The sequence below is a fragment of the Sphingobacterium sp. GW821-FHT03E03 genome, from assembly GCF_059420745.1.
This window is the reverse complement of the sequence record NZ_JBWKUH010000001.1, coordinates 634,387-692,057: the sequence shown is the minus strand read 5'-3', so window position 1 is coordinate 692,057 and position 57,671 is coordinate 634,387. Positions and strand designations below refer to the sequence as shown.

Here is a 57,671-nt window from a genome sequence, read left to right as displayed (position 1 = left end):
ATTATAATCCTTCAATTTATTTACCAATGTGTTGGCTAAGTATCGTAAGTCTGCGCTTCCAGTAGTCATCTGCCGTAATATAGGGTTTTGATTCTCGGCTTGGGCGTTATTGAATGTAGGAACTGCAGCATTATCGCTGTTACTTGAGATTAGCCCAACTGGAGAAGTCATTGCTTCTGTAACGGTTTTTTGCGCTAATGAGAGGTTAGCATAACGCATTCTCATGCCCAATTTTAGTTTTAAGGAGTTTCCGAATTTTTTCCATTTATCAATATTACCGCCATAGAAAAAATCGGAGGAGCCATAAGATTGATCGCCAACGGTGAGACGTGCTAAAGCTGCATCAACTTTTATGACCAGTGCGGGATAGATATCCTCTTGTTTGTCAAACTTAGGGGTTCGGTTGATCTCTCTGCTGTCTTTTGTAATTTCCGAATAGGGGATGTCTCCAAATAGATCGGTTAACCGTTGGTATAGGTAAACTTCATAAAGTTCGGTTATTGCCAGTTTACTTCTACCTTCGGGACTTTCTTCTTTGCCACTGAGCTCCTTTTTTATCTGAATGATGTTTCTGAGCAGAGTAAAATGCTGCGACCATATCAAGTTTTCTGGTCCTTCAAAATAACGCGATACAGGTACTACAGGTCCACCCGCCCAATGCTGGATCCAAGAGCCAAATTTATTGTTTGGAAGTTCTCCCGACTCCTGAAACGTACCATCCCGGAGGATTCTAGCCATAAGCAATGCGGGATCTATTGCTGTCACTGATGTTGGTGGTGTATTTATTTTTTCAAAGTCTTTTGTGCATGCGCTAAATGCTGCAATGGAGACAAGAGCGATAACAAATCTGTTTTTTATCATTTTCGTTTTCATAATTCAGTGTTTTAAAGACCAACGGTAAGGTTAATGCCAAAGGTTCTCATCATAGGTAGGGAAGTGGATTCAATCCCTATGGAGCTATTGTTTACATTGAAAGCAGAAGCTTCTGGAGAAAAACCATCTGTTTTTCGTTGGAAATAGAATAAGTTTCTACCGTATAGACCCAATTTCAATGAATTGATCACGCGATGTGGCATCAGATTTTTCGGGAATGAATAGGAGAGACTGATTTCGCGCATTGCAATATAACTCATATCATTAATCATTTCCTCAGATACCATGACTTCTTTGTCACTAGCTACCATATTCCAATAATCCTGAGCATTCACCTGTTTGCTGTTTTTTGTTCCTGTGCTTGTCCAATTGCCTGCGCCATCTTGTTGTGCAACCATCCCATCAGCGACATAACTACCCTCACGTCCCTGTAACGTTTTTTTGCTCGTACCATAAATTATTTGTTCTCGATTGGACTGTGAGAAGATCACTCCCCCTTGACGAATATCAACAAGCGCGTATAAGTTGAACCCTTTGTATTTTAATGTGTTGCCGAAACCGCCTATCCAATTTGGCTGCGCATTTCCAAGATCTGTTTCCACCCTTCCGGCGGTACGTAAAGGGAGCCCTGTAGTTGGATCAATTAATCGATTTCCATTTTCATCCTTAATCCATGCAAATTGGGTCCCAATAAGCTGACCGAATGGCTTTCCTACTTCGGCGACAACGTTGATTCCTCTATCCGTTGCCAAAAGGAAACTTTCTACACCAGGGTAAAGCGATTCAACCTTGTTGCGGTTTCTATTAAAGTTAAACGTTGTATTCCATTCAAATCCTGATTCGGTTTTGAAGGGAGTGGCGCCTAGTACAAATTCGATCCCTCTGTTACTGATTTCTCCGGCATTGATGCGATTTTTCACGTAAAGACTTGATGGCGCAATCGGTACATCTAGAATCTGATTTTTTGTTTTCGCCTGATAGTAAGTAAAGGATAGCGAAAGTCTATTCTTTAAAAACCTGAGATCTGCACCAGCCTCTATAGACGTGGTCAATTCATTCTTTAAGTTGGGATCAGGGATAATTTCAGTATATGAAGCCATCGGTACACCGCCGTGTGTATATTGATTAAGACTATACGCACCCGTTAATTGGTAGGGGTTTCCGGAGCTACCTGCCTGTGCCCAAGAAGCTCGGATCTTGGCGAAAGACAGCGCATCTGACTGCCATTTGAATGCATCAGATAGCACAAAACTGGAACTTATCGAAGGGTAGAAAAACGAATTGTTATTTTTGGATAATGTAGAAGACCAGTCATTGCGCGCCGAAAAGTCGACAAACCAATAATCTTTATAGCTAAATTGGCCTGAGAGGTATACCGAATTGATTTTTGACTCGATAAGATCGAATATATAGGTATTCGTAGTGGTATTATTGATGACAAAGAGATTAGGTACGATAAACTGATTACCAGCGTTTCCTGTCATTCGCAGATATCGACTTTGATGACTTGCCCCCATATTGGCGCTGAGCTTAATGTTATCCGATAAAGTGAAATTAGAGCTGGCAAGGATATCAAAATTATCTTCACGGGATCGGATAACTTCTTCTCTGATATCGCCTTTTCTGTTTAAGCTCTGATAGGTATTGATCGGTCTATATCGGAATCGCTGATCGGTATAGAAATCAGTTCCTCCTGTCGCTGCTACTTTGAGCCAGGGAGCGAAGTCATAGCTTAGGCGGAGTAATCCAATGATGCGATCGCGGCGATCTTCGTTGTGATTTTCGTGGATTGTCCAAAATGGATTGGCCGTGGAACTATTCGTTGCGTAAGTTTTTTCCAGACCCTCCGTTAAGCCGGAAAAACCAAGCTGCCTGCTTATTTCCTGTGCCGTCCACTTATATTGGGACATGATATCATTCCCTAGGCTTCGTGGTTGACTAATAAATAAATAGGCAGGATTATCGGCTGCATCAGCTAATGTTGGTCTATTGTTTCCTTTTTGAGCGATGTAATTTGCTTTTACATCAATATGAAGTTTGTCCGTAATTTTTGCCTGTGTGCGTAAACCAAAATTATTCCTTTTTAAAGTATTGGTGGGGATATATCCGTTCACATCTGTATTGGCAAAAGAAAAACGATAGTTTATTTTTTCATTTCCGCCGTCTATGCTTAAGTTATTGACAAATTGTTTTTCGGTTTGAAAAAAAGATGCATAGGTATCAGGTTTAGGTGTTAGTTGCAGTACATTTCCATAGGCATCTTCATACGTTTGCCCCTCCATTTTGGCTCCCCAGCTGGAACGTGTTGTACGGTCCCGGCCTGCACTCATTTTTGGGATACCACTGTAACCATTTTTTATGGCATCACTCATGGAAACGATGGTTCCGTCGTCTTTTCGGAAGTGAGTAAATGTGCCGTTAAGTCCTTGACCATATTCATTTTGAAAATCGGGGAGTACTAAACCATTTCCAAAGGAATAGTCTGTACCATAGCTGAAACGTGTTTTACCGGCTTTTCCCGATTTTGTTGTAATCAGAATGACACCGTTGCTGCCTCTTTGACCGTATAGTGCTGCGGCATTGGGCCCTTTAAGGACGGACATGGTCTCAATATCTTCGGGGTTAATATTACCAATACCGTCGCCATAATCTGTTCCACCGGATTGGTTTGGTGCTGAAATGTTTTGATTATCAATCGGTACACCATCGACTACGTAAAGCGGTTGACTATTACCAACAAGTGAGTTGTTACCACGAATAACGACTTTTGAAGATCCTCCAGCACCGGAAGCGGCACGGCTTACTTGCACACCTGCAACCTTTCCCGAAAGTGCATTCGCAACATTTGTTTCTTTACCTTGTGTCAATTCATCTCCTTTTAACTCCGCAACAGTATAGCCAAGGGCTTTTTTCTCCTTTTTAATACCTAGTGCAGTCACAACTACTTCCTGTAGGTTTTCCGATACCGATTCCAGACTGACATTGATGGCAAGCTTATCTCTTTCAGAGATGTTGTAGTCTGTCAGTTCCTTGGTTTTAAATCCGATGGAGGAAATGGTAATCTGGTATCCTTGACCAGCTGGGATCTGATCAAAAGAAAAGGTACCATCTGCAGCGCTAGTCGTTGCCCTTTTGAATTTGTTACCCGCATTCTGGATAGTAACTGTTGCGGAGTATATGGGCTTACCCGCTTCGTCGCGAATGACGCCGTTGATCGCTGCCTGCTGTTGTGCATTAACGATTTGATAACTAGTTGCCAAAAGGCCCATTAGTCCAAGACGTAAACCCCAGTTTACATCAGCACGGATATTGGTTCTTAGCATAAACATGGTTAGTAGGCCATGTTTGGAAGGTAAATAATTGTGCATAATTTATGGATTAAATAAGTAAATTATATTTTAATTCTGTACAGTTATAGTAATGTGGTGGAGTTCTTGTATATCTGATAGTATTTTTCGGAAGACGGATGGATCATTTTCATAGGTGCCACTGTAATATTTGTCTTCGATAGCTTCGGAATCAAATTCAAGTTTGATATTATAGTTTTGACTTATAATATGTAGTAGATCTTTAAGGGCTAAATTTTTGAAGATTAGTGTGTTTTGTTTTTCGGAATAAAAACCTCTTCTGTTGAATTTGGAAAAATTCATCCGTTCTTCGGCGATAATTTGAAGTTGTCTATGATCGATGGTTATTTCTTCATTTGGTATAAATTCAAGGAGCAGAGGAGGGGATCCTGTTTTATTTTTTAGACTCTTTAATTGGATACGTCCTTCAAATAATTTGACTTTTGTTTGTGAAGATTTTAGCTCATCTACGCTGAATATTGTACCTAATGCGGTTGTTGTTAAACCAGCGGTATGCACACTAAACGGTCTTGACTTATCTTTGGCAACAACAAACTTTGCCTTTCCTTTTAAATGAATATCACGGGTAGACAGCGAAGAAAAATTATCTGCAAATTTAACTTCCGAATTAGGATAAAGTTCAATTTCTGATCCATCAGGAACATCTATCTGCATCGGCGAATTGCCAGAATTAATATAATAGAAGTTGCTTGGGGATTCCAATTTCGGAGTTTGTTTTTTTGGGGCAGAAGTAATCGTAGGGATATTTGTTGTTGTCTTCCAATATTGAAAAGATTCCCAGCCTAGTGTTCCGACAAGTAAAAGTATCGCAGCATACTTCAGTAGGGCATAGATTTGTTGTTTTGTATCCCTTATCATAATTTTTTTGATCAGGGATTGTTTGATTGAGTCATGCTGTTCAAAAGCTGCATGTTCTTCTATATTGTGCCATTCACTTGCTGGAAGCCAATCATCCAAATTTAGTTGGTTATTATCCAGTGCATTTTGAACCGCTTTAACTTCTTCGGTATTTGCTTCTCCGCGGAGATATTTTTCAACGAGTTCTTTCGTAATCTTCATACATATTGATTACGATTGAAAATAGGATATCCCCCAAAGGAAAATTAAAAAAGATTTAGCATCAGTATGGAGAGCAATAATGCTTTTCTGATCGCTTTTAAGGCAAGGGTAATTTGGTTTTCTACTGTCTTGGATGATATGGAGAGTTTATCCGCTATTTGTTTATGGGATAGATTGGAATAGCGGCTCAACATAAAGATCTGTTTTCGCTTTTCGGGTAATTGATTAATTATATGTTGTAATGTAGTTTCAAGCTGTTTGGCATAGTAATCATCTTGTGGGGAATAGCGCTGAATGAGCTCATTTTCTGTTTGAAGAAGTTTCTTTCTATTATATTCTTCTTTGATTAGATCCAAAATTGTTGTCCTTGCAATACAAAAGATCTGAGATTCTACAGTAGCGTCAATATTCTTTTCATTTAAGTTTTTCCAAAGCTTAATAAATACACGCTGTACAGTTTCTTCGGCTAAATAAGAGGATCTGGTTTTATTGAACGCATATTGGTATACTTTGGTACTCCATTGATCATAGTATCCTTCAAATGTTTGGATATGTAGCAAATAATTGATTCCCATAGTGTAGACTTGGAATCTCTAATATAGCTAAACTAAATGATTTAAGATAAATTTGGACAGCGTTTTTCTAATAGCCAAAACGTTAGTGTGATGAGACTTGTTTCTAAAGAAATCTGCAGTATAACATTTTTACATTTCTCATCATGTTGAAATATTATTTGAAGGCTGAACTATTGCCCTAGTTTCAATTGTTATAGCGTTATGAAGGTTCTATATTTTTCAGGTACAAGCGGAATTCTGTTGCCCTACAGGAACAAAAGCTATTATCCCAAAGATTTAAAGGATAGGAGCAGGCTTGCTGTATATAGTCTGTTGTTCAATTCTTTGGAGGTAAATAGCACGTTTTACAAGATACCCCGCAAGGAGACTGTCGAACGATGGTCTCAGGAAACAAGCGATAGCTTTCGTTTTACTTTTAAGCTTTGGAAGGGAATTACTCATCAAAAGGATTTAATTTTTGAACCAAGCGATGTTATTAAATTTTTGGATATTATTAATAGTGTTGATAAGAAGAAGGGGTGTTTGTTGATACAATTACCTCCATCAACCAAATTTTCCTCATTGACCAATTTAGATAAGCTTTTAAGATGTATGGCAACTGATAAACGAAGTTTGGATTGGCAAGTATGCATTGAGTTTCGTCATCAGTCCTGGTATCGCATGGAAACAATGGCACTGTTAAATTCTTATGGTATGAATTTGGTATTACACGATAAAGATGGTGGCGGAATAAACATACAGTACACCGGTAGTGATATGATTTATATACGCTTTCATGGACCAAAAGGTGATTATAAGGGAAGCTATGAAGATGCCGTATTATATGAATATAGTGGTTATATCAAAGAATGGCTAGCTGAAGGAAAAGAGGTTTATGTTTATTTTAACAATACCATCGGCGCTGCTATTGCCAATCTCAGAACATTAGAAGAATATATTAAAAGATTATAATATATGGATTGTTTAAAAGATACTCCCACGAATATATTCTTTCCCCATATAACCATCCCAGTTTTCATGGTCACGCATAATGTGGTGATAGACTGTGGCTAGAGCCTGCATCTTAGTGAATAAAGGAATGCCTTTTCGGATACAGTCATAGTCTGTGTAAATCCCGTTGCAATCATTCCATTGAAGCCACTGGAGCAATTCTTGTCGTTCCATAAGTGAGAGTCTATCAAAAAGTGTTTTATCTTTTAAATCTAGCAGCTGATAGCGCCAATCCTTTCGTTGCGACTCCATTGCGATGATTTTGGGTAATTGATAACCGATAATCTGTTTGATGAAAGATTCCATAGTTTGAGCAATTAATTGTTAAACATAAGTTGTATTGGACCATTCGAAATGCTATTAAACTGCTTTTTTGTATGATTGCGCAATATCTCTCTATAGGTATACTCTACGGCTTTTGATTTGCAAAGAGGTTTTACACTATTTTCCATACATTTACTGTCAGTGTAGTTGCCTTTTGGGTTATGCCATTGCAGCCAATCAACTAGTACCTCCCGATCCATCACTTCAAGTCGTTGAAGTAAACCATTTATTTCACTTTCTTTAAGTTGTTCACGCCAATCGGACCATATAGATCGTGATGTGAATTCTCTGTTTGCTTTGAATTTATTTTCCATCGTGTTTTTATACCTTTTTGTAGGACTTTATGTAGACTATCAACTTTATTTAAACTACCAGCTTACTTATAATCGCGTTACCAAGTTTACTTTTCATAAATAACGCAATCTGTTGGAGTAGTTCAGGGCTAACTTCGGGGACTCTTTCCAAGTCTCGAATAAACCATTTTTGAATCACAGGATAATGCTTAAGAACTGGATCAAATTTTACGACTTCAGCCCTAGATGATTTACCTTCAGGATCGTAATATGACCAAAGTACAATAAAGATTGTATGGGGATCCTCATCCGGATAGGGGGTGTGGAAGCGAACAATATCGCCAACATGTAATTCCTTATTGTCAAATCCTTTTGCCTGTTCCATAAAGACCTTGTCTAAAATTGATATTCAAATACACTAAAAATATTAGTTTTATAAAATTTTGTTTAAATTTTTTGCTAAATATATTGTTGGTTAGGGTTAGAGCGATCTAGCTTTATTTCTATTGGCGGGAAACTTAATGATAAAAAAAGAATTTTCTTATCTATTTGATCGGTAGTTGTTTGTGTTTTTAAATGGACAATAAGCAGTTTGTGCAACTACTTGTCTTTCGTCGAACGTATGACATCTTGTAGCAAAAGTGTTTGAAAAGATAATGTTTGGCGGGAATACTTCTCATTATTCAACAATAATATACAGAAGATTTTTTTGTTGAGTCCCCTTAGGCGGAGGAAATGATGCTATCAGTCTTTCAGAAATGAAACAAGGGGTGTGATAAATCGGTCGAAAGCTTCAATATGGGGCAGATGTCCAACGTTGTCGAGTTCGACGAGTTTTGATCCTTGGATTTTTTGTCGTGTTTCCTTCCCTAAATATTGATACAGTCCCATTTTTGCGGCTACTTTAGGATCTTTTATGTTGGCTTTACCGATCGCAGTTCTATCTCGCGTACCGATGATGAGCAGTGTGGGTGTTTTTATATACTGAAATTCATAAACAACAGGTTGGGTAAAGATCATGTCTGATGTTTTGGCATTTACCATGGCAACGATGGAATAATCCTTAGCTTTTGTCCAGCCTGTAAGTAGGTACACCCATTCATCGTATTCCGGCTTCCATTTGTTGTCGTAATAGAATCTGCTTTGGTACTTTTTTGCAGATTCATATCCCGTTTTTAATTCCGTTTGAAAATTTTGGTCGATGGAAGTATAAGGTGCGACAAGTTTCCAGTCTTCCAGCCCAATGGGATTTTCTAAAACAAGTTTTTCCACAGTTTCGGGATACATTAATGTAAATCTCGTTGCAAGCATCCCACCCATAGAGTGACCAAGTAAGGCGACCTTATCAAGTCCCAACTTGTCTAAAAGCAATTTTGTATTTTGCGCTAGCTGCTGAAAAGTAAACTGATAAGCTGTGGGTTTCGAAGATTTACCAAATCCAATCTGATCAGGTATTATAACGCGATACCCAGCCGAATTTAGCGCCTGAATGGTTGTTTTCCAGTATGCTCCGTTGAAATTTTTGCCGTGGAGTAGTAACACGGTGTGACCATTCGGTTGTTGCGAGCTGACATCCATATAGGCCATTTTTATTTCTTCACCCTGACTCTTTAAATTTAAGTAATGTACTTCATAAGGGTATTGATAATTATTGAGCATAATATCCAGTACAGGGCGATCTGTCTGTGCGTTTGATAACGAATAGACGAGACTGAGCAGTACAAGAGCAAGCTGTTTTATCAATGATTTCATTTATGTGTTTTTTTAAGTATACATCATCACTTTGGCAACTTTATTTTATAAACCTGATAGGGTAATTCAACTCGGTCTATGCCATTGTTCCATTGCGGATCTCTGGATAGTTGTGCGCATGAAAAGTAAAGATAACCATTACCATCTATACCCAAAGAATCTGGCCATAACAATCTGGGGTCCTGTGTCAATAAATGAATTTGTCCATCTGGACTCAAGTATTTAATACTGTAATCCATTGAGGTCGTCAGATAAATATTACCGTTCCGATCGGCAAGTAAGCCATGTGTGACGCCTACATTTCCCATGTCTTCTACTTTTCCTTGCAGGGCTGATTGGGATAGTGTATCATCAGCAAGGTACTTTGTAGCAATGCGGTATAAGTTCTTTTTATTAATTGGTTTAAAATAGAAATAATTAAAGTCATGACTTAGCGCTATCCCGTTAACGTGAGAGAGAAAGGGGTTACCGTCCTTATAGCGCATGTCTATGCCGGAATAGGAAATGACAACTTGCGGATCAGCTAATGTGAAGGAGCTTTTTTCCAGTACTTTTCTACTATTTCCTGATTGAAGATCAAGAACAATTATTGCGGCCTGACCAGGATCGGAAAGATAAGCTAGATTTTTTTCGAGGTCAATGCGTACATCGTTCAAACCTGATTTCGCTTTGTCAAGATCTTCAAATGTATAGATACGTGCTATTTGATTAATTTTTGTATCGATTTTAAGGAGTTTGAATTGTCCGGTAGGAGATGCACCATCTGGGCCGAAAATAGACCCAGAGGTTGATGGTTTAGAGTCTAATACCCATAAGTTGTCCTGTGCATCCACAAAGATGTCCTGAACGTTTACAAAATGTGAGCGCTCGTCTCCTTGACTATTCCAAGCTTCATTAGGATAGGGGGTGCTTTTACCATCAATGATTTCAGTAAGGGCGTACCGGTAATCTTTGTTTTGTTTAGGAAATGATACGAATAATCTATTTGTCGAAGTTGCGCTGACGCCTATGGGACGGTGGGCCCCAAAAGATGCCGCGACTTCTAGTTTCGGATCTAGAGCGAGTTTTTCTTGTGCTTGCATTGTAGAGCATAATAGATGAGCGAATAGGAAATAAAATAAAAGTCTTTTGAACATATTTGGTATTTATTTGAGATCTGATGACGGTGCTGAATGAATTGTGAAAACCAGTATTCTATTTTATAACTTCTTTTTTACTGTTATTGTTTTATATGATATTATTATATAAGGGGAGGATAGTCCCGTTAGTCCAGATAGAATGGATCAGATTTTTCATCCTGATCAGGCGTTAGCATTTGGGTATTGGAAAGACTAGGGTATCGGTTCGCCGCGAGGGATAAGGAAAGGCGCGAATTCTATTGCGGGGATAGCTTTTGGTGAAAATGGTATTGCTACGTTGGGATCCTCTGCTAGTTACGGTCTCTTGGTAAAAGAAATACTTGATTTTTTTAATACGGGGAGAAGGCTGGTGCAAGCGGCGGCATTAGAGATATTCCGCTTTATGGTGGCTGCACAATGTAGTAAGAAGTCAAATCAGTACGAATCCTCAATGATATATAGTTTTAACATGCCCCGCTATTTTCTACAGCGGGGCATATTTTCATTATTTGGTTAATTTGACGCCAAATACGGATTCAAGTTTTTCCTCCATCGGTCCACCGCCATTTTCGTCGGATCCTACGCTACTAAATACAATTTTTCCGTCCGGATCAATTAGATATGCGGTAGGAATTCCGCTGACAAAAAAAGCCGATTTTGATAAATTTGTTTTGTCGTGTAGTTGTGGCCATGGATTATTTTCTTCTTTTACCGCTTTCTTCCAGTCGTCAAGCTTTGCGTCAATGGAGATATTGATAATTTCGAAGTTCTGACCCTTTAGCTGTTGATAAACCGATCTGAGCCTAGGAAATGAGATTCGACATGGACCGCACCAAGAAGCCCAAAAGTCGATCAATACATATTTTCCTTTGAGCTTATTGAACGAAAAATCATTTCCGGTGGTATCGGGAAGAACGAAGTTCGCTACAGTAGATCCTATACTGGATCTTTTTTTGCTATTGATTTTTTCATCTACCTGTTTGGCTGCTTTAGTTTCTTTGATCAGAGGAGATAATTTGGAAAAATAGCTTTCTAATTGTGGGAGAGAGAGACTGCTGACCACTCCTAACAGCATAAAGGGCGCATCGGATCCATTAGGATCAAAATATTTTGTAAATAGCGAGTCATTTAATTGTGTTTGACGCTTATAATAATAGTCAATTGCATTATCATAATTGGTAGCTCCTTCTTTCAGAGCATCTTCACCAAATTTAGCTGTTATTTCTTCTCCGATCTTATCAGTAGCGGATTTTTTAGCTTTGGAATAATTAAAATATGCAACTGAACGAGCGGGGCCATTTATTTGAGCTGAAAAGAGATCTTTGCCAAGTTCAAAATCAAGATTCAATGTTCCTGATTTTTCGATAAACAATGGAAATGGGGAATAACCACCTTTTGTTTTGATGTCATATTGAAGGTAAATATATCTTATGTCAGGAAAATCGGATTTAATAAGCATTTGATACTCGCCATTTGAACTGATTTCTGCAGAATCTTGAGACTGATGGCTGTATACATATATTTTATTAAATCCTTTTGTGTCGCCAGTCACTTTTCCTTTTATTTTCAGATCGATCTGAGCAAATAGGGTATTAAATGAGAAGAAAAATAGTGCCACAAGGACTGTTATTATTATATTTTTAGATTTCATGATAAAGTTTAAATTTTAATGTACGATTGATAGACCTATTAATTTAATCCAGCAGGTAGATATGGATCGCTATTGGGCTGTAAATTCCAGCTTGGATTGGCAAGTATGGTCGGATTATTGATCTGTAATGTAAAAAATTTACTGATGATATCCGCTTTGTAGGATTTGTTACCTATGGTATGGATGACCTGCGTTTTCGACCAAGGTTTTCCTTTATCTAGTGCCAATCTCTTGATGTCGAATGTCCGTTGATAGGTGCCAAGCTGCATTTCCCGTCTACGTTCTTTCAGAATTTCCTCTAGTAATTGATCCTGACTAAAAGCCCCGCCATTTGGAAGATCTGTATTTGCGCCTGAATAGCGATATTTGCGCAGGATATTAAGATCGATTAACGCTTGTCCCATTTGGTTTAACCTTGCATTTGCTTCCGCTTTTATCAATAGCAGCTCGGGATAAGTCATTCCCTGTGAAGCGATCATTTTGTTGTCTCTATAATACTTAAGGCGTACACCATCATCATGTTTCACACCGCCTTCAACCACTGAATAGCCCAGCGTTTTGAGCATAAATAGCTTGTATCTCCGATCTGCATTTTTATCAAATAGCTTGATAAATTCTTCCGAAGGATAGGGAGAATAGCTGTAGGGGGTAGGGCGATAAAATAGTTGTTCCCTATTGTAAGTCTGTTTCAGTAAATTATCTTCGCCTAGTAACTCAAGACCAACTTCGGCATCGGTACCAGCTGGTGGAGATGCATTTGGATCTTGTCTATAACTGAATTTATTTAGGTTATAGATAAGATTGTCAGTATTACCTTTGGCTGCAATGGCTTGCGCCCATGCATCATTTGCATATTTGGACATTTTGGTCCAATCTCTTTTGAACATGTATAGCTGTGCTAACAAGGCATTAACTGCTGGCTTACTTGCACGGGTTGGGTTTCCAACGGTATTTGGAGCGCCGGTCAATGCATCGAGCAAATCTTTTTCTGCCAGATTTATAATTTCATTTGTGCTGGCGAGATCGGGATTGGGAATATTAGGTGAACCTGTTGTCCGGTAAGGAAGCACTTTTTGATCATTTTTACCTTCGGGATCGTACATTGGGCCATACCCAAGTCCTCCGACAAGATAGGACCAAGCTCTTCCAGCTTTTGCCTGTGCAACAATTATTTTACCCAGATCTGAATTTTCCCCCTTAAGATTTGAAACTTCATCAATGGCAATATTGAATATGCCCGCAGCACGATAGATAGCCCACTCCCATGTGTATTGGGGATCTATCGGATTCGTATAGGGGTAATAAAATTTAAATGCAGCCCAACGATCTACATTCGGGTGCGTACTTTTGTATAGATATATAGCCTGATTTTCACTGATCGTTAGGTTGTCACCCATAAAAGCATAGAAGCAACCTCTGTTGTTGTCTGCATAAAATGAGCTAATGGTATTTGTATTATTCAATAGATTCTCCAGATCTTCGACTTTTGAAGGAATCAACTGTCCAATAGGTTTAACATCCAGGTATTTGTTGCAGGAGAAGGTCGATATGGAGACCAGGCCCAGTGCAAGGTATATTATTTTTTTCATTTCAATTAATTTTTAGGTTAGAGTCCGAATCGTAAACCAATAAATATCTCGCGTGGTAAAGGCAGTGAGGTAAATCCTTGATCTGTTCCTGCCCCAGTACCACCACTTACATTGAATTCTGTAGTTTCGGGGTCTATGTCCACATCTTTGGCCGTAATACGAAATAGGTTTCTGCCCTGGACAAATATTCTTGCGTTGGTAAGACCAATTCTTTTGCTCAGTTTCTCGAGATTATAGGAAAGTGTGATGTCCCTTAATTTGGCATAACTGGCATTACCTACATTGACATCCGCAAAAGGGAAGGAGAACATATCCATATTCCATTCTTCCAAAACGGGATATATTGTATTCTTTTCGTCTCCCGGTTTCCGCCATCTTTCGGCTACATGTCGGTTTTGATAGTTGGATCCACTAAACGTATCCTTCCTATATTTATGGCCTAGCTTTGCTATAAACATAAAAGATAGGTCCCAATTTTGATAGCTGAAGCGATTTGTTAAAGCAAGATCCCATTTTGGTCTAAAGGTCCCCTGATAGACCAAGTCGGTAACTTCAGCATTGCTTGCCAATACAACCTGATTGTCTCTAGTATAAACTTGTGTTTGACCGAGTTCATTAAGACCTGCAAAACGATAGCCCCACAACCCGTCTGAAGGATATCCAGCAACCATGATTCCTCCTGGAGTAGTATAACTACCTGTGTACGGGCGGCTTACATTGTAGTGTTTTACTTTGTTTGCGTTAAAGGAGATATTGGGCAAAATATCCCAGCTAAATCTACTATTTTTGATAGCGTGGACGTTGAGCCCAAGCTCAAATCCATGATTGGTCATTTTCCCTACATTTTTTGTTAGGGAGCTAAAACCTAGAGTCGGATCTGCGGCGTCGGCAGCTAAGAGGTCAGAACTGTTCTTGTTGTAATAATCAAAGCTACCTTCTATCGTATTGTTGAATAAACCAAAGTCTATTCCCGCATTGGCAATATTCGTTTTTTCCCAGCGCAATTGCTTATTGGGAGGCGAGGAGATTCCATAGGAAACTCCTCCCGTTGTAGGACTGTAGCTGCCCACGCTCAAAATCAAAAACGGACCATTTCTCAGGGAAATATTTCCATTGATACCATAGGAACCTCTGATATTAAGTTTACTGAAAACAGCTTTATCCCACCATTTCTCGTTACTTAATTTATAAGTTCCTCCAAGCGACCACATCGGTTTGTAGCGGTACTTTTTATCTGTACCAAAGAAATTGGTAAGATCTAGTCGGATACTTCCGCTTAGGATAAATCTATTGTCATATTCGTATGATCCATTGGCATACCAGGATACAAAGCGATTATCTCCATAAGTTAGTGAACCATCGGTCAGCGATACGCCACCATTGGGAAATAGCATATCTGCGTTGTAAATTCCAGCAGTAAAATCTTTGATGTTGACAGGGATAAATGAACCTGCATTTTCATTATAGCCAGCTCGGGTAGCCAATCTATTGTTGTCAGAGGTGATTTTTCTGATTTCGTTTCCGATTAAGGCGTGCAACAGATGTTTGTTATCGGAGAAGTTTTTGCTATAATTGAGCTGTGTACGAAGCGTCCAGGTTTCATTGATATTTTTGAATTCGTCCAAGATGCTTCCATCGGGAATATAATGATTAGCGGGATTTGATTTGGAGGTACCATCGTTATAGGCGATACGAGCATTATAGGAGTCTGCCCGTTGGATATTTTTGACATTTGCCGTTCCTTTGACCCAATTACCTCCGACTTCTGCTGTAAGTCCTTCTACGATATTAGCTCTTAGAAACCCGCTCATCCTAAAATTATAGATATTGCTGTAACTGGGCATTTTTCCCATGTCTTCTAAAGGAACATAATCCCAGGACTTCATGCCGGGGGTGTTTTTGTAGGTATTTACCTTATATTGACTGATACCCCATATTGCTGCCGGATTGCCATTGTCGTCCAATAGATTGGTATACGGCATAATCATTGATCCTCCTGAAAAACCAGCTAAAGATTGATAATTGTCACCTGCCAATTCTGGACCGTAGATGGTAGAATATGTAAATGAAGTGCTATTCCCTTTATTATACGTGAAATTGGCAGCAGCTCCAGCGGTTAAGAATGGAAAAAGCTGCCATTCGTTTTTAAAATCGGTGATTAATCGTTTTGAATCATTGTTAATGAGATTGTCCTTGGTCTGTTGATAGTTGACGGAAAAATTATAACTGCTTTTAGGCGATCCGCCAGCGATATTAATGTTATGCTGATGGGTTACTTTATTTCTGAAAAACAGATCCTGGATTTGATCTAAAGCATTGATACCGCGAAGTCCATTGATCTCAGCCATTGCATCTTGATGGCTAATCTTCCCTTCACGCTCTTGCATCAACAGATAGGTCACCCGGCTCATGTTATATGGATCCATCGTTGAGGGACCATTTGGATTCAGGTTGAAAAGGTCTATCTCTGCGTCAATATAGTCCGATGTTGTCGCTTTATTCAGATACTTTAGCTGTGGTTTCTGAATAATATTTACAAAACCTGAATAGCTTATTTTAGGTTCACTATTTTGTCCAGACTTTGTAGTAACAACAATGACCCCATTGGCTGCTCTAGAACCATAGATTGATGCGGCCACACCATCTTTTAACACAGTTATGCTCGCTATATTCATTGGATTGATATCATCTATTGTTGTTTCAACGGGATAACCGTCAATTACAATCAAAGGTGTTTTTTGTGCATTAAAGGTCGAGACTCCTCTAATTTCTATTTTGCCGGCCTTATCAATAGTTAATCCTGTTGTTTGCCCTTCAAGAGCACTTTTGAGATCTGTAGCTAGTTTTCTTTCCAGTTTTTCACCGCTAACATAACTGAAAGATCCAGTGACTCGATCTTTGGGGAGTTTCTGATATCCAGTATTGACTTCTACTGTAGCCTCATTTAATGTCCCCGTTTTTAATGCCAGTGTGATGACTCCGAGATTGTTTGTGACTGGGATAGTGATGCTTTCATACCCTATATAGGATATGATGATATTTGTTCCTACGGAAGAATTATCTAAAGTGAATTCTCCATTACTATTAGTGATGGTACCTTTTTTTCTTCCTTGTATCATTACGTTGGCGCCGACAAGTACATTGCCATTTTCGTCAACAACTTTTCCTCTTATTTTGGACTGGTTTTTAAGATTAAGTAGTAGTATTGTTTCTTTTAATTGAATACCACCAATTTCAGACTGACGCTGTTTAACCATGATCATATCTTTTTCCAGTTCGAAAAAAATGGGCGTATTCTTTTCAAGGGTTTTTAATGCCTCTTGTAAAGGGAGATTGTTAAATGAGACAGAGGTACAGGTCAATGGATCAATATTTGGTGCTGCCCATAAATAATGGTAACCCGTCTGAATGTTAATTTCTTGCAGTATCTTTCGCAGACTAACATTTTTTTTATTGATATTGACTCTTTGTGCCATGGTATTGGCCTGGACCCCGATCATCCCTAAAAGTAGCAGTGATGATAAAGAGATTTTCATAAGCGCATTGGTAAATATACGCGATACAGATTTTTCACCTGTACTTTGTTCATCTGTCGGGACTACACAAAAGAAGTCTCCAACATCTTTTTTGGTAAAAAAATGATACATTTGTTACGGTTAATTGATTTTAAATAATGGTAGTTTACGATCCTTTAACTTTATTAAGGGGACGTTGGCGCGTCTCCTTAATCGATCTGACATAAATTTGCGGGTGTGTTCTCCTTTCTTTTAGTGATATTAGATTAATAATGTTAGTTTATTTTGACTTTTGATTTTTCTATAATAAAATTGGCGTTACTGGCTTTTGATAATAACTTAAATAAATCTTCAGCACTAGCATAACGCGGAATAATTCCTTCAATTTTTACTTTCCTTAGTTTTTGATCTATAAATTCAAAATCGAAATCATACCAACGCGCAAGTTTAACCATGACGCTTTCCAAGGGCTCAGCGACAAACTCGAATTGATCTTTAGTCCAGGCAATATCGGATTGATTATCTACTTCGCGTTTATAAGTGTTTTGACCAGCGGTCGATATGGCCTGTTCGTTTGGTTTTAAAATGATAGCTTCTTTTGTGGCGGTACTATTATAATTGATTTTTACCGATCCCTCCATGAGTGTTGTGATTGTGGATTTGTCTTCACTATAGCTACTTACATTAAATTTTGTGCCCAGTACCTGAATTTCCTGCTCATTACATTGTACAAAAAATGGAACAGCGGTGCCATCTCCATTTTTAATTTTGCTGATTTCAAAAAAAGCCTCCCCGATAAGCTTTACCGTCCTTTGTTTATGATCAAATTCCTCCGGAAATATCAACGTGGAAGCCGCGTTTAACCTAACTGCACTGCCATCGGGAAGCAATATATGATATTGACCTCCTTTGGGAGTGCTTATAATCAATGTTTTTTCCTGTTTTAAAGGATTATTTGACGTGATTTTTTTTAATTCTTCAGAAATGTTGAAATATTTTTTTTCGACAGGTAGTTGTAGTGATTTTCCATCTTCAAGTTGAATGGAAGCGCGAAAACTACCTGGAACAATATTCCGTGAGGTACGATCGAGCTTAAGATTCCAAAGGAGGATAAATAGCGCGGCAATTGTACAGGCAGCAATAGCAATCCCATATTTTTTAATAAAAAGATGAAAGAGATTAGGTCGTTCAAATGTAATCTTACTTTTTGCTTTTTCAATTACCTCATGAACGGGTAAAGAAAAAGCCCAATCAACATCCTGTTCATAGGTATTATTTGAAATCAGGGTTTGAAATAACTCTTCATGCTGTGCTGAGGAGGAGCGCCAATGATTCAATTTTGTCTCACCCTCATCGGATAGGATCCCAAGCTTTTTTGCAGATATTAATTCACTTACTTCGAAAGGGCTCAGCTCCATAAATTCTTTGGTTAGTATTTATGATTATAACAGAATTCGAAGCTAGAATTGCTATTCCTTTTTTTGTTTTATTTGTAATTATCTGATTGTTAGTGTTTTTATTTTTTGAATGTGTCGATTAATAATAACACTAGAAGATAATCGCCATTGTCCAATAACTGTTTTAGCAAAGCCAACCCCTTTGTTTTCTGTGTGTAAACAGTGCTGCTAGTTATATTTAATTTTTGTGCAATTTCTTTCGTATCTAGACCATCTATGATATTTAATCTCATAATGGTAGCACATTGAGTAGGTAGTTTTTCTAATACATTTTTGATCAGTTGTAATGTTTCTGCATAAATAATCCACCTGCTATCGTCTTCAACAATACTGCTTATTTGATTGGCATAATTGTCATAATTAGTCAAGCGTCTTTTTCGCTTGTCCAGGTAATTGATAGTCGCATTTTTTGTACTCAGGTAAAGAAATGACTTTAGCTTGTCGTAAGAATCAAAATGAAAGTCTGTTGACCAAATTTTTAAAAGAACATCTTGGACAAGCTCCTCCGCACTTTCTTTTTCTATATCGAACTTGATCGCATATAGGCATAAGGGCGAATAAAACCTATGAAATAGGAATTCAAAAGCTTTTTCATCTTTTCTTAGAAAAGCTAGGAATAATTTGGATTCGTTTAATGCGTCTTCCATGTACTGGTAGAACAAATTAATGAATTTTTAGACATAAATGAAAGGATAAGAAAAGATTTTGGATGATAGTAGAGTATATATAATTTTTTTCCTGACATTAAAATAATTGGTGGTGACAATTTTCAATCGTTGAAAGATAACATGAAAATATAAGCTACCATTAAATGGAAGGAAAATTAACCTGTTTTTGTTTCTAATATTTATCCAAAGTTAGTCGTTAAACTTCTTTATCGTAGTTGTTCGGCTGATAGATCGTTGAAGATTAGATATAGCTATTAATGACTCAGATCTTTATATAATATCTCCTGTATGAGTGTTTCAATTTCTTTTGCATGAGTGACTGTCATAAAATGACCAGCCCTTCGAATGATAAAAGTGGGGATTACATTTCTAATTGGGATAATGCGGTCTTTGCTGCCATGGATATGGATTAAGTTGTTGGGAATAGTCTTGTTTTTCCATTTTACGATTTGACTGATCGCCCAAAACAGAAATTTAGCATCAGTATCTTGTAGTATTTGTTTAAGCATCATTTTATCTTCTTTTAAGGTTATGCTAAAGAAATAATTTGATAAAATATGATGTGATTTTAGAACTGAAGTAGGAATAAATCTGTGGATTCTAAGTGTTCCGATAAGTTTATAAAGTTTAGGAAGTTCGTTTTCATGTTTTGCAGATGCGAGTAAAATAACTTGTTTTACATCAATAATTTTAGCTATTTCCATGGCAACCATACCTCCGAAAGATAATCCAATAAGAACGGGACATTTAGTCGTAATTTTAGTGGATAATCGTCGTGCATAGCATGAAATTGATTCTGTTGAAATTGGAGGGATCCATTCCAAGTGTATGACTTTTAAGCCCCCAAAATTTATTTTGTCAAATACCCTTCGGTCAACACCTAATCCACTAAGTATATAAATATGGGTATCGGACATAATGATAGGTTAAATGCATTTTAACAGCAATTTATTAATAATGTGTCGATATCCAAAATCAGAAAAAATTAAGCTGAGGAAGTTCATATGATTTTAAAAAAAACAAGATACCCAAACACAAATGGATATCTTGTTTTATCCATAAAAGTGAATGCTCGTCTTTTACGGATTTTTATCATATAACTGTTAATATGAATTATTAGAATACTTGGCGCATTGATCTAGCTAAGACAATGTTGCTAAGCTTTTAGACTCAAAGATAGATAAGTCTTCGAATTGTTCTGCTTGAACTTTTTTTACCCAATTTGGATCTTGCAAAATTGCCCGACCCACTGCAACCAAATCGAAGTCTCCTCTTTCATATCGACGTACCAGTTCATCCAGTGAAGCTGGAGACGATTTAAATTCTGAATTTGTAAATACTTCACCAAAATCTTTGTCGAGTCCTACCGAACCTACCGTTATTGTCGGTTGACCAGAGACCTTTTTCAGCCATCCGGCGAAATTTAAATCACTACCCTCAAATTCTGGTTCCCAATAACGTCGTTGGCTTCCATGGAAAATATCCACGCCCGCATCAACTAATGGTAAGATCCAGTCTTCCATCAGCTTTGGGGTAGGGGCTAATCTCGCAGTATAATCTTGCTGTTTCCATTGTGATAGCCTGATGATAATTACAAAGTCAGGTCCAACGGCTTTTCGCATTGCTTTCACTACTTCGACAGCAAATCTGGAACGCTGCTTTATTGTTTCACCACCGAATTCATCTGATCTGTGGTTCATTCCCTCCCAAAAGAATTGATCAATCAAATAACCATGTGCGGCATGTATTTCAAAGGCATCGAAACCTAGCTCTTTGGCAGCTTTTGCAGCATCAGCATACGCTTGGATAGTATTTTCTATATCCGCCAAAGTCATTGTATCAGGACTTTCAAAAGCTGCCGGCGGAGTCCACTGCATTGGCGTATACCCTACATGCCAAATTTGAGGTGCTATTTTACCTCCTTTTGCGTGGACAGCATCAAGAATGTTTTTCCAACCATTTAGTGCTTGGTCTCCATAAAAATTTGGAATATCCTTTAAGTTTTTTGAGGCTGGTCTCTCGATCACAGTTCCTTCGGTTAGAATCAAACCAACGTCTCCAGCTGCCCGCCGTTCATAATAACCTGTAACGACATCTCCAGGGATCCCGTCAATAGAAAATGCTCGTGTCATAGGGGCCATGACGAAACGGTTTTTTAATACAAGATTTTTGTATTGGAATGGACTGAAAAGTGTTTGTATGCTCATTTTTTTATATCATTTACGAATTTCTTTACAAAGATATTTTAAATAGTGTATTTTTGTAACTATTGATAGTATAAAGTAGTTACCTTTGTGTAACTATCAATTGTTTTTGCAATGAAGAGAAATGATTTTAAGAATTGTTCATGCGCGATGCAACGCTCTATGGGAATTTTGGGAACAAGGTGGAAGCCCATTATTATATACACCCTAAGAGATCGAAAAGCCCGATTTGGACAACTCGATGCATTGATCGAAAATATTTCAAGAAAAGTACTGACGTCCTCTTTAAAAGAATTGGAGGAAGATGGCATTATTTTGAGAGAAGAATTTAAAGAGTTACCTCCTAGGGTGGAATACGCTCTGACTGAAAAAGGAAAGGCACTTATTCCGATTATGTGTCAATTAGCAAAATGGAATGAGGAATATTATGAGGAGCCTGCGCCGTTGATATTATAAGAAATAACAAGTACTTTACTTTTTTTGGATTATATATACTGTTTTTTACTGAAATGTAATAGCAAGAATATCTATAACTAACGGAATATGAAATTTTAAACCCAGACGGTTCATATTTATTTAAAATTTAGGTAATATTGAATTGTGAAAAACAAGGTAAATCAAGAACACAATAAACAAGATTTCATCGAATCTTTTCGTGAAGGTGAAAGAGAAGGATTGAAGTTCTTGTATAAAACCTTTTATAGTCCAATGTGTTATTTTCTCGAAAAAATGAACTTGGATAAAGTTATTATTGAAGAAATTGTCCAGGATGTGTTTTTAAAACTATGGGAAAGACGAAGCGATTTTAATCATTTTGAGTCGATCCGGAGTTTTTTATATACAAGTTGCAGAAACGCGGCACTTAATCGGATTCAACAACTTAAGAGATCACAACAGCTTGCTGATAACTATATCACACAGGTAGATCTGATAGACCTGCCAATCAGTCATCAAATGATCTATCTGGAAACGTTACGTGAGGTTCACGACGCTATAGATACCTTGCCAGAACAGTGTCGACATGTAATATACAAGCTGGTCGTAGAAGATTTAAGCCCGCAAGAAGTTGCGATTTCCTTAGGTATTACCACAAGTACTGTATACAATCAAAAGAAAAGAGGAATTGAACTTCTTAGACAAAGGCTTAGGCCTGATCAGTTTTTTTGTCTACTGTTACTTCTTCTGTATTATTAGGTTGTAAATTATAAATTTGATTTTCAGTTGGTTATAAGAAAATCCCCCATCTCTTTAGAGAAACGAAATCAAAATATTGTTTTAAGTATATAAAGCAATATGGAGCATACAACCGAACATATCATCTATTTATTGAGTAAGTCAAAACTTGAGGGATTAAGTTATGAGGAGCAATTGCAACTAGATTCTTGGCGACTCAATGCGGCTTCGAACCGAGAAGTATGTGATATGTTGGATAACAAGGAGATGTTGGCCAGAGATTTGAAGGGCTTATATGCTTACGATTGGGAAGCATCCTTTGAAACTTTTGAACAGGAGCATCTGAGTGCTCCAAAAACTATTTTCCCTTTCAGAAGGATTTGGTCGTATGGAATCGCTGCAGTATTAATTGGTACGTTAACATTATTTTTTGTTCGTTACCTGATGGATGCTGGATATCAGGCAAATCCAGACGTAAAAATCCTCCCCGCTCAAACCGCAGGTACAATCTACCTGAAAAATGGAGATTCGATCGCCATTTCACCTAAAGATACTGTATTATCTTTCGCTACTCTACCCAATAACCTGACTAAAGGGAATGATAGCTTACTTATTTCTACCCCCAAAGGTGGTAAAATGGCCGTTCTCTTACCGGATGGTACTAAGGTCTGGATGAATGCTGAGACCCAATTGGATTATTATGAAACAGATAGTCTCAGACTGGTTCGATTGGTCGGCGAAGCTTATTTTGAAGTAGCAAAGAGATACTTCCTCTCAGGAGAATTATCACAAGTGAAACCATTTAATGTTCAAACCGGAAATATTCACGTGACGGTATTAGGTACGCATTTTAATGTTAAGGCAAATAAAAGTCTAAGTGACTTTAGGGTTACCTTATATGAAGGAAAAGTGAGGGTTCAGCAGGGAGAAAGGCAGATTATTTTATCTCCTGGAGAGGAGGCATATATCAATACTGGTCATATCCAACGTAGAACCATAGATACTGAAATCGGTAATGCATTGAAAGATGGTTATTTTATATTCAACTCTGAACCGCTGTCTGTTATTATGGAGGATATTTCTGTTTGGTATAACGTCAATGTGGTTTACCTTGATAACGAGATAAAGTCAGAAAAATTTGAAGGGATGTTGTCCCGTAATAGCCGCTTAAAAGATATTATCAATGTACTAGAGAGTACAGGAAAAGTCAATTTCAAATTTAAAGAAAACACAATTTATGTAGATAAAAAGCAATCTAAATGAAAAGACGAAGCCCTAAACGCTTGCAACAAATAGGGCTTCTGGTCAAGCAATTCTAACTGTAACTGAATTTTAATTCTTAACCTAAAACAAATGTATAAAAATTATGCAGAAGTTTGTCGTGCCCTACACGGACAAGCGGAAATTATGAAAAACAGCGATCGGACAGACTTTTGGGGAAGGTCGCATTGGAGGGGAAACATTATGCGTATATCGCTTACTACTATTATGATGTCCTGTTGTTTGCTTCATGTAGGAGCTAAAACTTACGGACAAAGTGTATCTATTCATGAAAAATCTGTTTCGTTGAGAAAAGTCTTTTTGACCATCAATAAACAGACGGGCTACTCCTACGTATGGGCAGCAAAGACTATTGATCCAAATACGAAGGTTCAGCTCAATGTTGAAAAAGGAACACTGAATGGAACACTTGAAAAATTATTGAATGATCTGAATCTTAGTTTTGAAATTAAGGGAAAGATAATCGTTGTACGTGAAAAAGTCGAACAAGGGGGAATTGTTTCGAATTACAATAGTTTATCAGATCAAAAGATGCTGATCAAGGGCTTTGTTGTTGATGATAATAATCGTCCATTACAAGGTGCGACCATTCGTGTCAAAGGTGTACCACAAGGTACGACTACAGATCAAAATGGGTATTTTGAAATCAATAGCGTCAGTGCAAACAATTTGTTGGAGATTACAATGGTTGGATTTTCACCACTTTCACTTCCGGTAAAATATAATCTTGGAACTATTAGGCTGCATGCAATAGATGCACAATTGCAGGAGGTAAATGTAACCGTAAATACAGGGTATCAAAAGATCAGTAAAGAGCGAGCTGCTGGTTCCATCGCGCAAGTCACTGCGAAAGATATGGAGGGACGATTGCAACCAAACCTATTAGATCGAATTGATGGATTGCTTCCTGGCCTGAATTTGGTTCGTAACACCGCTAGTCCGCAAAATAACAAAAATAATTTAGGCATTGAGATACGCGGTCGTTCAACAATCAACGCGCAGGCTGCACCTTTAATTGTCGTTGATGGAATGCCTTATGAGGGAGATCTCACTGCTATTAATCCCAATGAAATTGCTTCGTTTACTGTTCTAAAAGATGCATCTGCGGCCTCAATCTATGGTGTACGATCATCCAATGGAGTTATCGTCATTACAACAAAGATTGGTACAGCAGGCAAAACTAAGGTCGACTATAGCAATACATTGTCTTTTCGCGGGCTGCCAAGTCGCAATTATCTGAATAAGATGAGTAGTGCTGAATTGGTGAACTTTCAAAAAGAAATGTTTGATTATCGTTCTGGCGATTACGCTGCGATAGACCCCAGGAAGGCTATGAATGACGTTTACCGAATTCTCTATAACAAGAAAGGAGGTGTAATCTCAGGGGAGGAAATGGAGAAGCAGTTGGATGTTTATCGAAATAGGGATCGTTTTAGTCAGATGGATGAATTCTTAAATACGATTCGATTTGACCAGCAGCATAATTTAGCGGTTTCTGGAGGATCAGACCGATATACTTATCATTATTCGTTGAATTATAACCAGCCTGGAGATTATAACAAAGGAAAGCCTACCAATAAAGAACTGGGATTTAGCTTGAAAAATAACTTAAAGTTTACGGATTGGTTTAACTTAAGAGCGAATATTCTAGGGAAAAATCAAAATAGAGAAGGAGACATTGGTTTCAATTTTTACGACAATTATATTGGCGGAAAAGCTTCATATTATCTTCTCCGTAATGAGGACGGTTCCGCTTCCCAGTGGTTTAATTCAAAATCTCAATATGAGATAGATCGCTTAAATGGATTAGGCCTGGAGGATGAGACTTATATCCCTGTAAATCATGTTTCTGCTGTACATGAAAAGTTTTATAATAAATATCTCAATTTAAATTTTGCAGCAAACTTTAAGATTACTAGAGGGTTGGATTTCGACTTATCCTATCAGAGTGAAAGAACCGAAGGTTATAATGGAACATTAAATAGAAAGGCCTCACAGTTGGTCAGTGCTATGGTTAATGATGCTACACAGATCGGAAAAGATGGATTAATAAAACGCAATATTCCTCAGGGAGGGCAATTTGCAGAACAACGCAATGATGTCAATAGTTATACCTTACGTGGTCAGTTCAACTATCAGAACACCATCCATGATAAACATGAAATCGTTGCTATAGCAGGTGCTGAACGTAGGCAAATTAATAATCGATATACCAATATCTATAAATATGGCTATGATGAAAGCAGTTTAGTTTATAAAGGAATTAACGAAGAGTTGTTTGGAATTCAAATTCAAAATACACAGGCACTGTTTAATAGTTATTCTATCTCGAAAAGAGAAACCGGTTTTCAGGATTTAGTTGATAGATTTGTCTCTTTTTATGCGAACGGATCTTATACATACAACAAAAAGCTGACATTAAGTGGAAGTATACGGATGGATCAATCTAACCTATTCGGTACGGATATCAAAAATCAATATAAACCTTTATGGTCTATAGGGACGTTGTATCATTTGCCAAAAATAGATTGGCGGCCATTAGATCGCTGGTCTCTAAGAATGACCTATGGCGTGAATGGGAATGTACCGAAGGACAATGGGCCTTATTTGATTTCGCGGGTCAGTAATAGTTTAAACTATTTTAATGGTGAAATGCAGGCCTATATCGCTTCGCCTCCTAACCCCCTGTTAAGGTGGGAGCGGACAAGTGTATTCAACTTTGGACTTGATCTTTCCCTATTCAATAATAGACTTTCCTCTTCTATAGATATTTATAGCAAAAAGACCACAGATCTTTTGGGAAATACTCCATTAGATCCAACATTGGGATGGGATATGGTGTTGCTTAATTATGGTGATATGCGCAATAAGGGGATCGAGTTGGGGCTTAATGGCAAAATTATCCAACACGAAAAGTTCAGCTGGAACGGTACTTTGAATTTTAGTTACAATAAAAATGAGATCACGAATCTATTTGTAGAACAAAATACGCCTTACTATTATTATTATACGCCTCAAAATCGAGTAGGTATCCCGATGGGTAGTTTATATAGCATCGATTATGCTGGCTTGAACGATAAAGGAAGGCCTTTGGCAAGAAAAGCTGACGGTAGTTTGGTTGAGAATACACAGCAACTGACGGTTGACGATCTCATTTATGAAGGAACGACAATTCCGCCGTATAATATTTCTTTCAGAAATGGATTTAGATATAAAGACTTTACCCTTTCCTTTATGTTTATTTTCAATGGGGGTCATGTGATGCGAGGTGTTCGCCCCGAGTTCTTGAGCAAATACGCCGAACTGAACTATAACAGTAACTTCGATAAGCTTTGGTTGAATTATTGGAAAAAACCGGGAGATGAAAATAACCCTGATATTGCTCCTGCTTTCATTTCAGCGGCCTCCGGAAATATCTCAGATATCTATAATGCAGCACATAAGTTTGTTCAAAAGGCTGATTATATTAAGTTGAGAGATGTTTCACTATCCTATAATTTTCCAGGTAAATGGATTGCACCAACAAAGCTGAGTTATATACGTCTGACTGGGCAGATATTAAACGCTTGGCGCTGGGCCGCAAATAAGGATAATCTCGATCCTGAAGTCTGGACTGGATTTAGTTCGGTAAGTAGCCCAAGTAGGGGAGTATTGGCTCCAGTGGTATATAATTTAGGCGTATCTGTAGGATTTTAAAAAAGGAAAACATAATGAGAAAAATATATATTGGATTGTTATTTGGCTTATTGACTTTGAACAGCTGCAATAAGTACTTAGATATAAAACCCAAGGGGTTCACGATTCCGGAAGCTCTTAACGATTACAAGTTATTATTAAATGACCAGTCGTTGGTACGTGCCTCTCCCGTTTATCCAAACTATCTGGCGGATAACCTCCAATCGGGTGATCCACAGGATGTGCAGTCCGCAGCTAGTTTTGATTACTATGATTATGTCAAAAAGCAGCTATACAGTCTTGCTCATGGCGCAATATTCGAAGATGGTCAGTATGACCCCTACTGGGAAACGGCATATAGTCATATCTTTACTTACAACGTAATTATAAATAATGTATTGACTTCATCCGATGGCTCGGAGGGTGAGAAAAAAAGGATATGGGCCGAAGCAAAAATTGGCCGGGCATTTGAGTACCTAAGCCTGGTCAATATCTATGCTGCCCATTATAACCCAGCTAGTGCGGATAAGGACTTAGGTGTACCGCTGGTTTTGCAAGAAGATATAAATCAAAAATATGAGCGTGTGTCAGTACAGGTTATCTATGACCAAGTATTAAAAGATCTTAATGAGGCACTTCCTAATTTAAGCACAACACAATCAAATAAATTTCAGGCAGTACGCTTTGTGGGGTATTCTTTTTTGAGTCGTGTTTATCTGTATCAGGGGAAATTCAAAGAGGCTTTAGAGAATGTCAAGCAGGCGCTATCCACCAATAGAAATTTGATCGACTATAGCTTATATACAAATAAGGACAAAACAACATGGGGAAGGGTTTGCTTAAAGACGGATAATACAGTACAATTCCCAGATTCAAGAACCAATATTGAAGCCGTATGGTCAAGATTAGGTACAAGTTCATTGGGGACACAAAATGCTGAATTTTATGCATCGAAGGAACTGATTGATACTTATGCCAAAGATCTTCCAGCTGGAGCGAATGACAAGCGCTACGAATTATTTTTCTGTCGCGATCAAGCCTCCTTTGGCCCTAATTTAGTCAAATTTCCTGGACGTGTGCTTTATGCCCCATATGTTGAATTCAGCACAGGATTTAATACGCCAGAATTATTTTTGATCGCAGCGGAAGCAGCAGCGCGTAGTGGAAACACTGTAGAGGCTTTAGATTTCTTGAATACGCTAAGAAATAGTCGTATTGAAAATAATAGGGCATTGACAGCTAGTGATCCGAAAGTGGTGCTACAGTTGGTTCTAGAAGAAAGACGCCGTGAGATGCCTTTTACGGCTTCTGATAGATTGATCGACCTGAAGCGTTTGGTTATTGCGGACAATTATAAGAAATCAATTAAGCATCCACTGGCCGATAAAGTATTTGAGATGGAATCAACAGACCTTAGGATGGTACTTCCTGTTCCGCCAAAAGTACTTTCCTTAAATCCAGGAATTCCACAATACGAACGATAAAAAATATAAATGCTTTTACCTAACCAATCTTTGCCGATCATACGCAAAGATTGGTTCGAAGTTTTAAAAAATACTTTCATGAAGAAACTACTATTGACATCGCTGGCCTTTGTACAGTCTGTAATATTGCTGGCACAAGAACATATACAATTCCAAAAGCTAACTTTTAGCGAGGCGAAGGAATTGGCAAAAAAAGAAAATAAACTGATCTTTTTAGATGGTTTTACCTCTTGGTGCGCACCCTGTAAATGGATGGAAGGCAACGTGTTTTCACAGCCCGAAGTTGCGGAATACTTTAATTCGAAATTTATTAATACCAAGTTCGATTGTGAGGTAGGTGAGGGAGTGGACATTGCAAAAAAATATCAGATAAAAAGCTTTCCTACCTATTTGTTTCTGGACGGACAGGGGACATTGATCTATAGAACACAGTCCCGTATGGAGGCTGATCTTTTCCTAAAGCAGGCGCAACAAGCGAATGATCCTAATTATCAGATTCCGAATCTACGCAGGCAGTATGATCAGGGAACTCGTGAATCTAACTTTCTATTGCGCTACATAAAAGTTATGGAACAAACGGACAATAAGGCTACAGATAATGCTAAAAAAGCGTTGGACAGTGTTGCCTCTGATGAGTTCTTGCGAAGTCCAAATGGTTGGGAAACGATTAAAATGATGGCACAGCGTATAGATGACCGTTACGGTAAATTTTTCGAATCAAACAAGGCGTATTTTAAAAGCATAGCCTTGGCAACAGAATTTGAAAATAAGGAAATACAGCTCTTGAGGTATGCGATGTATGGTTACATCCGTGATAACAAAGCCGACGAATTTAGAAAGGGGCTGGCCTATTTTGAACAGTCAAATAAACCGGAGCACAAGATTGAGGCCGCAATGTATCAGGTTGAATGGGTCGCAGCTCATGGTACAGAAAATGAGTTTGTTTCGTTGACTGACAACTTGCGGAAAGGGCTCCTAAAAGACGAGGATGAGAAGCTTAGTTTTATCGCCCGACGTAATGCCAATGCAAAAGGAGATGTCGCTAAACCTGTTATCCTTAAACAATGTTATATCTTGGCAAAACAGGCGGCAGAGTTGAATCCATCGAGCTATTCCAATCAGGGTACCTTGGCAGATATCTGCATTGCATTGAAGAAAAAGAAAGAAGCGATCAAAGCGGCAGAAGCCGCGAGAGGTTTAGCCGAGCTGGAAACTTCAAAAATCATTAAACTGGCAGATGCGCTATTGGAGCGTGCCAAAGCACTTTAACAATCAACATGAAAAAAATATTTACATCAGCTCTTTTGAGCTTATCTATGATTGGAATTGTCGTTGGACAAAAACAAGATTTTCAGCTGGATTTCAACGGACAGACCCATTCTTCAGAGGCTAAGGTATTTGTGCGCTATTTTGTTGGTCAAAAACTGAAAATAGATTCTGTCAGTTTAAAATCTTCAAATGCAACTTATAAGGGACAAATTGATGAACCTACACAGGTCATATTGTTTTATTCTAAAGATGGTGCTTCCTTTTTCCATAGAAAGGGGAGACCCATGCAACGACTTACATTTTATGTAGACCCTCTTCAGGCCAATACAGAAATTGCTATTAAAGATCCTTTTGAGTCATCTATTGTAAAAGGAGGACAATTGCAGGCTGCTTATCGGAAATATCAAGATTATTTACATCCCTATGAGAAGGAGCAGATCGCTCAGCAATCCAAACGTGCTGATTTATATCAGGAAAAAAATCGAAACGAAGAAGCACTGAGGCAGGTCTCGGCAGAGATCGAGAAAATCGAAGAGCTGCGTGTACAGGCACAGCGTAAATTTATTGTCGAAAATCCGGATAATTATTTTAGCTTACTGGCACTTCAGGAGGTAGCGCGGTATGGAAGTGATGTCAGCCTGATTGAACCTATGTTTCTCAAATTATCTGCTAACTTGCGAAAAACAGCAATAGGAGAGAAACTTGAACGGGAAATCTTGCTTGCCAAGAAATTGGGGATTGGACAACCAGCACCGGATTTCGGACAATTGACACCAGATGGTCGATTGCTGAAATTATCGGATTTCAAGGGCAAATATGTATTGTTGGATTTTTGGGCTTCTTGGTGTGGTCCTTGTCGTGCAGAAAACCCACATTTAGTTGAAATCTATAAGCAATTTAAAGGACCTGCTTTTGAGATTTTGGGGATCTCACTTGATAAACCAGGAAAGAAAGATAATTGGACAAAAGCCATCGAACAAGATGGTTTGAAATGGCCACAGGTATCCGATCTAAATGGTTGGCAAAATAATGCTGCCCAGCTATATGGTATTCAGGCTATTCCGCAAAATTATCTAATATCCCCTGAGGGTAAGATTGTCGGCATTAATTTAAAAGGTGAGCAACTAGCTGATAAACTTAGAGAATTAACTAGATAAGGTTAAAAAGGGGGATTGCAATTTGCAGTGCCCCTTTTTTAACTCAAAAAAGCGAATTCTCTGTGTCAACATCCACCCAATTGAAAAATGATTAGAATAGTTGTTTCTTAAAGTTGTCTATTCTTTCGTTGAGTGTGCTGAGATGCTCGGGGTTAATGACACCATTGTTCAGGTCAAAATTTTCATAGAATTTTGGCAGTGAAAAGCTTTCTTTGATTATAGCGCCAAATTGCGGGAAGAATTTTTGAGCCTCGGCCATTACATTCCCACCACCATAGCCACCAGGAGAGGTAGTCATTAACAACATGGGTTTGTCTTGAAATACCTTTACGTTTATCCGGGAAGCCCAATCGAAAACGTTTTTAAAGGCAACACTATACGAACGATTATTCTCCGCCAATGAACAGATAATGATATCGCTTTCGGTAATATTATCCAGAAAACGATGAGCTTCCTCTGGAAAACCATTTTTTTCCAGGTCGACAGAAAAAACAGGCATATTATAATCTTTGAGATCAATCAAGTTTATTTCATGGTCACTAAAACTTTTCAGAACAAACTTGACTAATTGTTTATTGATTGAGGTGGAAGAATTGCTTCCAGCAAATGCAAATACTTTCATGTTGTGCTTTGTGTGTTTGTCTATACCGTGAATTTACCGAATTTTTCGATAAAAATGGTCCCTCCATTTCATTATTGGGTTATAGTAGGGTAGTATTATTTTATATGGTGATAGGTAGATATCTGCTTGAAAAGATGAGTCTAGTACCATTACCAATATTTTATCTGCTAGAATAGGCCTGATGAAAGTAAAAACAAAACTAAATCTAGTGAGATCGAACAAAAACTGGATTGTTGTTTTCTTGAGCGCGTAAAATATTATCTCCTATTTTCTTTAAAAATAGAATACATTGGGATATCATAATATTTTCCATTTTTCTTCAGATGTTGTTTCAGTAGGGCCTCTTTTTTCATACCTATTTTATCCATGACTTTCCCTGAAGCTGGATTGTGAGGAAAATAAGTGGCATAGATCTTATTGAAATTCAATTCTCTGAACCCAAAATCGATAATAGCTTTTGCCGCTTCAGTGACATAGCCATTATTCCAGTTTGGAATGCCTATCCAATAGCCTAACTCCGCTTTATCCGAACCTTCATCGTGAAGACCTATAGCCCCAAGGAATTTCCCTGTTTTATCCCGAATTGCAAATGTAAAACCCTTTCGATTTTTAAAGGCCTCGGCCGATAGTTTAAGCCAAAACTCAGCATCTTCCTTCCGATAGGGGTATGGAATATTTGACGTATAATCAGAAAAGATCTTGTCCTGAAGGTAAATTACTATCTGCGGAATATCTTCCTCAGTTATTTTGTCGAGAATAAGTCTTTCTGTTTCTAATCTAGGAAATTCATTCATCTTATCGGTGTTATAAAATGGTTGTAAACAATTGAATTAATGTTACCGTGTATTTAAGACAAATTTACATATCATTTTAAAATGATATATGCTTTTACAATTATCTTTATTCTTCCACTTTTTTGAATAAGTTCGAATTTCATAAATATCAGCTTTTACTCATTTTGTAGATGTATACTCAGGTGATAGTTAATGTGCATACCAATGTAATATAGGGCTAAACATTAATTGCGTAGATTATTTAAAAATTGATGGTCTAAAATAATAATGGTTAATAATTAAGATGGAGATTCACTTTTCCCATGCTGATTGTTCTCTATTAATTCAATGTGTCCTTCAATAATCAATAAATAGAAGTTTTCGAAACAATCCTGATATATTTTGTGCTCAAGAAGTTTTATCTCTTCGGTAATTCGTTCTTTGGGTATGCCGGTATAACATAATTCCGGATTAGCTTCCATGATTTCTTCCCGGCAGGAGAAATTATGGAGTTGTTTATATAACTCGTTCAGATCGGCAATATCTTCACTGCGATGGTATGAAGGATGAAACCATACCCAAAACTCTGACTGATTTTTATAGGGGTGTGGTAGTAATTGAACAGAAGTGTCCCTAAATAAATCTCCGGGATGCTTTTTATAGCGAAAATGGGTTGCAGTGGTCTTTATACTATTCATACGGTTAATTTGAGTAAAGATCTACAAAATATATTCGAGAATGAAGAGTATCAGGTTAAATATCGTTAAATTTATTTAATAATAAAAACTTATAATTATTTGTATGCGTTCTGTCCTTTTCACGTCCATCAGCCACTGCTTCAAAAATACCAAAAAACCTGACGGAATCCTTAACAATATAGACATTTAACTCCTCAAGTATTTCTCGCTTTAAACATGCTAAATCAGTTTTACCATGTTCTCTTTTTCCACCGGGGAAATATAGTTTGTCTTTAGACTTGGAGCGAGTACTTAAGATTTTTTTATTGGAGATATGAATTAACGCGACCTTATCAATGATGTTATTGTCCATTTGTGTTATTTAATTGTCGAATATAACAAAAATGTAGATAGCAAATTTTTCCATATTTACACTATCCAAGATTCTCGAGTGCGAATTTTTATGTGATCATTACCCTCGTTAAACAAGTGAATAACGGTGAGATCCCCGATAAATCAGATTTAGAAAACAAACTAAATACAAAATTTTACGCACTATAATGGATTGGATTTATTGAACTGAAACTCTAAATAAAAGCTTACAGGTAATAGTGTGATTTAAATTAACTAACTTAGCTATTATCCTTGGTTGCAAGGTTCGGAACATTCCCTAGTGAACTAGAAAAATGAACCGGCTTTGGGCCACTTGCCCCCGAATTTTCGGGGGCTTGTTTTTTATCTTTTAAAGTGTTGAAATCCGTAGTTTTGAACAACCCTAACAGCAGCAAATCAACATTACTTCAAGTAGAATTGGAATAGAAAACTAATGATGATAAAATTCCTAAAAGTAAAAGGTACACTCTTTTTTATCCTTGGGATATTAGGGTTCGTTTGTGTCGCAGCAACCATTACGATATTGGGTACGGCGCATTCTGCTCCAGATAAATTGATGGCTATATACATCGGAATATTTGGTCTGATTCCAATCCTGCTGTTACTCATTGTCGATCGGATCTGTGTATGGAAATTTGGAGCAACCAAAGTCAATAAAGTAGAAATGTATATCCTCGGTATCTTTATTTTACTTTTTGTCTTGAATTGGATCCGTCTACAGTCGCAGCTTTAGCAGGTATAGAGTATACTAAAAACTATGATACCCATTCATAACAAAGAATTGTCCACACAGGGAATAGAGATGCTTCCTTTTAAAGATCTCTCTCAAGGACCTACCGTACCCCATCGGGATGACCACTATATGTTTATCCTACAGCAAAAAGGGCGGTCATGCTGGACCATCGATTTTAAACAATGGACACTCGAAGAGGTGTCAGTTTGTTTCGTAGCACCAGGTCAAGTTCATCAATGTGTATTGAATGAGGGTGCCAAATGCTGGATGCTTTTTGTCGAGCCTAAACTAGTCCCGATGGAATATAGAACCATGATCGATTCTTTTATGTATAACGGACAGGTTATAACTTTGGGACCAGATCATCCTGTATTTACGCTGGCTGCGATCCTATACAATTTTATCGAACAAGGAGATAAAATCTTCTATCAATCTATTCTCCACGCACATGTCAATGCCCTAATAGGACAGTTAACAGTAGCTTTTGTGCCCCAAAGTCAAATACATAGGAAGACCGGTAGCCACAAGTACCAACTTGTTACAATGTTTAAAAACCTGATAAGCCAGCAATTTAAAGAAGTAAAGCAAGTAAAAGATTACGCGGAACAACTCCATATAACGCCTTTGTATCTCAACGAGGTGAGTAAGGAAATAACAGGGTTTATCGCTAGTTATTGGATAAAGAACGAAGTACTATTGGAAGCCCAGCGGCTACTATTTTACACGAATATGGATATCAAAGAAATCGCTTTTTGCCTAGGCTATGAAGACCATACTTACTTTTCGAGGTTCTTCAAAAAAAACTTAGGGTGCACTGCGGGGCAGTTTCGTCAAAATAACCATTATTTGTCCAATTATATACATGAATAACGACCTGTAATATACTATATCGCTATCTAATTTTGCATCTGTAAAATTTAAACAACATATACAGATATGAAAGTAGAAAACCAATCGATGTGGACAATTAGTCCGATTATGATTTCGGTATTTGCGATATACCTCTGCATCGGTATAACGTTAGGAACAGTTCCTGCACTGATAAAAAATGAACTTCATTTTAGCCCTTTAATTGTGGGAGCAGTAGTGGGGATCCAATTTATTGCCACTTTATTAACCAGAGCTTTTGCTGGTAAAATGGCTGATACTAAAGGTGCCAAGACCGCCAAACAGTATGGTGTTGTTATGACAATGTTAACGGGCCTAATCTATATGACTGTATATCATCTTCGAGATTTTCACCTATTGGCATTATTGATGCTCTTTGCTGCCAGGATAGTACATGGTATAGCTGAAAGTTTAGCTATTACTGGTGCATTAACTTGGGGTATTGGACTGGTGGGACATCAAAAATCGGGGAAAGTTATGACCTGGAATGGTATCGCTATGTATGCTGGTATTGCCCTGGGGGCGCCATTAGCTATTTATCTATCCGGGGCATGGGGTACAAGTTATGTTTTTGGGATACTGATTTTGTTGTCTGCCATAAGCTGGCTATGCACGATCAAGCTACCCAATCTGCCAGTGGATCCTTCGCACCAACGAACTCCTTTCTATAAGGTGATTGCGATGATTTCCGAACAAGGACTCGCATTAGCATTTTCTTCAATAGGATTCGCCTGTATATCATCTTTTGTCACGCTACTTTTTACGGAAAAAAGCTGGGTAAATCCATCCTTGGCCTTTTTAACTTTCGGAGGTTTTTATGTCTTGACAAGGGTGTTTTGCGCTTCTTTTCCCGATAGATTTGGGGGTTATAAGGTAGCTATGGTCTCTTTAGCGATTGAAATGATTGGGCAGATGCTGATTGGTTTCGCTAGTTCGGAAGCCATGGCCATTATAGGTTGTAGTCTCACTGGAATTGGATTCTCACTGATCTTCCCAGCTCTTGGTGTGCTGGCCATACAGAAGGTAAGTCCACAGATGCGTGGAACAGCATTGGGTGCCTATGCTGCATTTTTTGATATTTCGCTAGGAATAGCCGGACCAATTGCAGGTATTATTGCTGGGTGGCACGGGTATCAATCGATCTATTTCTTCGGTGGAGTAGCTGCAGCAGTATCTATGTGGATTTTGATCGTTCAGAAAAACAAATAATTAAACTTTAACGATGTCTAGGACTCCAAGCTTTAGCTTGCTGTTAATCCGGTTTGGTAGCCTTAGCTAGAATATTGGCAATGAGCTGGTCAAACTCAGCTTGTGAATCGATGAGGTATGCATTTTGATAATGGTCGATGCGGTGCTTGATATTCGTATGTATTTCTTGTTCACTATAGGTGGAGATAATAATAACATATTTATTGCTGAGGTCGATTTGCTCTAAAATGTCATTAACCGAAAAGTTACCACCACTACTAAAGAAAAGTATGTCGGCTTGAGCTGCAGCTGTACAGAGGTTGGCGTCATTGAGTAGACTGAGCTGATTATTGCCTTGGATCAGAGTCGAATAAGTGTCAGTTAACCAGAAATAAGGCTGCCAAAGGCAAACAGTGTAGCATGTTTTGAAGGGAAGCGGAACCCGTTCATTTGAATTGCCACATTGTTTGTTGTGAGCCGCGGGTGAAAGGAATTTATCTACTGTAATTGGTCTGCTCGATAGTCGCGTAAGGCTTCTGGCTATATTAGCTCGATATATGTTGTATTGCGTAGCCGTATCAAAACCTTGGCCAATGATACTGTAGGTATATAATTTCTGTGGCCAGATAAATAGCATATTAAAGCGTGATCTGATTTTGTTATACAATATCTTCATTTCATTACAAATAGCGTCAAGAAAATCCTTGGTATTAATATCCGATTTCTTTTCATTCCTCGGGATAGAAAATAAACCGGATATTAGTGTTAAAGGGGCTTATTGGGTTAGTCCAGTTTGGGGCTAAATAATCGTTCAATAAATTACATACTCACTTTATAGCGAATATTGATTGCCAGCTGCCCTGTGAAATCGGCTTTTCTGAGACCTTGACTGTTGACTTCAGCCATAGTTTCGGCACCATTGATCACGATATCCTTCAAATCAGGTTGATCATCCTTAGAAGCGGTTTCTTTGAAAAACTGAACGGCCTGCCCAAGTTCGTAGCTATTAGCGATAGCTTGGCTCAAAGTTTCCTGTAAATCATCAGGCATAGTCATCAACTGAAATTTTTGACTAGTGGTCAATGCGAAATTCGCGGCCATCCAGGATAGAAAGTTTTGACGAATAGCATTTACCTCGACTGCAAGTAAACTTTCTGGCAAAGCCAAGATTCTAAATTGTACCTTGGCTACACCATGGTTATTGAATTGCTGTTTCATTATTTAAATTTATTATATTACAATATCTAAATCTTTGATCATAAATTGTTTGATTTTTGCTTAAAAATATGATAACACGACAGTGAAATGTAGGTTATTGGTCGGTTATTCCTTTCTAATACATCAATGGACTTTCTAAAATAGCAATTATCGTTCGTTTATCATCGTATTTGAGCTTTTAATAGTGTTATTCTTTTATTATCTTTTTATAAATATTATCGTTTGCGTGATGTTTTGTTTTGCGACTTCGATATTATTTATTATATTAGTATACTTTTGTGAGTAGATATTATTAATTTAGTTATCCTAACCAGATATTAATTCGGAGAAACGCCATGAAATCTATCATTTATTTTTTGAGTTCGCTGATGCTGTCTATTGTTTTTAATCTAAAGACAATATCGTTGCAAGGTTTTTTTGACCGGTCGGATCAGTTGAAATATTGGATTTTGGTTGTTATCATGCTCTGTGTTTTTTGGATTGGGGCAACAATAGTATCATTAGTACTTAATTTGCCCACGTACTGGAGTGTACCCTACATGCGTGAGCGCCTGGGGGAACAGGCCAAAAACATACCTGGACTCGATATTGTTCTACATTTTATCGCTTTCTTCTCACTTTTATTGGTTTCTGTTTTTCCATTTATACTTTTGTATGTTGCTGTTATCTTTGTCTACAGCCAGTCGTCAGTGGAGAGATCGATGCTTTTTGAATTACATATGCAGGTCTACGGAATACGTTATGCCACTATTTTTGTTTCATATAGTCTAATGGTCTATATGCGAGAAAACTGGTCGTTACTCTATCATTCTGTTGGCCAACGGCAGAACCTTGCTGTTATCTATAATCGGCCACTCATGCAGATAGTGCACAATGTAAGTTTAGAAAAAGAATTACCAGCTCCACAGCCAATGGTGACAAAAAGAAGACCTTTTATAAAAAAAAGACCCGCATTTGAACAGTTCGAACAGACCCCTGCGATAATTTCTCTAAACGAAAAGCGAACCATAAAAGAAAGTGGGATGAAGAGGAAAGAACAACCCTATGGAGTGGATATTGATAACATTGATGTATATCTATTGGGGGACCTGTTAGATAAGCGGGGGGAATTTGTACAACAGATCAATCTGCAGCAACTTCGATTTGTTGATCTTGTCGCAGTATATACAACCGCAGAAACTAAATGTGTTATCTTACGTAATGGTACAACATTGGATTGCCCGACAATCTTTGATCAGTTAAAGAAGATCGGGATGGAAGACTGGATTGTCAAAATATCAAAAAATTATGCGATCAATATGTTCTTTGTGCAATACCCAATCAAACGTGTGGCGGATGACCTAAAATTACAGCCCTTTATGGAGAAAATGCTGTTACAAAATATTCAGCGGGAACAGCTTAGTGAAATATTGAGAAGTGGGAAAGGCCTTCGAGGACATAATGTTAAGCTTTTCTTAAACAATCAACAGGATTACACACGTGCCGGATGGGATGCTTATATTAGAATATAACAGCCATACGGCCCCTGCATAATGGGGCTTTTATTTATAGGTTTTAGTTTTCCGTTATGTCTGATGGTATAGCGGTTTTTTATTTTTAGAGAAATTTATCTATTTTTGCCGAAATAGATCATAATTGTTATACATTTTTAGAACGTAAGGTCATGTAATACTGTGCCAACATGCAGGAAGATTTTAATCAGATGGGATAGATGCCCAACTAGATTGCTCCTATACCTGTGTTTTTAATCAGTATTATTCACTTTAATTTAAAAAAATGGAATCAACAAAATATGGTCGTACCTACCATTTTCCTTTTTCACCGGGAACCAGCAGTGACGATCGTTTTAATCATGAGTACTGGACGGATATACAATCCTTTTCACAGCTACTTTACACTGAAAAATTGGATGGCGAAAACAATTGTCTATCCCAACGGGGAGTATTTGCCCGGTCACATGCTGCTCCAACGACATCCCCCTGGACATCACAATTACGGGAACATTGGGGACGATTGAAAAATGATTTGGGCGACCTAGAGTTTTTCGGTGAAAACCTTTATGCGGTTCATTCTATAGAGTATACACAGTTGGAGCATTATTACTTTGTATTTGCGGCTCGAATCAACGAGGTCTGGCTTTCATGGGAGGAAGTTACCTTCTATGCTAACTTGTTTGACTTGCCGATGGTACCAGTATTGCGATCGGACAGTGTACGAGATCTGACGGAATCACAGTTGGAAGAAACTGTACAACATCTGGCATCTCAACCTTCGATCTTTGGATCTTTGGATCCGAGAACAGGAATTAACTGCATCTCAGAAGGTCTGGTCTGCCGAAATGCGGAGGCTTATCCCGTCTCCAAATTTCAGCATAATATCTTTAAGTATGTGCGAAAAGGACATGTACAGACGGATGAACATTGGACTAAATCCTGGAAAAGAACAAAACTTACTTGGGAAAGGGGGGGAAACTAATGGAATGGAAATTAACAACAGATACAGATTGGCTGAAATTGGAAAAGCAGTTTTCCTGGGTAGAAGCTATGCGGAATGTTCCGCAGGATCCCATTCATCACGCAGAAGGTAATGTTGCTATTCATACCCAGCTGGTGATTGAACAGTTGCAACAATCCAATACCTATAGGGGATTGAGTAGGCAACGACAGGAACTGCTTTGGGCTGCCGCATTACTGCATGACGTCGAAAAAAGGTCTACGACTGTGGTCGATGGACAGGGACGGATCAGTTCGCCAAGCCATGCGCGAAAAGGTGCACAGACAGCACGTGAAATATTGTTTCGTGATGTGGAAACTCCCTTTTCCCTACGGGAGGAAATTGTTGGTTTGGTTCGTTTTCATGGTCTGCCACTCTGGCTGATGGAAAAAGTTGATCCAATGCGTAGTGCGCTAGAGGCATCATTAAGGGTAAATATGATTGAATTGAAACTTCTAGCCGAGGCTGATGCCAGAGGGCGAATATGTCAGGATCAAGGAGCGTTGCTTGATGCGCTAGAGCTATTTGAACTGTATGTAAAAGAGATTGACTGCTGGGAGTCACCTCGATCTTTTTCGACCCCAAATGCTCAATTTACCTACTTCAACAGCGAGGATGGTTATGTGGATTATATTCCTTTTGATAATTTTAGATCAACGGTCATCATGCTGTCTGGGTTGCCGGGTATGGGAAAGGATCATTATATCGCTAACCATAATAAGGATATACCAGTCATTAGTCTTGACGATATTCGTCGTAAATATCGTATCGAACCGACTGATAGAAAGCGGAATGGTTGGGTAGTGCAACAAGCGAAAGAACAGGCCAAGATTTATCTACGTCAGGGGCAAGACTTTATATGGAATGCAACTAATATTACGACCTTAATGCGAAAGCAGTTGATAGACCTCTTTGTCAGTTATCAGGCCTATGTTGAGTTGGTGTATATCGAAAAAGCGTACCGTCAATGGCGCGTACAAAATCGAGATAGGGCCCATCCGCTGCCAGATGCTGTATTGGATAAAATGCTCCATAACTTGGAAGTCCCACAACCAACGGAAGCACATGAACTGCATTACATCGTTGAATAACCCATAACCTCAGGTTGTTTTTGACGAATGCAATAGAAATCTATTTAAAAAATAGATAGTTTTGATAAACTTCAGCACCAAGTGAACGCTTATTTAGAGCATGAAATGTTCAGAGTGGGATCTTTGGTGTTGATAGGCTAGTCTATATCTTGTATACTGAGCGAGAGAATGCTGCTTAATTCATTTGGATGATTTATTGGCAAAAAAATTGCTTACAGAGTTTATCCGATTATGATAAGTAGCATTTACTTAAACCATACGGGGCAGATGGGGACTTCATAATGGAAGTTTAACTCTGAAATAGCTTTGCATTTTAGAGGGATAGCTCCTTTGTTATGGCACGGATCCTGTATATTGATGGCGTTGAACGTTTAGCTCGCCGACTGGTTCAAAAGGGACATAAAAAAAATGAACGAAACGAAAGCATACACACTGTGCGCTACGGATAATGTAAAGAGATCTAAAGACAACCAAATCAATACGGCTTTGATCTTGTTAGGCTCTAATATCGATCCTGAAGAAAATATCACCATAGCCTTAAATTATATTCAGAAATTGGGAACGATGGGTAACCAAACGGATTTTATCTATACGAAACCTCTTCAATTTGAAACCCAACCTGATTTTTTGAATGGCGCATTATTATTGCATACCTGTTTACCTTTGGATGGATTACAAAGTGAATTAAAACAGATCGAATTAGATATGGGACGCCTCAGAAGCGAAAACAAGAATGCTCCCCGAATCATCGATCTCGATGTGATTACTTTCAATGGAAGCATTGCCGATGAAAAAGATATTGTACAGCTCCCTTTCTTATATGACTTTGTAAAACAACTGCAACCCGAAATATTCAAATGGTAATAAAGAATTCATGATCTTTTGTACATTTGATAAACGATTACCTTATTTGAATGAATAGCCAAAAATAATTTATAGCCGAAACTTAGTTTTTTTTTAATCAATAGGAGTATGTTAATACGACAATATTTATTGGTATGGTAGGTATAATAATCATATTGATTATATCTTGGCTTTTGTTGTGGATAGTCGAAAAGAAGAATCTTAGTGTTCTCGGATTTACCCCAACGAAAAATAGGCTTGCAAACTTTTGTGTAGGATTCTTTATGACAGGTCTGTTATGTGCTGTCTATCATTATATAAAAGTTGTGGTCGTACACAATTTTTGGATGCTTAATCCGAAACTATCTGGCGCTAATTTGATCAATAGTACATGGTGGATCATAAAATCTGTCCTTTTCGAAGAACTTTTATTTAGAGGTGCCCTACTTTATATGGTGATGAAAAAGCTGGGATCTAGATGGGGGTGTCTGCTCTCCGCTGGAGCTTTCGGTGTTTACCATTGGTTTTCCTATGGTGCTTTTGGAAATCCAATACAGATGCTGATGATATTATTGATGACCGGACTTTTCGGATGGGTATTGGCCAAAGCTTATGATGCTACAAAATCTCTTTATTTGCCAATAGCTTTTCACTTAGGCTGGAACGTCGTTAATATTTTGGTGTTTTCTAATGGACCGTTGGGCGCACAACTATTGGTTAGAGCTAATGATAACCAAGCTCAAGGCCTTGTCTCACTATTGATCTTTCTTTTCCAAATGCTTGCGCTTCCATTATTTGGATATCTATATATTCGGAAATATGGCCACACATCGTCCTGATTTTAAATGATGCTTGAATTCATCGATCATAAATTCCATAGTTTTAGCAACATGCTTTTCAGCGATAATAGATTGCGCATAAACACTATTGTGTAGCCCTGATTATATTTTGCTAGATAGGCCCGATTAATTGCAGTGGTCAAATTTTAGCGATTATTATCTCTCATCAATTTAAAAAACGCCTCTTTATTGGCTCTTGATACTGGGACTGTGCTACCGTCCTGTAGGGAGATCAGACCTTCTTTGGAATAGCTTGTTACGTACTTGGTGTTGATGAGATGGGACTGATGTATGCGGTAAAAGTGGGGTGGACAGAGAATTTCTTCATAATGTTTGAGGGGTTTTGAAACAATGATATTTTTACTATTATGCAGAACGAAAGTAGTATATGAACCTGATGTCTCGCAGCGTACAATATGCTTTACCTTGACAACATGCATTGCTTCTTGTGTAGGAAGAATGATACTCTCTGGCATGCTTTGGGTATCCAGACGGAAATTGTGCAGCTGCTGGCCTTGAATAAATAGTTGTTGCTGGTCTGCGATACGCTGAATCGAAAGCCGGAGTTCATCTGCATCGATGGGCTTGAGTAGATAGTCAATGGCATTGAATTTAAATGCGCGTATGGCATGCTGCTCGTAGGCAGTTGTAAAAATAAGATGAAAGGATTTGTAACTGATCTGACTTAATACATCAAAGCCGGTACCCCGTCTTAGCATAATATCCATAAAGACTAAATCGGGTTGCAGCTGATCGATGATTTTAACAGCTGTCTCGGTATCTTCGGCAAAACCTACCACTTGTATGGTGTTTGGAGCAACGATTTCCAATAAAATGGTTAGCGATTCGCGTAAATGATATTCGTCTTCAATAATAATGGCCTTATACATGCTTTTATAGTATTGGTATGGTTAAACGGACAATACAACCTTTTTCACCCTCTTCCGACTTTCGATCGTGGATCTCCATTTTGGTATATGCATTTTGTTGTTGCATTAGTAGCAAACGTTCATCAGTGATCTTAGTGGATAGCGACTGGTGACTATCCTGAGTTTTATCGGATTTGGACCTTCTTAAACCAATACCGTTATCGACGATGCTACAGATCAGTACATCACGGTCGATATCTTGGGTAAAACTGATCTGCAATAGACCTCTCCTGCTGTCGGTCAAAGGTTTTAAACCATGTTCAATAGCGTTTTCTACGAAAGGTTGGATGAGTAATGGGGGGATGTGGATGTTAGTGTCGACATTCGCGCCATATTTGATCTCATAATCGAAATTATAATTTAGACGGAGCTGCTGTAGTTCGATATAATGATTTAAGGTATTAATTTCATCTGTTAGACAAATGCTTTCCATTCGAGACTGTTCCAATACCTGCCGGATCAATTTAGCAAATTTACCTAGGTAACCGACTGCAGTGACACGATCACTTTGAAGAATCATGTTTTGAATACTACCGAGTATGTTGAACATAAAATGTGGATCCATTTGTGATTGGAGCAAACGTCTTTCGAGTGCAATTTTTTCGGATAAGGTTTCTAGACTCTCTTTTTCCATGAGTTGAACTTTCAACGCAGCATTGGCCTGCTGTTGCTGCAGAATATCTTCTCTATTTTGATAATAACACTTCCGGTAATGGTACGAGCGATAGACAAAAACCAGTCCAATCAACAATATGCCCGATATACTGTAGCTGAGTAGTTTATTCTTTTTTTGAAGTTCATTTTCCTTCTCTAGCTGTGTAATGCGAGCGATACGCTTTTCGGCTTCAAATCGTGCATCCGTATTTTGAAGCTTTTCCTGAATCGATTCATCATACTTCAGTTGATTGTACTTGACAAAGAGCTTGTCGTACTCGTAATAGGATTGATGATCACCTTCACGGGCTGCGAGATCTTTAAGGCAATTGTAGAAAGCTGCAAACAGGTCATTATCTTTGTATGGAAGACCCTGTTGGAAGGCAATCCCTTCTTTAAATAACCGTTCGGCCATTCGATATTCCTTCTTTTCAACAAAATACTGCCCGCGTATCCCCAACGAACTGCGATAGACATTACGTAGGTTGTATTTCTTTCCGATGTCAGTGGCTGTTTCAAGGTTGCTCAATAGGGCATGTTCGTCGATGGGGCTAGGACCATTCATATAAAGTTCGGCGAGGTTAATATGGGCAATACCAATATTGCTCTTGCTGATTATCCTGTCAGCGTCCTTCCCTGCTAACACAATTGTTTCTTTAAAAAAATCCACAGCACGCTGCCAGCTTTCCCAACGACCAGTGATTATATGATCGGAGAGGTAGCTGCCTACGGCCAGACGCGCATGTAAGATGCTCTCAGGATCATTGGATTTTACGGCATAGGTAAGGGCTTCGTCAGCATATTTTTTTGATTTGGTGGTAACTCCTGTAGAAAAGAGATAGGAAATATCAGCCCCCAATTTGGCACAGTGTCTATATTCATGAATCTTTTGAAATATAACATAAGCCTTAAGCATATAATCCAGTGCAGCTGTTTTGTCATCAATATAGGAGCGAAGTAATCCCATGGTCCAGTTACCATAGGCGATGGCACGCTCATTTTTTGTATTGTTGGCGATATCGTAGGCGAGTTCGGTGTTTTTGCTAAAATCCTTCAAGTTTAACATGCGCCTATAGGTCATCGCCAAATAAGCATGACAAATCGCTTCATCGACTCTATCATGAGTTTGTTGGGCGAGGGACAGCGCTTCATATTGTATATGCAAACTGGTAAGGGTATCAATAAACCTATTGGCGTAACCTTGTTCGGCTTTTTTTTCAATGGCTGTGGGCGCCTGAGCACATACAATGCTACTGGCGAAGATGAAAATGAGAAAACTAAAAAATCCTTTCATGATTTTGTTCAGAACGACTAATTTAATCAATTCGTGGATAAAGATACGTAAGCTACGAAGGTCGTTAACATTTTTGATCAAAAAATGCTAATCTTATACCGAATGCAAAGCCAAATCGACCAGATACAAACTTATCCATGTCTACATCTAAAAAATCTTTAATCTTGTTTAAAAGAAAAGGACAATGCGCAAAACGGGAAAATCTTTAACAACTACTGAATTAATGAAACAAAGTGATTTGATAGCCCTAATTGGCCTTCCGTCAAATGATCCAAAGCTGATCGCATTTTTTGAAAAGTATCAATTGGGTAAAATACCGAAAACCATTACCACCAATCAAGGAACCAAGAGTGTTTTATATAAACCTCTTAATCTGTCATTCTGGTTCAAATATGATATTAAAAATGAACGTTTTCAACCCCCTGTTAGCCCAACCGGTGATAACTATAAGTTTTTGCCCTACCTTAAATCTGTGATGTTCAATCATGTTGATGATACTGTGAAAACACCGGACCCCAAACCTAAGGACTTTTGGGATCTGATTCCGCATCCAAGGGAATCCTATCAAAAGGTAGCAGATCTGATGGGGCAACCAGCAGAAAAGATGGACACACAAACCACTTTTGAAATGACTATTGGTGCCGACACCCTATTGACTGTACAATATAATCAGGATAACAAAGGGACGCTAAAATCTTCAACTTGGGTTTCCATTCTTGAACAGAGCGAAATTGTTAGCGCTGTTTTTTTTGATCCGAAATATCAGCAGGAAGACTTTCCTTTTAAAAGAAGAGCCTACTCCGCAATCATTAAATGGCTCTACAATAAGGGATGGCTTTTACTCCAGGAACAAGAATACGGACAACAATTAAACAGTGAGGCCACTCTACTGGATTTTATCGGAATGAAATTGAAGGGGCACCTTTGGACAAATCAGATCGCTGATATTAAGTACTTACGGTCATTTTTGTATACCATCTGCAGTAACCGAAGTATACGGGATAAACATGGTAACAAAATCTCCTTCTACATTCGTGATATCGTATTGGAATGTATGGGGAAGAAGAACGAATTTGATATTCTTTACAAAGGTCCGTTTGAACATATCGATCTTTTTTTAAATGAACTTATTTTTGATGATCAGATTTATGAAAAAATTGCCGCTAATCTGACAGCACGATACGAAATATTTAACTTATTGCAGGCCTGATATTTTTGCTGCCTTTCAGCGGGAGAAATGAAAAATATCGAAAAAAATAATAATTATGAGAGAAATGATACAATCCCAAGCTCAGGAAGCCTTGCAGCAGGGCGATTATACATTGGCTGCTAAAAACTATATTGAAGGCAATGGCCTTCCTCAGGAAAGGAAACAGTTAACGGATCTTTTTGTACAGGTAAATAGTCTGAATGAGGCCCAACCCAATCCGGATCTATGTGCCATCTTGGGCTTGATAGCGCTGGATGACAATTCAGTTTTTAACTTGGATAGGGAGGAAGCACTTTTGCAATGTATACAATGGAGCCGTCAGGGATTGCAGATTGATCCTAATCATGGGCATTGTTATCGAAATGCAGGATCAGCATTATACTGGCTAGATGACTGGGAAGCGGCAGCTCTCTATTATAAAAAGGCAGATGAACTTGTTCCTTCTCCAGTATTGAAAATACGGTTGTTTAATATGGCAAATCGGGGAGTTGAACAACCAGATTTCTCAGGTTTACAGTTTAACATCGAGACCGATAGAGCGATGGAAGCCTATAATGCAGGGGTCGAGCTCAATTATCTTTTGGAGGGACATGTTATGATGCCTGATGCTGAGCGGCAACGTTTGACAATCCTAAAACAGGAGTGCTATGCACATGCTTATACACTTTATCGAGGCGCACTGATTGGACAAAATGGAGATTTGATCAATGTTGATCCATTGACATTTGCCATGTGTTGTAATAATCTTGCCACAGAAGCGATACTACAAGGGGAGTATGAATGGGCGATTGCTATTACAACTGAAGGTATGGAGTATCATGTTTTTCCTTATATTTTACAAAATAGGCTTCATGCTTTTTGCGAAGTTGACCGCCCGATGGAAGCTATTGCTGATGGTCAACGACTACTGGATGATTTTGAGGAAGAGCTGGATTTATTGACATATTTTAATGTAGTGGATAAACTTTGTGCAGCGCATATGGCGATCAAGCAGTATGAGGACCTGCTGGAATGGGTCAATATTGGTGTACAGGTCTATTATTCTCTGGATGCAACAGATCCAATGACACATGATCAAGAAGTTGTCCGCTGTTTTACCAATTTTTTTATTTATAAAGCTAATGCCGAAAACGCACTGGGAATAAAATATGAAATTGAATCTGTTGCGCAAGATACAGACGAGTTGTTGGAAAAAATGCCCGATAATCCCAGCTTGCTGATCAGCAGGGCCAATACATTTATTGATGCAGGCGATTTTGATAAAGCACTGGAATGTTACCAATATGCAATTCATTTTGCGACTGAAAAGGAAATGTTAAGATCGGTACAGGTCGCCTTTTATAATATGGGCTATATGCAGGTAGCTCATCTGCATGATATAACAACGGCATTTGAGAGCTTTGAACAAAGTATTGCTGCAGGTAATCCGGATTTTTGGTGTTATTATTGGGCAGCACACTGTGCCTACCATCTACAGGAAAATGAAGGTACGATTTATTATGCACAGTCTGCTTTACAGAAGCTACAAATTCAGGGGGGAGTAGCGCATGATATTATTGCCGAACTCTATGAACATTTGGGCGTAGCACAATTGGATCTTGAGTGTTATGATGAAGCCATTGATAACCTGACGCGTGCATTGCAGTATAATGATACAAAAACTACAAGGGAAAATTTAAAGATTGCACAAATACATAAAACACCCACTAAAACCTTTTTAGGGAAATTGTTTGGCAAGTAAAACACACTTCATCTATTATTGTCTTAACTTACTATATATCACAAAAATAATATAAATACAAACCTTGCCCAAAGAGTTTTGGCATTTCTCAGGATCGTTCCTTTACAGTTTGTACATATTCGATAGTGATTTCTTGCGATTCAATTTATTCTCCATCGAAGGAATATTGAAATATAAGGAGAGTGGAGATTCATCGGATAAAAATGTCAGTGATTGCGGAGTTAGAGCGTAATTTATGCTTTGTCCGAATTAACTTTTTATAGTATCTTGCATTAGATGGTGAAATTTTGGGTGTCAAAATAAAATGAAAGCTATTGGAAATATTTAGAGCACATTTGGAGAAATTTATCCAGATCGACGATGTAACATTTGAGCGGATATCAAAATACTTTAACATAAATTCGGTTGCAAAAAAGGAAAATATGCTGGAAGAAGGCCAAATCTGCAGGTACCACTATTTTGTGTTAAAAGGAATGTTACGTAAGTTTTTTGTAAATGAAAAAGGTGTGGAACAAACCACTGAATTTGCTATTGAAAACTGGTGGCTCACGGACAATATGGCTTATGAAAATAAGCTTGTAAGTTCATTCTATATACAAGCTGTTGAAAAATCGGAAGTTTTATATATTAGTCAGGAAAATCAGGAGAAATTGATGGCGGAATTTCCATTGATGGAACGCTATTTTCGTTTTGTATATCAGAGAGCTTATGCAGCGGCACAAATGCGTGTTAAATATCTTTTCTCATTGCCTAAAGAGGAGTTTTATCGCGATATGTTACGTAAATACCCCGAGTTTGTGCAACGTGTACCACAGTATCTTATTGCATCTTTTTTAGGCTTTACTCCCGAATATCTGAGTGAAATTCGAAAAAAAATAAATACCTAAAAATACGATAGAGACCTCAAACACTGCTGAGAAAACTAATAGCACTGGTCCGAATCTGTTATCCGGTAAGGGCTAGTCAGAAAATGTAGATTGTTTTCTTTTGCATAACCCCTAATCAAATTATTGAATTTTTCAATAGCTTTTTCTTCAGATCGAGCAAAACAATGTAAGTTGATCTCTAATGGTTTTTCCGAAGTAGCTTCATCTATACGGAGTTGTCCGACTTCGGAAAGAACAACGGCAAATGAAGTTTTACAGATTTCAATTTCTAATTTATTGTCAATCAATTGTGAGGAAATACTATAATAGGAATCATTATTTTGGATTTCATCTTGAAAGGGATCCAAAAAAGTAGGTATAATAGAACGATAGCCATATTTTGCGTTGCCAAAAAAATGATCAATATATTCCTGTGCTTTTTCATAAGTAGAAAAAACCCCTTCTAGGTTAGTGAATACATCTGGATCTTCTTTAATCTCTTTTGAAACTACTGTATATACCTTAATGGAGTTGGTTGTCATATTTTAAAATGCTACTGTCTATAAGTTAAGTGAAGTTTTTCTGCAAAAAAACCAATTTAAAATTTCATCAATGAGATGTTCAAAGATAAAATCGTCTTTTTAAAATAAAAAAATTTCCTTTGTCTACTTTGTAGCCTAGTTGGAATATATGTTTGTTCTTTAAAGTTGTGTATAATTTTCGTGTTCTCCAAATTTTTTACTGATTGTTTTTATTTTATTAAATAGAAGAGGTGATCTTGTTTCAGAGTAAAAGAGAAAACCCTATTAAGAACCATGGAAATTTCCAAATGACTATAGTGGCTGGTCAAAAATTCTATAGTCATAACAATCACTGCTGCGTACATGAAAACGTACCGGTAATTTTGATATAGATAATTAAGTGTCTATTATCTAGGTTATGGACTATTTTATTTTTTTAATAGAAATAGCCTTTCAAAAGAGTTATATAACAATTCTAAATGGCTGGGATTGTTTAAATGTACCGATGTAAGGAGAAGAGAGGGGACTGTATTGGGATTAAGCATTAAGCCAAACATGAATTGGATATCAATGAAGATTGATGTTGTCATATGATTGGAAGACTTGAAGAAAATCTCAATGATTGGAATATCCTTTTTATAGTTTATATTAAAAAGGTTAGGAGTATGGGACATCAATAAAATGGAAATAAAAAAAGGTTTCCAAACGGGGAGAATGAAAACCTTAAATAACCAATTATAAACCTAAATTATGATACTACAAAATTAGTGTACTTTGTACACTTTAGCAAATTTTTTTAAAAATATTATTATAATAATTTAAAACCTGCGACTATAATAGAAGAATTGAGATCATGAATTTACCTGATTATCTCATAGAGATTTATTAATATGAGAATTTAAAAGTTTGATTAAGTTTGCAATTAAGAAATACCTTGGAATAATTTTTTTGAGATACGATATATATGGATACTTTTATTTGCCAAAATTGCGGTGTAGAACATACTGAATTACCATCTTTAGCTTTTGATGCCCCTTTTCATTATGATATATTAAGTCCAGTCGATAAAGAGAGACTCGCAGAAAAAGAGGATGATTTTTGTGTCATCAATCATAAAGATCAGATTGACTATTTTATCCGTGTTGTTTTGCAGATTCCTATTTTGGATCATGACGAAACCTTAGATTATGGTGTTTGGGTTTCGGTGAGCAAAGAAACGATAGAGGATTATCGCCTTATTTTTGCGGCTAAGGAGGCCGAAGAAAAAAGCTATTTTGGTATGCTCTGTAATGAAATAGCAGATTATGAAACTTCTACAATTGGACTTTATATGCAGGTCTTAACTCAATTGAATGGTTATCGTCCATTATTAATACCTTATGAGTCTGAACATTCACTGGTACAGGATTGGTCGAATGGTATTAGTAGAGATGAGGCTGTCCGACGAGTTAATTCTGTGACTTAGATTTCTCTCGTCGCTAGTGTTTCATTTTTACCTAGAATCTATTCTTTCGATGCAGATTCGCTTTAGAATTATGCTATTTCACCACGGTGTATCTATTTGTTTCCTTGGTTTTTAGTTTTCTTATGGTGTATTAACACCCAATTTTTTGTGCTATCTATGCAAAGACTATAGTTTTTTTTGTCGTATTTTCATTGTTATTGTTTTATACGTTGCCTTTTCTATTGTTTCAAACGTTTTCGTAAATAAATCATACAATTTGATTCGTTTCACCTATATTAATTGATATCTTGTTTTAGAAAGCCAATTGAAAAAATAACCGATGGCTGAGGAAGGTGTACCAATCTCCTAAATCGAAAGGGATTAAACTGCATAATAACTTTAATATCCCAATATTGAAAAATAGCGTGCACGTAATATGATTAATAGACCAATATTCAATAAATAAACCGGGCATACGAGCTCAAGAAGTAATTATCACAATGAAAAGAAAAACATTATTTAAGTTTGTCTTAGTGGCAGCGATGGCTGGAAATACAATTTTATCGCATGCGCAGATGAATAAGACCACAGAAAAAGGTTGGACAAATCTTTTTGACGGAAAAACGCTGAATGGCTGGAAAACCGTTGGTGGGAAAGCTCCTTATTCTATTGAGGGGGACGCAATCGTGGGACGAATGACTAAAGGAACGCCCAATTCATTTTTGGTCACAGAAAAAGAATATGGTGATTTCATATTGGAACTAGATGTTAAGCTCGAAGGCAGTCAAACGAATTCAGGAATCCAGACCCGGAGTCATCTTGACCCAAAAGCAAATGATGGCCGTGGCAAGGTCTATGGAAGGCAAGTGGAGATTGACCCGTCATCCAGGGCGTGGACAGGTGGTATCTATGATGAAGCTCGCCGCGGCTGGCTTTATCCGTTGGATCTCAATGAAAATGCAAAGAAGGCGTATAAAGCCGAAGAGTATAATCACATTAGAATAGAGGCAATCGGTGATGAGTTGCGTACCTGGATCAATGATATTCCTGTTTCTTATGTAGTAGATACAATTGATCGAACTGGATTCATCGGATTACAAGTACATAGTATTCCTTCAGAATTAGATGGCAAGAAAGTCTATTTCAAAAATGTTAAAATAAAGACCGCTGATCTGAAGACAAAAGGTTTTCCGAAGGATATTTATATCGTCAATCTAAAGCCAAATGAAATAGTGGCTGCCGAAAAGAAAAAAGGAGTAAAGCTGCTATTTGATGGTAAAACTAATAATGGATGGCGAAGCATCCATGGAGATAAATTTCCTGATCGTGGTTGGGAAATTAAGGATGGTCAATTAACTGTTTTGAAATCTGATGGTGGAGAATCTACCAATGGCGGTGATATCATAACGAAGGATAAATATACCGCATTTGACCTCTCCTTTGAATTTAAACTTAGTCCTGGAGCGAATAGCGGAGTAAAATATTTTGTCACATTGAAGGAAAAGTCCAAAGGATCGGCTATTGGTCTAGAATTTCAGGTACTTGATGATGCCTTACATCCTGATGCAAAGTTAGGTCGGGATGGTAACCGGAGCCTGGCATCACTATATGATCTCATCACTTCGAATAGAGATGCACGTGCCCGGAGACCGATAGGCGAATGGAACAGAGGTCGGGTAGTGGTTACAGCGGATAACAAGGTTGAGCATTATCTGAATGGAATAAAGATGTTGAGTTACGAAAGAGGATCGAAGGAGTTTAAGGACCTTGTCGCGATTAGCAAGTATAAGGACTGGGACAACTTTGGTGAAGCAAAAGAAGGCTCCATTCTATTACAGGATCATGGCGATCGAGTTTCATTTCGCAGTATAAAGATTAATACACAAAACTAAGCTCATATGAATCATTATCTATCACGTCGAAGCTTTGTTAAACAATCTGTTATTGCAGCGGGTGCTGTCATGTTATCGAATAGCGTTCTTGGTAAGGTCAATTTAGCATCGCCGAATGAACGGGTTAATTTGGCATGTGTAGGTCTCGGCAATAGAGCTGCGGATATTATAAAAGAACTCTATAAAACTGGCCTTTGTAATATTGTCGCACTCTGTGATGTAGACTTGGGAGCTAAACACACCCAGGAAATTTTGAGCATGTTTCCAGATGCACCAAAATTTAAAGACTTTAGAGTTATGTTTGATAAAATGGGTAGCCAAATCGATGCGGTTAGTGTCGGTACACCAGACTTCTCCCATTTTGCCATAACGATGCTGGCCCTAGATCTTGGAAAGCATGTTTACGTGGAAAAACCAATGGCAAGGACATTTCTCGAAGTCGAATTAATGACAAATAAAGCGAGGAAGAATCCAAAACTTATAACACAGATGGGGAATCAGGGGCACTCTGAAGCGAATTACTTTCAATTCAAGGCCTGGAAGGATGCGGGAATAATTAAAGATATTACGCGCATAGATGCGCATATGAATATGCCCCGCAGATGGCATGGATGGGATGTGAATATGAAAGGATTTCCTGCGGCTGAAATTACGCCAGACACATTAGACTGGGAACTGTGGCAAATGCAGACTCTGGGGCATAATTATAATAAAGATTTTGTGAACGGACAATGGCGTTGCTGGTATGATTTTGGAATGGGAGCTCTTGGTGATTGGGGAGCGCACATCTTAGATACTGCACATGAATTTTTGGATCTTGGGTTACCAACAGAAGTAAGTGCGGTAAAGCTTGATGGACATAATTCGTATTTTTTTCCCATGTCTTCAACACTGAAATTTCATTTTCCGAAGCGAAAAAAGATGCCTGCGGTTGATATTAATTGGTATGATGGCTTAGATAATTTGCCACCAATCCCAGAGGGCTATGGGGTTTCGGGATTGGATCCGAACATTCCAGCACCCAGTACAGGTAAGTTAGAGCCAGCGAAATTAAATCCTGGAAAAATTATCTATGGAAAGGATCTGACTTTCAAAGGAGGTTCTCACGCAAGTATTTTGCAGATTATTCCTGAAACGAAGGCAAAGGAATTAGAATCCCGCCTTCCAGAGGTTCCGAAATCACCATCTAATCATTATGCCAACTTCCTAAAAGCATGTAAAGGAGAAGAGAAAACAAGGTCGGCTTTTGAAATTGCAGGACCTTTAAGTCAAGTGTTCTGTTTGGGAGTAATTGCACAGCGTCTAAATGCGAAACTGATTTTTGATCCTCAGAAAAAAGAAATCAGTAATGATAGATTTGCGAATGCACTTTTGGCAGGACCTCCGCCTGCAAGAGGCTGGGAACAGTATTATAAAATGTAATCCGAAAGGAATACTTAATCCATATAAAAAAGGCGCGGGATATTAATATTTATCCCTCGCTTTTTTATTTTTAAGACTTTTATCCTTGAGCTAGTTGATTCTTTTTATTGTTGCTACTGACCAGCAATGTGTTCATATTCATTATATTAATTGAGACAAATCAGATGTATTTTGATCTATCTTGATTTAAATATATCGGGTATTGTAGATATTTTTGTTAGGAGGCTTTGAGATTGGTTGATGATGGAAGTCGATACCTTTAAAAGTCTACTATTTCATTTTGATAATAACCATAAAAATTATGAACAGGACTCTTATCCTTCTTATTGGTGTTCTCACATTTGTCTTTCATGTTAGTGGCCAGACTTCTGGAAAGCGGACCTTTTATGTCTCAAATCGGTACTTAAAAATTCCTGTTAAAAATGGAGCTCCCAAACGGAATGTTGAACTTTGGCTCAACAATGAAAAAGTAAGATGGTTTGATGTTGAATTAGCGGATAGTGTATACGATTGGATCGCTTATTTGGATATTGAGAAATGGAAGGGGCAATCCCTTAAGCTGAGCATAACTACTCCTGATGGGAATAGTCACAGATTCAATTCCTTTGAGCAAGCTGATCTACAGGATGATAATGCGGTGTACACTGAAAAGGAACGTGGGCAAATTCATTTTTCTCCAAAACGTGGGTGGCTGAATGACCCTAACGGGCTCGTTTTCTTCAAAGGACAATATCACCTTTTTTTTCAGCATAATCCTTATGGTACTAATTGGGGCAATATGCACTGGGGGCATGCTGTATCTAGTGATTTGATCCATTGGAAAGAATTGGGAGAGGCCTTATATCCCGATGAATCGGGAGTTATGTTTAGTGGCGGGGCAGTGGTAGATACTAAAAATAGCAGTGGATTAGGAAATAATAATTTAATGGTTCCTATGGTCTTATTTTACACTGCAGCTGAACAATCTTGGAAGCAAGGACTGGCTTATTCTTTGGACGGAAAGGAATTTAAGAAGTTGCCAAACCATATCTTGGATAAGATTTCAACTGGTAACCGGGATCCTAAAGTGATATGGCACGGACCTTCGGCGCGTTGGGTGTTAACTTTATATGTCGAGGAAGAACATGGACAGCATAGCATGCATTTATTTACTTCAAAGGATATGAAAACATGGGAGTTTGCGAGTAAAGTTTATGGTGGTAAAGGAATTGACCGGTATCTATTTGAATGTCCCGAATTTTTTGAACTGGCGGTGGATGATGATCCGAAACAAAAAAAATGGATTTTAACGGGTGCCAATAGCCAATATGCTATAGGGAGTTTTGATGGCAAAAAGTTCACCCCAGAGGCAGAAAGGTTGTTTAGTCAATATGGTCGTGATTACTATGCTGCACAGACGTTTAGCAACGAGCCTTTGGGACGTCGTATCGAGATCGGATGGTGGCGAACCCATACCAATCACGGTGCTACAGCCTTCAACCAATCAATGAGTATACCAATGGAATTGAAGTTAAAAACGACAGAAAAAGGTCTACGTTTATTTAGGAAACCGGTAGCTGAATTACAAAAATTAAGAAAAGATCAGTTGCACATTGGTCAAATCAGCTTAAAGCCCGGCAAGCTAAATTATTTGCAGCATTTTAGCGGCGATGTTGTTGAACTCAAATTTATTATAACGCCTAAAAGTGCCAGAAACATACAAATCAATGTGCGTGGGTTAATCATGAATTATAATGTTGCTACTGAAGAAATGGTTGTAGACAATGTGCGGGCAATTGTTCCTCTAAGAGATGGAAAATTGATGTTGAGATTGTTCGTAGATCGTACTGGCCTTGAGATTTTTGCCCAAAATGGGGAAATCTATATGCCAATAAATTACAATTTTGACCACAATAATTTGCAATATGGTATTAGTATCTCAAATGGTCAAGCGGTTTTGGATCAGGCTGATTTATATACACTAAAAAGTATTTGGTCTGACTAATAGCAGAGCGAAGAACGGAAAATAAGTACTTAGATAAAACGAAAAAAGGTTTTCAAACGGGGAGAATGAAAACCTTCAATAACCAATTATAAACCTAAATTATGATACTGCAAATGTAAGTGTATTTTTTACACTATGCAAATTTTTTTATATTTTTTTTATACGATAGCGTCCTACATCGAAAGACCTTTTAATTTTTCTCCCCATTTTCCAAGTTCATGAATGATAGGAGATAGCTCATAGCCAATAGCTGTTAATTCATACGTTACACGTAGAGGAACCTCAGCATATACCGTGCGTTTGACGACTCCACTTTCCTCTAATTTTCGTAATTGCAAAGTCAACATGCGTTCGGTGATATTAGGAAGGCATTTTCTGATTTCACTGTATCGGAGGCTTCCGTTGATTAGATAGCAACAAATAGCCAAAGACCATTGGCCACCAATAATATTAGCCGCAAATACCTCAGGGCAATCATTCG

The 57,671-nt window shown here is 38.0% G+C and carries 49 protein-coding genes (2 of these 49 only partly in view); 23 read left to right on the top strand and 26 right to left on the bottom strand.

All coding sequences use genetic code 11. The annotated features are described in order from the left end of the window. The 4 genes in view from AC07UV_RS02785 to AC07UV_RS02770 are tightly spaced (at most 44 nt apart) and all read right to left on the bottom strand, a layout consistent with a single transcriptional unit that may run on beyond the window. A protein-coding gene (locus AC07UV_RS02785; protein ID WP_282253509.1) for a SusD/RagB family nutrient-binding outer membrane lipoprotein crosses the window boundary here: on the bottom strand, positions 1–873 show its 5' portion. It extends 633 nt beyond the left edge of the window; the window shows 873 of its 1,506 coding nt (coding positions 1–873); its start codon is at positions 871–873; the stop codon falls past the left edge of the window. An 11-nt stretch (positions 874–884) separates the two neighbouring features. Further along, entirely contained in the window at positions 885–4,241 is a 3,357-nt protein-coding gene (locus AC07UV_RS02780) for a SusC/RagA family TonB-linked outer membrane protein (protein WP_495182662.1), read from the bottom strand. A gap of 30 nt (positions 4,242–4,271) precedes the next feature. Beyond that, a complete protein-coding gene (locus AC07UV_RS02775; RefSeq protein ID WP_282253511.1) occupies positions 4,272–5,300 on the bottom strand; it encodes a FecR family protein in 1,029 nt (342 codons plus the stop codon). A gap of 44 nt (positions 5,301–5,344) precedes the next feature. After that, positions 5,345–5,875: a sigma-70 family RNA polymerase sigma factor gene (locus tag AC07UV_RS02770; protein ID WP_495182661.1), complete on the bottom strand. Its 531-nt coding sequence runs from the start codon at positions 5,873–5,875 to the stop codon at positions 5,345–5,347. Positions 5,876–6,076: 201 nt separating this feature from the next. Between AC07UV_RS02770 and AC07UV_RS02765 the strand changes: the two genes are divergently transcribed. Next, complete coding sequence (locus AC07UV_RS02765; RefSeq protein WP_495182660.1) at positions 6,077–6,826, top strand: DUF72 domain-containing protein; 750 nt, start codon at positions 6,077–6,079, stop codon at positions 6,824–6,826. 12 nt (positions 6,827–6,838) lie between these two features. Here AC07UV_RS02765 and AC07UV_RS02760 read toward each other — a convergent pair whose 3' ends face one another. The 12 genes from AC07UV_RS02760 to AC07UV_RS02705 form a co-directional block, all read right to left on the bottom strand. Then, positions 6,839–7,171, bottom strand: a complete 333-nt coding sequence (locus AC07UV_RS02760; protein ID WP_282253514.1) for a hypothetical protein — start codon at positions 7,169–7,171, stop codon at positions 6,839–6,841. A gap of 11 nt (positions 7,172–7,182) precedes the next feature. Next, entirely contained in the window at positions 7,183–7,503 is a 321-nt protein-coding gene (locus AC07UV_RS02755) for a hypothetical protein (protein WP_282253515.1), read from the bottom strand. Positions 7,504–7,552: 49 nt separating this feature from the next. Then, positions 7,553–7,867: a hypothetical protein gene (locus AC07UV_RS02750; RefSeq protein WP_223582393.1), complete on the bottom strand. Its 315-nt coding sequence runs from the start codon at positions 7,865–7,867 to the stop codon at positions 7,553–7,555. 359 nt (positions 7,868–8,226) lie between these two features. Beyond that, complete coding sequence (locus tag AC07UV_RS02745) at positions 8,227–9,234, bottom strand: alpha/beta fold hydrolase (protein ID WP_495182659.1); 1,008 nt, start codon at positions 9,232–9,234, stop codon at positions 8,227–8,229. Positions 9,235–9,260: 26 nt separating this feature from the next. Then, positions 9,261–10,316: an L-dopachrome tautomerase-related protein gene (locus tag AC07UV_RS02740; protein ID WP_282253517.1), complete on the bottom strand. Its 1,056-nt coding sequence runs from the start codon at positions 10,314–10,316 to the stop codon at positions 9,261–9,263. Between the two features lie 541 nt (positions 10,317–10,857). Next, positions 10,858–12,003, bottom strand: coding sequence for a TlpA family protein disulfide reductase (locus tag AC07UV_RS02735; RefSeq protein ID WP_495182658.1), 1,146 nt, complete (start codon positions 12,001–12,003; stop codon positions 10,858–10,860). Positions 12,004–12,041: 38 nt separating this feature from the next. Further along, positions 12,042–13,592 (bottom strand): RagB/SusD family nutrient uptake outer membrane protein, encoded by a 1,551-nt coding sequence (locus AC07UV_RS02730; protein WP_495182657.1) that lies wholly within the window; start codon positions 13,590–13,592, stop codon positions 12,042–12,044. Positions 13,593–13,609: 17 nt separating this feature from the next. Further along, positions 13,610–17,239, bottom strand: coding sequence for a SusC/RagA family TonB-linked outer membrane protein (locus tag AC07UV_RS02725; RefSeq protein ID WP_495182656.1), 3,630 nt, complete (start codon positions 17,237–17,239; stop codon positions 13,610–13,612). A 143-nt stretch (positions 17,240–17,382) separates the two neighbouring features. Continuing rightward, positions 17,383–18,525 carry a FecR family protein gene (locus AC07UV_RS02720; protein ID WP_495182655.1) on the bottom strand — a complete coding sequence of 381 codons (1,143 nt, stop codon included), beginning with the start codon at positions 18,523–18,525 and terminating at the stop codon, positions 17,383–17,385. Between the two features lie 98 nt (positions 18,526–18,623). Beyond that, positions 18,624–19,211, bottom strand: coding sequence for an RNA polymerase sigma factor (locus AC07UV_RS02715; RefSeq protein WP_495182654.1), 588 nt, complete (start codon positions 19,209–19,211; stop codon positions 18,624–18,626). Positions 19,212–19,486: 275 nt separating this feature from the next. Beyond that, complete coding sequence (locus AC07UV_RS02710; RefSeq protein ID WP_495182653.1) at positions 19,487–20,149, bottom strand: alpha/beta hydrolase; 663 nt, start codon at positions 20,147–20,149, stop codon at positions 19,487–19,489. A gap of 225 nt (positions 20,150–20,374) precedes the next feature. Next, a complete protein-coding gene (locus AC07UV_RS02705) occupies positions 20,375–21,439 on the bottom strand; it encodes an NADH:flavin oxidoreductase (protein WP_495182652.1) in 1,065 nt (354 codons plus the stop codon). A 111-nt stretch (positions 21,440–21,550) separates the two neighbouring features. On the opposite strand from AC07UV_RS02705, the gene AC07UV_RS02700 reads away from it, so the two are divergent. The 7 genes from AC07UV_RS02700 to AC07UV_RS02670 all read left to right on the top strand — a co-directional run bounded on the left by AC07UV_RS02700 (position 21,551) and on the right by AC07UV_RS02670 (position 31,475). Further along, complete coding sequence (locus AC07UV_RS02700) at positions 21,551–21,892, top strand: winged helix-turn-helix transcriptional regulator (protein WP_495182651.1); 342 nt, start codon at positions 21,551–21,553, stop codon at positions 21,890–21,892. 144 nt (positions 21,893–22,036) lie between these two features. Continuing rightward, positions 22,037–22,630 carry an RNA polymerase sigma factor gene (locus AC07UV_RS02695; RefSeq protein WP_495182650.1) on the top strand — a complete coding sequence of 198 codons (594 nt, stop codon included), beginning with the start codon at positions 22,037–22,039 and terminating at the stop codon, positions 22,628–22,630. Positions 22,631–22,729: 99 nt separating this feature from the next. Beyond that, positions 22,730–23,872 carry a FecR family protein gene (locus AC07UV_RS02690; RefSeq protein ID WP_495182649.1) on the top strand — a complete coding sequence of 381 codons (1,143 nt, stop codon included), beginning with the start codon at positions 22,730–22,732 and terminating at the stop codon, positions 23,870–23,872. 90 nt (positions 23,873–23,962) lie between these two features. Beyond that, positions 23,963–27,586 carry a SusC/RagA family TonB-linked outer membrane protein gene (locus AC07UV_RS02685; RefSeq protein ID WP_495182648.1) on the top strand — a complete coding sequence of 1,208 codons (3,624 nt, stop codon included), beginning with the start codon at positions 23,963–23,965 and terminating at the stop codon, positions 27,584–27,586. Between the two features lie 14 nt (positions 27,587–27,600). Beyond that, positions 27,601–29,049: a RagB/SusD family nutrient uptake outer membrane protein gene (locus tag AC07UV_RS02680; RefSeq protein WP_495182647.1), complete on the top strand. Its 1,449-nt coding sequence runs from the start codon at positions 27,601–27,603 to the stop codon at positions 29,047–29,049. Positions 29,050–29,127: 78 nt separating this feature from the next. Beyond that, entirely contained in the window at positions 29,128–30,318 is a 1,191-nt protein-coding gene (locus AC07UV_RS02675) for a thioredoxin family protein (protein WP_495182646.1), read from the top strand. Between the two features lie 8 nt (positions 30,319–30,326). Next, complete coding sequence (locus tag AC07UV_RS02670; protein ID WP_495182645.1) at positions 30,327–31,475, top strand: redoxin domain-containing protein; 1,149 nt, start codon at positions 30,327–30,329, stop codon at positions 31,473–31,475. Between the two features lie 91 nt (positions 31,476–31,566). Here AC07UV_RS02670 and AC07UV_RS02665 read toward each other — a convergent pair whose 3' ends face one another. The 4 genes from AC07UV_RS02665 to AC07UV_RS02650 form a co-directional block, all read right to left on the bottom strand. Then, a complete protein-coding gene (locus AC07UV_RS02665) occupies positions 31,567–32,097 on the bottom strand; it encodes an NADPH-dependent FMN reductase (protein WP_495182644.1) in 531 nt (176 codons plus the stop codon). Positions 32,098–32,354: 257 nt separating this feature from the next. After that, positions 32,355–32,891 carry a GNAT family N-acetyltransferase gene (locus tag AC07UV_RS02660; protein WP_495182643.1) on the bottom strand — a complete coding sequence of 179 codons (537 nt, stop codon included), beginning with the start codon at positions 32,889–32,891 and terminating at the stop codon, positions 32,355–32,357. 278 nt (positions 32,892–33,169) lie between these two features. Next, entirely contained in the window at positions 33,170–33,568 is a 399-nt protein-coding gene (locus AC07UV_RS02655; RefSeq protein WP_282253533.1) for a hypothetical protein, read from the bottom strand. Positions 33,569–33,623: 55 nt separating this feature from the next. Beyond that, positions 33,624–33,920 (bottom strand): NUDIX hydrolase, encoded by a 297-nt coding sequence (locus tag AC07UV_RS02650; protein ID WP_495182642.1) that lies wholly within the window; start codon positions 33,918–33,920, stop codon positions 33,624–33,626. Positions 33,921–34,373: 453 nt separating this feature from the next. Here AC07UV_RS02650 and AC07UV_RS02645 point away from each other — a divergent pair, with 453 nt between their 5' ends. The 3 genes from AC07UV_RS02645 to AC07UV_RS02635 all read left to right on the top strand — a co-directional run bounded on the left by AC07UV_RS02645 (position 34,374) and on the right by AC07UV_RS02635 (position 36,770). Next, positions 34,374–34,673, top strand: coding sequence for a hypothetical protein (locus AC07UV_RS02645; protein ID WP_495182641.1), 300 nt, complete (start codon positions 34,374–34,376; stop codon positions 34,671–34,673). 24 nt (positions 34,674–34,697) lie between these two features. Beyond that, entirely contained in the window at positions 34,698–35,543 is an 846-nt protein-coding gene (locus AC07UV_RS02640; RefSeq protein ID WP_495182640.1) for a helix-turn-helix domain-containing protein, read from the top strand. Positions 35,544–35,609: 66 nt separating this feature from the next. Next, positions 35,610–36,770, top strand: a complete 1,161-nt coding sequence (locus AC07UV_RS02635; protein ID WP_495182639.1) for an MFS transporter — start codon at positions 35,610–35,612, stop codon at positions 36,768–36,770. A gap of 43 nt (positions 36,771–36,813) precedes the next feature. Here AC07UV_RS02635 and AC07UV_RS02630 read toward each other — a convergent pair whose 3' ends face one another. Together AC07UV_RS02630 and AC07UV_RS02625 are read right to left on the bottom strand one after the other, a co-directional pair. Beyond that, positions 36,814–37,425, bottom strand: a complete 612-nt coding sequence (locus AC07UV_RS02630) for a hypothetical protein (RefSeq protein WP_495182638.1) — start codon at positions 37,423–37,425, stop codon at positions 36,814–36,816. Between the two features lie 143 nt (positions 37,426–37,568). After that, positions 37,569–37,967 carry a hypothetical protein gene (locus tag AC07UV_RS02625; protein ID WP_282253538.1) on the bottom strand — a complete coding sequence of 133 codons (399 nt, stop codon included), beginning with the start codon at positions 37,965–37,967 and terminating at the stop codon, positions 37,569–37,571. A gap of 335 nt (positions 37,968–38,302) precedes the next feature. On the opposite strand from AC07UV_RS02625, the gene AC07UV_RS02620 reads away from it, so the two are divergent. The 5 genes from AC07UV_RS02620 to AC07UV_RS02600 all read left to right on the top strand — a co-directional run bounded on the left by AC07UV_RS02620 (position 38,303) and on the right by AC07UV_RS02600 (position 43,233). Next, positions 38,303–39,478 (top strand): hypothetical protein, encoded by a 1,176-nt coding sequence (locus tag AC07UV_RS02620; protein ID WP_495182637.1) that lies wholly within the window; start codon positions 38,303–38,305, stop codon positions 39,476–39,478. A 265-nt stretch (positions 39,479–39,743) separates the two neighbouring features. Beyond that, positions 39,744–40,442 (top strand): RNA ligase family protein, encoded by a 699-nt coding sequence (locus AC07UV_RS02615; protein ID WP_495182636.1) that lies wholly within the window; start codon positions 39,744–39,746, stop codon positions 40,440–40,442. Next, complete coding sequence (locus tag AC07UV_RS02610) at positions 40,442–41,551, top strand: AAA family ATPase (RefSeq protein ID WP_495182635.1); 1,110 nt, start codon at positions 40,442–40,444, stop codon at positions 41,549–41,551. Before AC07UV_RS02615 ends, AC07UV_RS02610 begins: the two co-directional genes overlap by 1 nt. Positions 41,552–41,959: 408 nt before the next feature. Beyond that, a complete protein-coding gene (gene folK / locus AC07UV_RS02605; RefSeq protein WP_282253542.1) occupies positions 41,960–42,415 on the top strand; it encodes a 2-amino-4-hydroxy-6-hydroxymethyldihydropteridine diphosphokinase in 456 nt (151 codons plus the stop codon). A gap of 134 nt (positions 42,416–42,549) precedes the next feature. After that, positions 42,550–43,233, top strand: coding sequence for a CPBP family intramembrane glutamic endopeptidase (locus AC07UV_RS02600; protein WP_495182634.1), 684 nt, complete (start codon positions 42,550–42,552; stop codon positions 43,231–43,233). A gap of 146 nt (positions 43,234–43,379) precedes the next feature. Here AC07UV_RS02600 and AC07UV_RS02595 read toward each other — a convergent pair whose 3' ends face one another. Then, the gene (locus AC07UV_RS02595; protein WP_495182633.1) at positions 43,380–44,123 is read right to left on the bottom strand and encodes a LytR/AlgR family response regulator transcription factor; all 744 of its coding nucleotides are present in this window, start codon (positions 44,121–44,123) and stop codon (positions 43,380–43,382) included. 4 nt (positions 44,124–44,127) lie between these two features. Continuing rightward, positions 44,128–46,110: a sensor histidine kinase gene (locus AC07UV_RS02590; protein WP_495182632.1), complete on the bottom strand. Its 1,983-nt coding sequence runs from the start codon at positions 46,108–46,110 to the stop codon at positions 44,128–44,130. 223 nt (positions 46,111–46,333) lie between these two features. Here AC07UV_RS02590 and AC07UV_RS02585 point away from each other — a divergent pair, with 223 nt between their 5' ends. From AC07UV_RS02585 to AC07UV_RS02575, 3 genes are all read left to right on the top strand, one after another. Then, the gene (locus AC07UV_RS02585; RefSeq protein WP_495182631.1) at positions 46,334–47,320 is read left to right on the top strand and encodes a hypothetical protein; all 987 of its coding nucleotides are present in this window, start codon (positions 46,334–46,336) and stop codon (positions 47,318–47,320) included. 55 nt (positions 47,321–47,375) lie between these two features. Next, a complete protein-coding gene (locus tag AC07UV_RS02580) occupies positions 47,376–49,061 on the top strand; it encodes a tetratricopeptide repeat protein (protein WP_495182630.1) in 1,686 nt (561 codons plus the stop codon). A 314-nt stretch (positions 49,062–49,375) separates the two neighbouring features. Beyond that, a complete protein-coding gene (locus AC07UV_RS02575; protein WP_282253548.1) occupies positions 49,376–49,948 on the top strand; it encodes a Crp/Fnr family transcriptional regulator in 573 nt (190 codons plus the stop codon). Positions 49,949–49,983: 35 nt separating this feature from the next. Here the strand turns inward: AC07UV_RS02575 and AC07UV_RS02570 are convergent, their stop codons facing one another. Further along, positions 49,984–50,469: a hypothetical protein gene (locus AC07UV_RS02570; RefSeq protein WP_495182629.1), complete on the bottom strand. Its 486-nt coding sequence runs from the start codon at positions 50,467–50,469 to the stop codon at positions 49,984–49,986. Between the two features lie 943 nt (positions 50,470–51,412). Here AC07UV_RS02570 and AC07UV_RS02565 point away from each other — a divergent pair. The 4 genes from AC07UV_RS02565 (at position 51,413) to AC07UV_RS02550 (ending at position 57,190) form a co-directional block, all read left to right on the top strand. Further along, a complete protein-coding gene (locus tag AC07UV_RS02565) occupies positions 51,413–51,913 on the top strand; it encodes a DUF2199 domain-containing protein (RefSeq protein WP_495182628.1) in 501 nt (166 codons plus the stop codon). A 479-nt stretch (positions 51,914–52,392) separates the two neighbouring features. Further along, positions 52,393–53,784 carry a 3-keto-disaccharide hydrolase gene (locus AC07UV_RS02560; protein ID WP_495182627.1) on the top strand — a complete coding sequence of 464 codons (1,392 nt, stop codon included), beginning with the start codon at positions 52,393–52,395 and terminating at the stop codon, positions 53,782–53,784. Positions 53,785–53,790: 6 nt separating this feature from the next. Beyond that, positions 53,791–55,206: a Gfo/Idh/MocA family oxidoreductase gene (locus AC07UV_RS02555; RefSeq protein WP_495182626.1), complete on the top strand. Its 1,416-nt coding sequence runs from the start codon at positions 53,791–53,793 to the stop codon at positions 55,204–55,206. Between the two features lie 301 nt (positions 55,207–55,507). Then, positions 55,508–57,190, top strand: coding sequence for a glycoside hydrolase family 32 protein (locus AC07UV_RS02550; protein ID WP_495182625.1), 1,683 nt, complete (start codon positions 55,508–55,510; stop codon positions 57,188–57,190). Positions 57,191–57,363: 173 nt separating this feature from the next. Here AC07UV_RS02550 and AC07UV_RS02545 read toward each other — a convergent pair whose 3' ends face one another. Then, positions 57,364–57,671 carry the 3' portion of a winged helix-turn-helix transcriptional regulator gene (locus tag AC07UV_RS02545; RefSeq protein ID WP_495182624.1) on the bottom strand. 52 nt of this gene lie beyond the right edge of the window, so only the last 308 of its 360 coding nucleotides appear in the window; its start codon lies off the right edge, out of view; it ends in the stop codon at positions 57,364–57,366.

Bases quoted from the DNA above. Each gene is read 5' to 3' on its own strand.
- AC07UV_RS02780 (WP_495182662.1), bottom strand. From the start codon at position 4,241: ATGCACAATTATTTACCTTCCAAACATGGCCTACTAACCATGTTTATG.
- AC07UV_RS02775 (WP_282253511.1), bottom strand. From the start codon at position 5,300: ATGAAGATTACGAAAGAACTCGTTGAAAAATATCTCCGCGGAGAAGCA.
- AC07UV_RS02770 (WP_495182661.1), bottom strand. From the start codon at position 5,875: ATGGGAATCAATTATTTGCTACATATCCAAACATTTGAAGGATACTAT.
- AC07UV_RS02765 (WP_495182660.1), top strand. From the start codon at position 6,077: ATGAAGGTTCTATATTTTTCAGGTACAAGCGGAATTCTGTTGCCCTAC.
- AC07UV_RS02760 (WP_282253514.1), bottom strand. From the start codon at position 7,171: ATGGAATCTTTCATCAAACAGATTATCGGTTATCAATTACCCAAAATC.
- AC07UV_RS02755 (WP_282253515.1), bottom strand. From the start codon at position 7,503: ATGGAAAATAAATTCAAAGCAAACAGAGAATTCACATCACGATCTATA.
- AC07UV_RS02750 (WP_223582393.1), bottom strand. From the start codon at position 7,867: ATGGAACAGGCAAAAGGATTTGACAATAAGGAATTACATGTTGGCGAT.
- AC07UV_RS02745 (WP_495182659.1), bottom strand. From the start codon at position 9,234: ATGAAATCATTGATAAAACAGCTTGCTCTTGTACTGCTCAGTCTCGTC.
- AC07UV_RS02740 (WP_282253517.1), bottom strand. From the start codon at position 10,316: ATGCAAGCACAAGAAAAACTCGCTCTAGATCCGAAACTAGAAGTCGCG.
- AC07UV_RS02735 (WP_495182658.1), bottom strand. From the start codon at position 12,003: ATGAAATCTAAAAATATAATAATAACAGTCCTTGTGGCACTATTTTTC.
- AC07UV_RS02730 (WP_495182657.1), bottom strand. From the start codon at position 13,592: ATGAAAAAAATAATATACCTTGCACTGGGCCTGGTCTCCATATCGACC.
- AC07UV_RS02725 (WP_495182656.1), bottom strand. From the start codon at position 17,239: ATGTATCATTTTTTTACCAAAAAAGATGTTGGAGACTTCTTTTGTGTA.
- AC07UV_RS02720 (WP_495182655.1), bottom strand. From the start codon at position 18,525: ATGGAGCTGAGCCCTTTCGAAGTAAGTGAATTAATATCTGCAAAAAAG.
- AC07UV_RS02715 (WP_495182654.1), bottom strand. From the start codon at position 19,211: ATGGAAGACGCATTAAACGAATCCAAATTATTCCTAGCTTTTCTAAGA.
- AC07UV_RS02710 (WP_495182653.1), bottom strand. From the start codon at position 20,149: ATGTCCGATACCCATATTTATATACTTAGTGGATTAGGTGTTGACCGA.
- AC07UV_RS02705 (WP_495182652.1), bottom strand. From the start codon at position 21,439: ATGAGCATACAAACACTTTTCAGTCCATTCCAATACAAAAATCTTGTA.
- AC07UV_RS02700 (WP_495182651.1), top strand. From the start codon at position 21,551: ATGAAGAGAAATGATTTTAAGAATTGTTCATGCGCGATGCAACGCTCT.
- AC07UV_RS02690 (WP_495182649.1), top strand. From the start codon at position 22,730: ATGGAGCATACAACCGAACATATCATCTATTTATTGAGTAAGTCAAAA.
- AC07UV_RS02685 (WP_495182648.1), top strand. From the start codon at position 23,963: ATGTATAAAAATTATGCAGAAGTTTGTCGTGCCCTACACGGACAAGCG.
- AC07UV_RS02680 (WP_495182647.1), top strand. From the start codon at position 27,601: ATGAGAAAAATATATATTGGATTGTTATTTGGCTTATTGACTTTGAAC.
- AC07UV_RS02675 (WP_495182646.1), top strand. From the start codon at position 29,128: ATGAAGAAACTACTATTGACATCGCTGGCCTTTGTACAGTCTGTAATA.
- AC07UV_RS02670 (WP_495182645.1), top strand. From the start codon at position 30,327: ATGAAAAAAATATTTACATCAGCTCTTTTGAGCTTATCTATGATTGGA.
- AC07UV_RS02665 (WP_495182644.1), bottom strand. From the start codon at position 32,097: ATGAAAGTATTTGCATTTGCTGGAAGCAATTCTTCCACCTCAATCAAT.
- AC07UV_RS02660 (WP_495182643.1), bottom strand. From the start codon at position 32,891: ATGAATGAATTTCCTAGATTAGAAACAGAAAGACTTATTCTCGACAAA.
- AC07UV_RS02655 (WP_282253533.1), bottom strand. From the start codon at position 33,568: ATGAATAGTATAAAGACCACTGCAACCCATTTTCGCTATAAAAAGCAT.
- AC07UV_RS02650 (WP_495182642.1), bottom strand. From the start codon at position 33,920: ATGGACAATAACATCATTGATAAGGTCGCGTTAATTCATATCTCCAAT.
- AC07UV_RS02645 (WP_495182641.1), top strand. From the start codon at position 34,374: ATGATGATAAAATTCCTAAAAGTAAAAGGTACACTCTTTTTTATCCTT.
- AC07UV_RS02640 (WP_495182640.1), top strand. From the start codon at position 34,698: ATGATACCCATTCATAACAAAGAATTGTCCACACAGGGAATAGAGATG.
- AC07UV_RS02635 (WP_495182639.1), top strand. From the start codon at position 35,610: ATGAAAGTAGAAAACCAATCGATGTGGACAATTAGTCCGATTATGATT.
- AC07UV_RS02630 (WP_495182638.1), bottom strand. From the start codon at position 37,425: ATGAAGATATTGTATAACAAAATCAGATCACGCTTTAATATGCTATTT.
- AC07UV_RS02625 (WP_282253538.1), bottom strand. From the start codon at position 37,967: ATGAAACAGCAATTCAATAACCATGGTGTAGCCAAGGTACAATTTAGA.
- AC07UV_RS02620 (WP_495182637.1), top strand. From the start codon at position 38,303: ATGAAATCTATCATTTATTTTTTGAGTTCGCTGATGCTGTCTATTGTT.
- AC07UV_RS02615 (WP_495182636.1), top strand. From the start codon at position 39,744: ATGGAATCAACAAAATATGGTCGTACCTACCATTTTCCTTTTTCACCG.
- AC07UV_RS02610 (WP_495182635.1), top strand. From the start codon at position 40,442: ATGGAATGGAAATTAACAACAGATACAGATTGGCTGAAATTGGAAAAG.
- folK (WP_282253542.1), top strand. From the start codon at position 41,960: ATGAACGAAACGAAAGCATACACACTGTGCGCTACGGATAATGTAAAG.
- AC07UV_RS02600 (WP_495182634.1), top strand. From the start codon at position 42,550: ATGGTAGGTATAATAATCATATTGATTATATCTTGGCTTTTGTTGTGG.
- AC07UV_RS02595 (WP_495182633.1), bottom strand. From the start codon at position 44,123: ATGTATAAGGCCATTATTATTGAAGACGAATATCATTTACGCGAATCG.
- AC07UV_RS02590 (WP_495182632.1), bottom strand. From the start codon at position 46,110: ATGAAAGGATTTTTTAGTTTTCTCATTTTCATCTTCGCCAGTAGCATT.
- AC07UV_RS02585 (WP_495182631.1), top strand. From the start codon at position 46,334: ATGAAACAAAGTGATTTGATAGCCCTAATTGGCCTTCCGTCAAATGAT.
- AC07UV_RS02580 (WP_495182630.1), top strand. From the start codon at position 47,376: ATGAGAGAAATGATACAATCCCAAGCTCAGGAAGCCTTGCAGCAGGGC.
- AC07UV_RS02570 (WP_495182629.1), bottom strand. From the start codon at position 50,469: ATGACAACCAACTCCATTAAGGTATATACAGTAGTTTCAAAAGAGATT.
- AC07UV_RS02565 (WP_495182628.1), top strand. From the start codon at position 51,413: ATGGATACTTTTATTTGCCAAAATTGCGGTGTAGAACATACTGAATTA.
- AC07UV_RS02560 (WP_495182627.1), top strand. From the start codon at position 52,393: ATGAAAAGAAAAACATTATTTAAGTTTGTCTTAGTGGCAGCGATGGCT.
- AC07UV_RS02555 (WP_495182626.1), top strand. From the start codon at position 53,791: ATGAATCATTATCTATCACGTCGAAGCTTTGTTAAACAATCTGTTATT.
- AC07UV_RS02550 (WP_495182625.1), top strand. From the start codon at position 55,508: ATGAACAGGACTCTTATCCTTCTTATTGGTGTTCTCACATTTGTCTTT.